Below are 44614 nucleotides of genomic sequence, written 5' to 3'. Positions count from 1 at the left end.
TAAGCTTTATGCCTAAACACAACTTTTGAGATTGATCCACTAAATCAATCAATAAAACTTAAAAGTAATAAAAACGGGAGAACATCACTTACACTGTTCTCCCGTTTTTTTGAAAAAAACACTTTATCACTTGTATTGTATAATTGAAAAAAACATACTTTGTGCTAGCAAAGTACTATCAAAGTAAGTAAGGCCCTAATCTTTTTTTAAAACATACCTAAAACGAAAAAGTTTTAATAGATAATTACTTAACTTTGATGAGACAAAATTCAATAAATTAAACTAACCCCCATAGGACATTTGTCCCTAATGTGATAAAAAAATGTTAAGAATAAATATTAGCTTCTTTTCGTATATCGAAACCCTTGCAAACACAGATGTTTTCTCGGATAAAATTTTATTGCAAAAATATAAACCAAAAGAATATTTATTGCATCAAGGCGATCCTGTAACCAAAGTAATAGTTATTAATGAAGGCATTACAAAATGCTTCATTACTGAGGAGAATGGAAAGGAATATATTCCTGAGTTTTTGAGCACTGGTGAGATTATGGGTGAAATAGAAATAATGGGTAAAAAGAACTGCCTGGCTTCTGTAGAAGCCATAAGTGAAGTGACAGCCTATATTATTCCACTCTCAGTATTTGAACACTTGCTTAAAACTGATATAACCTTCAACAATGCACTATTGGAAGTTGAAGCCCTTAGGGTATACCACACCAGTCAAAAGGCTTCATTTCAACAGCTTTACACGGTCGAACATGCCCTTGAAAAGCTATTGGAATTACAAGAAAAGCAGCAATTAAAGATTTCTAAAGAAGATATGGCCTCTTATTTAGGCATTACAACACGTACGCTAAATAGAGCCCTTAAAAAGATATCTGGCGAGGAGTAAAAGAATTGTAAGAAATAAAAAAGGAGGTCTTAATGACCTCCTTTTTCTTAAAACATATCTAAGTTTTCAATATAATTAAAAACTAGAGTTATAATCGTAATTCGCTAATGCTATAGCCTGTTTATTAGACATAATAGTAACTAATGTATTAGAATACTTAATTTTAAAACTCTCAACTCTAAAATAAAGTTTGTCCTCAAATAACGCTTCTGCAAATTCTTTCAAATCAGCTGGAACATTGTTACTAGTCCATCTTTTATCAGTAATCTTAAGTGCATCATTATCATCTTGAACATTAAAATTCAATCTATAAGACGCACCATTAAATGCAAAAGTAGCATAATTACCAGCACCTTGTTTAAAGTATATTTGTATTTGACTTAAACCTGGTTTAGAGTCTTTTTTAAATTTATCTAAATACTTTCTAAACAGTGGTGAGTTAGTTGAAGCTCCAGCCAGATCTCCTGCATCGAAAAACAACCTAGTATTACTATCTTTTAAAGTAACTTTATACGAATCATTCCAATTTATAGGTGCCTCTGAATACTTTATTGAAGCAGTATTTCCATTAGCAGAATAATTAAAACTTGATGTATTAGGGTCGAAAATAAAATCAGTAGCAATATCTTCACCTACTTTTATTCCCTTAGTTAATTTTACACCATCTGGCGTATAACCAACTCCAAAAGAACTTTGATTATTCAACATTTCTCCCTTATCAATTTTAGCGAAACGAACACTTGGTAAATAATTCAAATCATAGTTTACCACGTTTCCACCTTCATTTACCTCCAAGACACGGAATATCGGTTGAGTATCTAAACTCATATTAAATCCCATATTGTACTGCTCTTCAAAACGATCCCAGTCCTCCTTAGTTGCTTTCACAAAGACTGCTTCAGTACCTTGCTTAGGAGTTTTAAAATACATTTCATTTCCATCCTCACTCTTACCATAGTACCCAAACTGGAACTCACCATTAAATCCTTTTCCATTTTCATAAGCAGAATTAATAGGATCTGAAAGTTCGTGAATCTTAGTACGTGTAGAGAATATTAAACTTGTAGTTCCACGCATTTTAATTTGGTACTCACCTGTTTCTGCAATTAACCCTTCTTCGTTAAAATCAGACACCATTCTAACGTGACGTCCTCCAGCAAAATCTAATAGATAAGTAAAACCTCCATAGCGTTTACCATCAGTTACATAAACAAGTTTCCATCCATGTTCAGCTGTAAGCAAATGATTCTGTAATTCAATCTCTCTTTGTTCAACACGCTCGGTAGATGTCTCGCTAAATACGCGATCCTCTTCTTTTTGACAAGAAGTAAGCGCTGCTAAAACTATAAGAGCTAAACCTGATTTATATATATAATTTTTCATTGTTTACTTATTAAGGTTGATTTTCTTCAAAATTTCCATTAATCACATCATTAGTGTTGCGTTCAGCAGCATCCCTAAGTTCAAAAAAGTCCATTGAAAATTGATCTAAAAAGTACTTTTCAACAATAGCAATTTTTTGCTCTATAATTGCTTTTCCATCAGCAGACTTAACCTTACTTAGGAAACTTTCAAGTTCAGCTTTTGAACTTAAAAGAACAAAAGAAGCTGTTTCTGCAAAATCCTCATCAGAGTTTAATCTAGCATATGGAGTCACAAAACCTAAATTATTACTATCTTCATCATTTTGATTATACCAGTTAGATGTATACCCTCCAAGTTTTTCACCTAATGCTTTCCATGTTACAATATCATAAGGTTTACTTTGATTCAAAATGTGAATATATTCGTGTTGAATGGTATGTACAAACTCACGAACATCTTCTAAATCAGTGTAATCTACAAAATCAACATTGTATAGAGTGATTCGAGCACCACCACCAGCTTCACCTAAAACAATTGTTCCATTGTGATTCAAGTTGTAACTTCCTATTAAATGCAATTGACGTGGCGCGATTAGCTTAACAAAGTCCTCGCCCCCTACTTCTGAATAACTATCAATCCATATTTTCTTAACCACTTGTAAAGCAGGCTTCACACTACTTAACTTAGGCGGAAATAAAGTTTTATCTGGTTTTCCCATACTTTCATTCCACAAATAAGTAGCATCTATATTATATGGCTCTGTATATGATTTAAATATCCATTGATCTAATTCAGTCTTTGGCTGTTCTTCAGTATTGTAAATACTATCACCAATTTTATCATCACTTGAACATGATGTTAAAACAAGGCCTAAAGTGAAAAATAAACCTAAGCCTTTCAAAATATTGTTTGTTTTCATAATCTTAAAATTATCTAGGGTTAGGAGTTATACCTTTATCAATTGCCATAAGTGGAATCTGAAGTTGTTGTAGGTTATCATTCTCTTTAACTTCATACACTTCGCCTGTAGCCATTTGATGTTTAACAACTATATTATAGCGACGAATATCAAACCATCTGTATCCTTCTTGGTAACCTTCTCTTCTTCTAGCATCTAATAGCGCTCTTAACAAAGTTGTTTGTTCTTCAGAAAGTTGTGTTTTTGGATTGATATCACTTGTCTGAATTGGGTAAAGATTTTGCCAATCACTATACTTGATACTTCCCATGAACTCCTGAGCAGGTGCATTAAGATTTGTTCTTGTAAGGGTAAAATACTCTAACATTTTAGAAGCCTCGTCAATTTGGTTATCTAAAATCATTGCTTCAATTCTATCCAAATACATCATATCATTAGAAAACAGAACAAATGATACATAAGTATGACCTGTCATATTTGTAAAATCTATAATTTTAAAATGCTCATAGAACTTATGTACATAGTAACGATCATTTAATGAATATGTATCGTTTGGATAATTCCAATTTCCATTTTTCTCCGCTAATGGATGCGTATTTGGTCCAAACAATGATCTATTGGCAGAAGCAGAAGATAAATTAAATCTATTTGTATGCAAAATTCTTGTCATCCTTGACTTTACAGTACTCACTAATAAATTAGTTGGCACATAAGTCTGCGCATAATCTGTTTCGTTTTGCTCAATACTCTTCTTATTAGCCCCTTGTACATCTCTAAGTTTTCCAATTGGTAAACCTTGCACAGCTTGCGAATACTTAATAGCATTTTTGTAATCACCTTTAAATAGGTAGAAACGAGTTGCGAATGCATTTGCTGCTGCCTCATTAAAGTGGTAACGTTCTACATTGTTATTCTCATAAGTTACTCCCTTAAGTTTAGCAATTCCAGTTAAGATATCATCCTCTATTAAGTCATATACTTCTTCAACAGAATTTCTTTCATATTTAACAAGTAATTCATCTTCTACACTTGTCATATAAGGGATACCCATATCAGAACTTGCTGTTGCAGGATCGTAATGCTTAGCCCAAAGATTCACTAACATAAAGTGTGAATATGCTCTTGCTAACAATGCCTCTCCTCTTAAATTTTCTAAAGAACGTTTACTTGGTTTATTTGCATATTCTTTTTCTAATTTATCAATTGCCTCGAGTGCTGTATTAGCTTGAGCAATTGCTTTATAAGCTTCCATCCAATAACGAATAGGCCAATCTAAATCTTCATCATGAACATCTTGAAATGTAAACATCTTCTCGTCATTCTCTGATGTCAAATTCATTTTTCCTGAATCTCTTACATCATCAGCCATCATCTCATTAAACAACATAAATGTTGCATCTGGATAAGCCGCTACCAGTAACTGCTCAACCTTTCTTGGACTATCTATAACAGTTCTATTATCTGGTGTTTCTGATAAGAAATCACCACAGCTAACAGTTGTTGCTGCTAATAATAAAACACTAACTAATATTTTTATTCTTTTCATAATTGTTCAAAAATTTAGAAACCAACATTTAAAGTCAATGTGTACTGAGCGGTTTGAGGCATAGCTACCCCACCTGTTCTATAGAACTCAGGATCCTCTCCATTAAGCTTTTTATCTGCATAGATAAGCCATGGGTTTGTTGCCATAAAGCGAACTGAAAATCTTGTCATTTTCATAGACTTTTTAAAGTGGTCAGGGAATTCATAACTTAATGAAATATTTTTCAATCTCACAAATCCACCGTCAGCCACACGTTCTGAAGAATAGTTATAAGCATTAAAAGCTCTAATAACCGCAGAATTTCCATATTTAACAGAAATAGTATTATCAGCTATAACTGGTACATTTGTAAAATTCTCATCCCCAGGATTTAACCAACGATCATTCATTGATTTTCCAAAAACATCAATATCTGAATAAGAACTAGCATAAGTAGGGTTTAAACGGATCTTGTTTCCTCCAGAAGCAACAAATAAAAATCCTAAACTCCAGTTCTTGTATTCAAATGTATTAGATAAACTCAAGGTTTTATTAGGATCGATTGAACCTTCATACTTTAAGTACTTCTCTAAATTAACTGAATCTTGGAAATTTGCTCCTCCAACTACATCTGTTACTCCAGGTGCTTGAACAAATGTTGGCATACCATCAGCATTTAATCCTGTAAAATCGTAAGAATACAAAGCATTTGTTGGACGTCCTTCCATAGCTCCATAACCACTAACTAAATCAATAACACGTGGAGTATTTTGCAAACTTGTAACTTCTTGATGGAAAATAGATCCATTAACTGTTGTCGACCAAGAGAAATCTCCAGACTTAATATTAGTTGAAGTAATACCAAACTCAATACCTTTTGTTTTGATATCCGCATTATTACCTAACTTAATATATTGACCACCAACTCCAGATGTTCTAATCTGATCAATTAAATCAAATGAATTTCTTTGATAAGCATCTACTGCTAATTGAAGTCTATTGTTCCAAAGTCCTAAATCAACTCCAACGTTAAATTCGTATTGTTTCTCCCAAGTAAGGTCCGCATTTTTCAAATCTTGAATGTTAATTCCATTCTCCATATTATTCGAACCTGGTCTATGAGTCACATAAGGTCTATAAATTGCCAATGAGTTAGTAGCAGGTCCAGCAGTAGCAGTTAAACCATAAGAAGCTCTTAAAGCTAAATTACTAACTGTTAGACTGTTTTGCATAAAAGCCTCATTTGATATTAACCATTTTCCAGAAGCAGTCCATGTTGGCAACCATCTTGAAGAACCTGTATCACCTTGGCTATTAGATCCATCATAACGACCTGTTAAAGCTAAAGTATATCGGTGATCATATGTATAAGCAGCTCTTGCAAAGAAAGCTAGAGTTCTTTCTCTCTCTTCTTTAAAATAGAAATATTCTCCTCCTTGTTCAAGCAACTTACGCATTGCATCAATCTCAGGATAAGATACATCCCCATTTTCATATTGAACTCCTTGAGCTAAGAAATAATCATTACTTCTATTAACCACACGCATCTCTGTACCTCCAAAAACATCTAACTCATGTTTATCTGCAAATACGTTATCATATGAAAGTGTATTTCTTAATAAGAAAGAAGTCATATCATTTGTATAAGTACGCTTTAGTCCAGAGTTAGTCATAATTGGCATACCTGGTAATTCAGGTCTACTTGGATCTCTATATAAGAAAACGTTTTGATCGCGTTCGATTGTATTCTCATTGGCATTATATGCCGCAATAACGTTAGAGTTTTCTGTTACATTGTGCACGCGTTTTGTAGTTGCATAACGAGCAGAACCATTCACATTGTATTTTAAGTTTGGAAGAATTTTATATTCTGCCTCAGCTTGAAAACGAATATCTTTTACATCAATATCCATTCTATTATTATCAAGCTCATTTAAAATATTAAATGGCGCCCAATTACTTCTATAGTACTCATACTCACCCAACTCATTTTTAGCACGTAAAGCACGAGAAGTATTAAGAGCATAACTAAATGGGTTAATGTCGAAATCACGACTGATTGAACCATTCACAACATCTTTCTCAGAATCATATGTTCCTGGTGCTTTTTGATCACGTACAGAAGCCATTCCAGATAAAGAGATTGTCAGTTTATCATTAACAAAGAATGTATTCTTTAAATTCATTGTTAAACGGTGTACTCTATCAGCAATTGTCCATCCTGGATCAGCAAAATAACCAAGAGAAGCATAATATGCACTGTTTTTTCCTCCTCCATTAAAACTCAAAGAGTGATTCTGCGTAATAGATGGTCTGAATAATTCTTTAAACCAATTTGTATTAGCCTTCTCATAAGTTTGCAAATATCCTGCTCTTATATGATCTTGGTTAGATAAAGCAAATTTACTATTTACTGCATCATACTCATTTAAAGCTCTATACATCATATTATAAACCCCACCATTACGGCCATATAACATTTGAGCATAATCTAAATGTCCTTTTTGCTCAAGTTCGTTATAAACCATCATGTTTTGCTGAGAGTTCATCAAGTCATATTGCGAATACATCGGAATAGGTCTTAATGTGTTCTCCATCGCGTAAGTAATAGACATAGGAGTCTCTTTTCTTCCCGATTTTGTAGTTACAACAATTACTCCATTCATGGCACGTGAACCATAAATAGCAGTAGCAGATGCATCTTTTAAGATATCGATACTAAGTACGTCTTCTGCATTTAATCCAGAAATAGCTGAACTCAATACAGACTCAGAGTTACCTGAAGCTAATTGTTCAAAAGACACATTAATAATATCCTCTTGTACTACCCCATCAATAACCCATAACGGTTTTGTATCACCCATAATAGATGAGTTACCACGAATAGTAATTTTAGGTGCAGCACCAAAAACTCCAGAAGGGTTTTGCACGGTTACCCCTGCCACTTTACCTTCAATCATTCTACTTACGTCTGTAACACCATCGACTTTTAAGTCTTTAGCTTCAATACGGCTAACTGCTCCTGCTTCTTTTCTCTTTGATAAAGTTTGGTAACCAGTATTGATCACTACCTCATCCATTAGCTTAGAATCGTCTAATAAAGAAACGTTAATCACCTGCTGAGCATTTACTTTTTTCTCCAGTGTAGCGAATCCCATGAATTCATAAACTAAAACTGCATTTCCGTCATTTACTTTAAGACTATACTGACCATCTATATCTGTTTGAACAGCAGTATTTGTCCCTTTAATAATAACCGTAGTACCAGGTAAAGGTAAGCCATCACTGGCAGCAATAACTTTACCAGTAACTGTTCTTACTTGCGCTACCATTACACCTCCTGAGAGATAGATTGAGCACACAACAAGAAACCCTCGTAATATTCTCTTCATATTTGTTAATTATTAATTAATAACCGTTAACAAATAAATAACAAAAATTAAATAATTCCTAATACAGTCTAAAAATTAACATAAATAAACTTTAAGCACATAAAAAGACTAATAACTATAAATAATAACACACAATTAGCTATTTAATTAAAAATAAACCAATAATTAAGCCCACAAAAGAAACATAAACATCAATTAAGATTGAGTATATTCTAAAATAAATATTAATTTTTTATTTAACATAATTCCAAACAATAAATATCTTACAAAACAAGTGAAATATAAATGAGAATAATATAAGTAAATTATTCACTAAACGTACAATTATTTAAAATAGACTCAAAATAACCTCTCATTATTACTAATAATACAGTAAACCGACACGATGACTAAAATTAAAATATAGAATAATAATCAATAAATTAACTATTCAAACAATTAGTTTTCTATAATTATAAAATTAAATATTATTTAAGCTCAATAAAAACGCATTCAAATCATCAATTCGCAACCTTAAAACCAGCTTAACATTAACATTAAAATCTCTTTCAATCTTAACATATTCATAACTTAAACTAAGATCACTCAAGTCCGCTATACCTTGAGACTACACTTCACTCCCTAAATTAACATGAGTTTCAATTAAGTTAAGTAGTCTCCTTTCATCAATGAGGTCGTAAATAAGATGGATTGAAAGCTAACTTGGTACACATACTATTCGCTCTAACTTAAGGTTTTTTTTGCATCTTTCTTGCACCTTTCTTCGATAAAACCCCTCTCTGGCCTAGCAAACTCCAAGAAAAGCCCTAACAATCTGCAAGAAAATGCAAGCTAAGCCGCGATTAAAACATTCCCTTGTGCTTTTTAAAAGTAGTTTACTTCACTTTCAACTCTGATAATCTCATCAATAAACAACATTGAGATACTTAATGTTTACTCGACCTACATTTACTTTTGAAATCATTAATCCTATTCACTCACTTTTTCTCAATATAGAACTTACACAATCTTGTAGAGCACAAGATGTTGGCTATCCCCATAATCCCCAAGTCCACCCTCTCTTATTGAATTATTGTCTATAGTTATGATATAAAAACACTCAAGCAACAAACAACTTGCAATCAGACACTTAAAATAAATAAAACCACAATCTGCAAGTTTTAAAAGGCCAAAACCAGACATCAAGCGCAAAAATTATCAATAACTTTTAATAAGAAACTGACTTTACAGAGAATAAATTCTATATTTGCGACTTTATTTTTATTGAATCTAAATTAAGTAACTCGAAAAACTTCATGAATACAAAGAAGAAAAAAAAGGGAAGATCCCTTTTTAAAAATTGGGTATTAAAGGCACATTTATGGTTAGGTCTTTTAAGTGGTATCATTGTTTTTGTAGTATCCATTACAGGTGCTTTCTATGTGTTTAACGAAGATATTACGGCATACATGCGAAAACATGTCATATTTCACAATCAAGAAAATTACCAAGATATAGATCCCATTCCAATATATGAGTTAAAGGATAAAGTCAACAAGCAACTCAAAGAAATGGGAGAAGAAATTTCTTCAGAAGATGTAACGATTCCCATTGACCCAGCACGTTCATATCAATTTGGTCTACTTAAGAGCAATCACGATGGGTGGAACTATTTTAACACTTATCTTATTTATAAAAACGTTTATGTCAATCAATATACAGGAGAGGTCTTAGGTGTTTATGACATTCGAAAGAATCCCTTCTTCTTTGCCATGATTCTACACCGATCACTTTTACTAAGTAATACAATTGGAGGAACTATTGTAGGTGTTTCAACTATAGTTTTTGTAATTATGCTCATCTCGGGAATTATACTTTGGTGGCCAAAGAACAAAAATATGCGCAAACAACGCTTTTGGTTTAGATGGAAGAATATTAAAGGCTGGAGAAGAAAAAACTACGATCTGCACAATATCTTAGGTTTCTACGCTTCATTTTTGGCACTAATTGTCGCCCTAACAGGTATAATGTATTCCTTTAGAATCACAACACTATGGGTATATATGTTACTTAATGGAGGATCGGCCGACTCTCCCGACTTTTCAATCTATAAAACAACAGCTCCGGAAAGTGTAGAAACTCCAACGACAATTGACAAAATTGCCCAAACAGTTAAGCAACACTATCCTTATGCACATTCTTTTGGACTCGATCTTGAAGATCATGACAATGCAGACCACCACCACGACAACCTATTTGTCAGTGTAAAAGAAAAAGAATTTACTTATGCCCAGTCCAGCTTTATGATTTTTGATGAACACTCTGGCGAATTACTGCACAATCACCCTTATAAAGATAAAAGCTTTGCTCAAAAGGCAACTGATGCAACCTACGACTTACACGTAGGAGCATTTTTCGGATTTACAGGAAAAGTACTTGCCTTTATTTGCAGCCTATTTTGCGCATCTCTACCTGTAACAGGTCTTATCATTTGGTGGGGGCGAAGAAATAAAAAAAAAGTAAAAACCTTAAATAATACATAATGAAAAAACTCTACATAAGCTTATTTACACTTGCCGGATACCTTTCTTATGGCCAAACAGAGGCCCAACTCGACAGTATCGCCAATAGCTTTAACATTCACTTGAGTGAAGTTATCATCAACGTGGATAAACCCGTGTTTCAACAAAAAGCTGATAAAATGATATTCAGTGTTGAAAACAGTGTTTTATCAGAAGGGAGTACAGTTTTAGAAGTTCTTGGAAGGGCTCCTGGTATTGTAGTTTCACAAGATGGCGAACTATCTTTAAGAGGAAAAAAAGGGGTTAGTGTCATGTTAAATGGCAAGTTGAGTTCTTTATCGACAAAGGAACTGGCAAACCTGCTGCGCTCAACCAATTCTTCTGTGGTTAAGAATATTGAAATTATAGCAAACCCCTCTGCAAAATACGACGCTTCAGGAAATGCAGGTATTGTAAACATCGTACTGAAAAAGTACAATATAGAAGGCCTAAAAGGAAGTTATTATATCAATGGTGGACGCGGAAGAAAGAACCGCTTAAACACAGGTATGAATCTGAGTTATGCAACTGAAAAAGTGAGTCTATTTGGAGATTACAGCTACACCTTTAGAGGTGAAGAAGAGAGAAAGACCTACTACCAAGACTTTTATAACACATCAGATCCCTTGTTAATTGATCGCTCAACAAAACAACGTTCAATAACCAGTGAACCCCTAACTTCTAATAATTTTAAAGTTGGAGTGGATTATACTGCTTCAAGCAAAACAAGCTTAGGATTTCTATTTGATGCTAAAATTGGCCGTTATGAAGACAAATCAAAAGGAAGTAACCTTGTGTATATGCCCAAAAACACACTATACCAAAGTATAGCTACAGATAACTATAACGACGAACATTGGTATGACTATACATTTAATTTTACGGCAGCACACAAACTCAACGAAAAGGGAGGCAAAGTAGATTTGGATGTAGAATACGAAACTTCAAAGTTCCGTTCAATGCAAACACAATTGCAGGAGAATCTTTATAGTCAAAATGGCGAAATCTTAGACGACAGGAAAGCAAAGATACCTACTCACTTAAAAGTATTTAATGCCAAGCTAGACTTTACCCTACCCTTTAATGACAATAATGCTTTAGAAACAGGATGGAAATCCATTGTCAAATCAAATACTAATCCCTCAATATACGAAACGGGAAAAAATGGACATTGGAATATAGATCCTGAAGCCACAAACGATTACAAATACAAAGAGCAGATACACTCAGTATATGCCAATTATAAACTGGTTATAGACAAATGGCAAATACAAGCAGGTCTTAGAACGGAATATACTCACAGAGATATCCATCAAAGAACCACTAATCAGAGGTATAAAAAAGATTATACTAAGCTATTTCCAAGTGCTTCAATTAAATACGAAACAGAATCTGCTCATGGTTTCTATGCCTCTTATAGCAAGAGAATTAATAGACCAAGTCACTTTGATCTTAATCCATTTCGATTCTATGATGATCCATTTAACTATTGGCAAGGAAATGCTAATCTTAAACCAGAGATCACACACGCCAGTGAAATAGGCTATACATGGAGCAAATACCTAATTGCAACTTTATACTTTAGTCAAACAAGTGATGTGATGACTCAAGTATATAACTACATCGACAACAATACAATCCTTGTAAAAACATTGGAAAACTTAAGCAAATCTTATCATTATGGTATGACATTAACTGCAAGTGTAAATCCTTTTGAGTTTTGGTCGATGAGTAATATGTTCAACTTATTTAACAACAAATACGAAGGAAACTATAATGACAATGATATAAACACCAAGCAAATTGCCTTTACGCTTAATTCTCAAAACAGCTTCAAGATAGCTTCGGGCATCAAAGCAGAGGCTAACGCACAATATTTCTCAAAATCCAATATCGGCCTTTACAAAAGAGATGCTTATTTTGATCTGTCTTTAGGTTTATCAAAAAGTTTACTATCTGATAAAGCGAGCATAAAATTGGCCGTAACAGATGTATTAAAGACAAATAACTTTAGAATTACTGGCGAAAACTTCAATTCTAAAATTCGCCAGAAATACGACTTAGACAGCCGAATCGCTACTTTGTCGTTTAATTACAAGTTCTAATCCCCTTTCATCTTTAGTTAGTGCTCTTGGCAAGCTAATACTGCCTGAAAAAACGCGTTATTCTCTAATAGCGCGTTTTTTATACTTATTACCTTTAAGCTCCCATGTATACAAAGCTCTGTCCTGCTTGTTCAAAAGCAATATACTGATTGATCAACTCTTGAGCCTCTTTCTCTGATAACAACCCTTTTACTTGAGCGATTACTTGACCATTGAGATTTAACACATCAAACAATTCAGCCGTTCTTTGCATAACTGCTCTAATTATCTCTATATGTACTTGTTTCATATATTTACTATGAGTACGCAAAGTATCCTCGAGTTGTTCCTTACTTTTTGCCTCATTGTTTTCTTGGTAATAATCAATATCAACCATATCGTAAATTATACGTTCAAATAAAAAGTCTTGTATATTCTTGGCCAAGAAATCTCCTACCTCCTGGTCGTGATAAAGAAATACAATAGGAACATCACTTCCCTTTTGTGCTCCAAAGTAAAAACAGTACAAATCATGTGCTCGATTCATAGCAAAAGGCACAAACTTTTGACTTAAATCTACCTTCTATAATCCTCTGGATCAGCCAACCAATCCATCTCCTGTACAACATCCTCATTGGTTAATAATTCGAAATCAGTACTGTGATAAAGTAATGGAGGAAAACCTTTGCGCTCTGGCTCCAATAAATAGTAACTCCTGGTCAAAGGAGCTCCCTAATCCAACAACCTATCAGCCTCCATTTGTTTAAATACCTGTGGATAAACACCCCCTATTCTATCTTCTAACTCGCTTAATTTCATCTCAATACTTTTATATTTACACTTTTTATACTTAACTTTATAAGACAAATTTTCAATAAAATGAACGCAACTAACCAAAAGGATAAACATATCGTTAAACAGACTTTTATTTGTTTACTTATACCCTTACTTATTTACTTGAGTATCTATGTGGTGTTTTTTTATGTTGGTTATAATTTATTAATGTTATACCTAAATCCAGAAGTAGGCCTATCATTTATAGTATTGGCTATATGGCCAATTATCACTTTTATAGTCGGTTCTTCTCTATGTTATTTAACGGCTATTAAATATTTGAAAAAATACAACTTAAATAATCCTGCTACAAAAATAGTTGTATTCTACTTCTTAAGCCTTTTGGTTAGTTTTTTACTTTTTTGTATGCTCTTAGATTTCCAATATACAATCAAGCTGTATTTTAGTGCACATATATTTTTCGATACCCTATTTGCTTTACTGGCAATTATGCACTTTAACAAGCTTGCGAAATCTCAAGAGAAAAAGTCAATCTAAAACCATTTTGTTTTTGCCTGTCTAATCACTTTTTATTAATAGTATTCAAACACAATCTTGCTATTATATAAGATATACAAACAAAGACGATTAATATTTGTAAAAGACATTGATTAAATAATTAAATTTAATCACGTTACAACAAAATGAATACCTTTTATGAATACCATCAAATGGCTTCCTAGCCTAACAATTCCCCCCAACTTTATTTGTTGCGATTTCATTTGTGTTACTGCATTTTTTCTTAAAGATTTGGCCCATGGTCAACTATACTTCAATGCAGGGGCTTATTGAAATACTGGGTATAATTATATTTCTTGCTGCAGTGCCAGTTTTAATTATCATCAATATTTATTTGTATTATAAAATAGCAAACTACCTCATGCCTGAGGGCAAATACAATCACAAAATAAAGTTATTTGTCAACATCTTTTTACTTTGTTTAAATATTGTTTTAGGTATAATATTCTTTTATGTCCAGTCCATCTATATTTGGACGTATCCCATCATCTTTATCTTAACCAACATCATCGTATTTTGGTATTTTTACAAGAGAAGGTTCGCATAATCATAAACTAAAAAAGGGATTGACCTGTACTACAACGAGTCAATCCCCTTTTTAGTAATAATACTAAAGTATATATATCTAATACTTACTACTGTTATTTATTGCATTACTTCACTGCATCTCTTGTTTTTAAAATAGAGGAATCATCCATCTCACTCCAATATACAACTGATGCTCATCGTTGTCTTTGGGTTTTTGCTGTACTTTCTTATAATCATAATCAATATAGCTGTAAACAGCAAACAGTCGAAGGTCTTTAAATAACTTTTCTTCAAATGGATAGTACTCTATAGCCCCCATAATTCCCTTTTGGGCGTAGGCAATATTGGCATCTAAATCATCTCGGTAGTTATACATTGCTTTGACAAAAGGAGAAACTTTATTAAACTTATACCTTAGCGTCATCGTGGTTGTATTATCCTTTACATAAGTAGTGTTTTCTTTGTGCTGTATCAAATCAAGTTGAGCGTCCTTTACATTTCTATATCCATACATCCAATCAAGCTCCATCATCCACTTGTCCACACTTACGCGATTACCAAGAGTAACCCAATTATAGTAACGGTTGCTATTATGTTGCATTAAACCATAACCATAACGAGTTTGTAGATGATTGTTAAATAGATTTCCCTCCCATAAGAAAAGCCCTCCATAAGCCTTGTCTTTATACTTTAAATCAACATACTGGGTACCTGCAGAAATACCTTGTAACTTAAAAGACTGTCCACTGGTTTTGTAAGCAATACTCGCACCAGGAGCAAATAGATCCATAGATCCGAGCATATTGGTATACATATACTGGTCAGAACCATTATAGCTAAACTCCATACTTCCCCAAGCTATGAATTGTTTACCGATACTTAAAGTCCAATGCTCATTGGGATTATACTCTAAATAAGCGAACTCCAATGCATTGGAAGCCACTGATTCATTTAGACGATAACGCATCGAGAATGAAAACTTATCTTGATAATTAGCTTTTACATAGACTCGGGACTGTTGCAAACGAAAACGACTATCGGTAGTCTCGCTTCCCTTAACTTTAGTATAGTTTTCATAACGAGAATCTAAAAACGCATTAAAACTGCTGTTCTTCACTTTCTGAGGCTCTTTGTTTGTTCCAAGCTCTGGTAGGACAAGCTCCAGTAGTGTTTGGTGTTCACCAGTATTACTCTGACTTGTTTTCTCAAGATTACCCGGCTGTGACTGCTGAGCAAACAAACTAAGATGACTAACAAGCAGGGCTCCAACCATTAATTTTACTTTCATATTTCTATTTTTTTATGATGCTTTAAACCAATAACTGCAAGATGCAACACATATTTTAACAAAGCATTAATTACCAATAATATCTAAATATTTTAAACTTATAGACTAAATTACAAAAACATAATTACAAAACATTTACGCATTCTATTTAATTTATAAAATAATCACAATTACAACAAATACAACATTAACAAATATTAACTACTTTAAAGACTGTATCGATTCTCAAACAGTAGAACTTCTACTTGCCCAAACTTGAGTAGCTTACCGTATTATTTTTACGAGTTTTAACAACATTTTGACCATTTTGCTCTACTGTTAATGGGAATAAATCGTATATTTGTGACATCTATATGTATAAAACAGACATTTTTAGACCTTGAAAAAGTTATTTTCCATATTATTCCTTTTCCTTTCAGTCTTAGCCAGTGCTAATCCTCTTTTGGATATGAACTGCTTAGATACTGAGATGGTATGTGGTATGGATATGTCTAAGATGCAGGATATGTCTTGCTGTTCGGATATGAATCACAACGCCAATCAATCCTCACCTATGGATATGATGTGTTGCATAGCACCAAGAGTGGTTGTATCAAACACAGACTTACAAACAGAACAAACACAAACTGTTTCTATTGTAAAAGCTAAAAAGGCAAGCATTGTTCGTACTAAATGGTTTAATTCAAATTACTTATCTGACCTTAAATTTGTAGATACAGTTTCTGTTACTACAACTACATTTGACGTAGATGGTCACAAATATCAAGCTTTAGATAGGCTTTCCTATATCTGTATTTATAGAATTTGATTCCTTTTTACTTCTGGTTTGTTTAGCCGGTATTACTTTATGGGCTAAAACAAACACCTTTAAGATTGAACTGTTCAATCTCTTAAATCCAATTTATTTATAAACCATATCGCAGTTTAGTTCACCTTTATTTTTAAAGATAAACTATGTATGTCTTGGTAGGCTATTTCTTTAGCTAAAGCTGGACATAGATTATTTATACTTTAATAATACTAAGTATTCTATCACTGTGGTCTTATAGCTCTATTGATATAGATGCTATAAAGATTGGTTTATTAAAAGAAGGTAATCAATTTTATAAAATCAATTTACTATGCTTAATAAAATCATTAAGTACTTTCTCAACAACCGCATAATAACCATCTTGTTATTGGTTCTTGTGGTTGTATGGGGATTAATCACTGCGCCTTTTAACTGGCACAACAATATACTTCCGAGTGACCCTGTTCCTGTTGATGCAATTCCTGATATTGGTGAGAACCAACAGATTGTAGCAACAGAGTGGATGGGAAGATCACCTAAAGATATACAAGAACAAATCACCTATCCTCTAACTACATCCTTACTTGGGATCCCAGGGGTGAAGACCATTCGCAGTAGCTCCATGTTCGGAATGAGTTTTATCTACATCATCTTCGAAGAAGACGTTGAGTTTTACTGGAGTCGTTCTCGAATACTTGAAAAGCTTAATTCACTTCCAGCAGGAACACTTCCTCAAGATGTAATACCTTCCTTAGGTCCTGATGCTACAGCATTGGGCCAAGTATACTGGTACACCTTAGAAGGGCGTAATCCTCAGACAGGAGAGCCTACAGGTGGTTGGGATCCTGACGAATTGCGCACTATTCAAGACTTTTATGCAAAGTACAGCTTAGCATCTGCCGAGGGAGTTGCTGAAGTAGGATCAATTGGTGGGTATATCAAAGAATATCAAGTAGAAGTCAATCCAGATGCCATGCGTGCTTATAACGTTTCGATAATGGATGTGATGACTGCTATACAAAAGAGCAACCTCGATATAGGGGCAGAAACTATTGAGATCAATAAAGCAGAATACCTTGTTCGAGGATTGGGATATATTAAAAGCGTCAATGACCTTGAAGAAGCAGTAGTAACTGTTCGAAATAGCGTACCTGTAAAGATAAAAGATGTTGCTTTTGTCAACTTAGGTCCTTCTACACGTCGAGGCGGTTTAGATAAAGAAGGTATAGAAGCTGTTGGTGGTGTTGTGGTTGCGAGATACGGCGCTAATCCAATGCATGTAATCAACAATGTAAAGAGTAAAATCGAAGAAATGCAAGCAGGATTGCCTCAGAAGACACTTGCAGATGGTACAATTTCTAAAGTAACAGTAGTTCCTTTTTATGATCGTTCCGGTTTAATACAAGAGACAATTGGCACCCTCGAATCTGCTCTTGCACACGAAATCCTTATCAGTATTATCGTTGTTATCGTGTTGGTTATAAACCTGCGTGCTTCGATTATTATTTCCAGTATCCTTCCAATAGGAGTACTCGCTACCTTTATCATCATGAAATACATGGGCATTGATGCCAATATTGTTGCCTTATCAGGTATTGCCATTGCTATTGGAGTTATGGTTGATGTAGGCGTCGTCTTTGTCGAGAGCATTATTCGGTATATGGAAGAAGAACGAGCTAAAGGAGTGGAGAGTCGCGGGCAGGCTTTTGTCAATCTGATTTCAAAAGCGGTATCAGAAGTATCAGGTGCATTAACTACAGCCATGCTAACTACCATAATCAGCTTCCTTCCAGTTTTTGCCATGGAGGCACAAGAAGGAAAACTGTTTAAACCATTGGCTTATACCAAAACATTTGCACTTACCTCAGCATTCTTATTGGGGATACTGGTATTACCAACAATTGCTTATTACGTGTATTCGGCTAAGTTTGACAGTAAAAAACTGCGCAAGATTGCCAATATAGTACTAATTATAGCAGGGCTTGGTGTCACTATATTCACGGGTAACTTAATCGCTATAGCTATAGTATTAGTGGGTATTAACAATTTATTTACTCCTAAATACAAAACAGAGCAACTTGCCAATTACATCAATATTGCCATTACACTATTAGTAGCTGTGTACTACCTTACAGTAGAATGGTTACCACTTGGTACCCAGCAAAGCACGAGCCTAAACTTTATATTCGTTATTTTGGCCATTGGCGTGATATTAGGTATTCTTTGGTTACTTGTTATTTACTATGAAAATATCCTAAGATGGGCATTAGCTCATCGTTGGAAATTCATGAGTATTCCACTTGTAACTCTACTGTTTGGAACCTTAGCTTGGCTTGGTTTTAATACCACCTTTGGCTTTGTGGCGAGCTCACTTGAAACTCTAGGATGGAAATCTGTGCGTGAGACGGCCTTTTGGCAAAAGTCTTCAGAGGTATTTCCTGGTATTGGTCAAGAATTTATGCCGAGTTTAAACGAAGGATCCTTCCTGCTTATGCCTACTTCAATGCCCCATACTGGTATTGAGCAAAACCTGCAATTCATAGGTACTTTAGATAAGCGCATTACAAATATACCGGAGGTAGAATTGACAGTTGGAAAATGGGGACGAGTAAACTCAGCCCTTGACCCTGCTCCTACACAAATGTTCGAAAATACAATCAACTATAGGTCCGAGTATATCTTAGACGAAAATGGAAAACGCCAACGATTCAAAACAACTAAAAAAGGCGAATTTGAATTAATAGATGGTTCAACTTACCATCCTGATAACGGGTTTAGATTAGTCCCAAAGGATAGTTTAATCATGGATGAGAATGGTAAATTCTTCCGTCAATGGAGACCAGAAATCAAAAAAGCGGATGATATCTGGCAAGAGATTGTCAATGTATCACATATCCCTGGGGTAACCTCAGCTCCAAAATTACAACCTATTGAAGCAAGACTTGTCATGCTATCAACTGGGATGAGAGCGCCTATGGGGCTTAAGGTATCAGGACCGGACTTAGAATCCATCGAATCTGGAGGAAAAGCATTAGAAGCGGCTTTAAAGTCCATTCCTTCGATCATGCCATCTACTGTATTCTATGACAGAGCTGTAGGAGCTCCTTATATAGAAATTCACCTAAATCGCCATAAAATGGCTCGTTATGGTGTTACAGTTGCAGACTTGCAAGAAGTCATTGGTACAGCCATTGGAGGAATGTCACTTACCACAACTGTGGAAGGCAGAGAGAGATTCCCGGTACGCCTGCGCTACCCAAGAGAATTAAGAGATAATCCTGAAGCTTTAGCTAAACTAATTGTCCCTACAGCTACAGGAGTACAAATTCCCTTAAGTGAAGTAGCCGATATTGAATATGCGAAAGGTTCTCAGATGATTCAAAGTGAGAATACTTTTCTACTGGGCTATGTCATCTTTGATAAAATAAGTGGTAAAGCAGAAGTAGATGTAGTACATGAGGCAGATAAGTTATTAAAAGAAAAAATAGCCTCAGGAGAACTTACCTTACCTAAAGGAGTGTCTTATAAATTCGCTGGAAATTACGAGCAACAAGAAAGAGCATCACAACGCCTTTTAATTGTGGTTCCCTTGAGTTTAATTGCTATCCTTTTAATACTGTATTTTCAATTCAAAACCATTACAGCATCACTGATTCACTTCTCTGGAGTATTTGTTGCATTTGCTGGAGGTTTTATTCTACTGTGGCTTTACGGGCAACCTTGGTTTATGAACTTCTCTATCGGAGATATGAATATGAGAGATTTGTTCCAAATGCACAATATAAATCTGAGTATAGCTGTATGGGTAGGTTTTATTGCTCTATTTGGGCTTGCGACAAATGACGGGGTATTAATGGGTACCTATATCCACGATACCTTTGTTGAGAGAGATCCACAGACAAAAGACGAAATCCGTGAGGCAGTTGTCTATGCAGGACTCAAACGTGTAAGACCCGCTGCTATGACTACTGCAACAGCTTTGATTGCCTTACTTCCTGTGATGACATCCACAGGTAAAGGAGCAGAAATCATGGTACCAATGGCTATTCCAACCTTTGGAGGAATGCTTATTCAGTCAATGACCATGTTTGTAGTTCCTGTATTTCAATGTTGGTGGAGAGAATGGGCCATAAGCAAAGACAAACGCAAATAAACAGTGTAATTCTCTGTTTTTGTCATTAATCATTCTGTGAAAACACACGGAAATTACAGATCTAAAAGCAACAAAAGATGAATAAAAGTAACATGTATATATATTTAGCTTCGGCTTTCTTAGCAGTGACCAGTTTCACTGCTAAAGCTGTAGCGCAAGAACAACCCAAGGACTCTTTAGCACACTATATCAATGTAGCTATCCAGAATAATCCTGCGATAAAATCACAGCACTTAGCCTATCAAGCTTTTGAAAAGAAAATTGATCAGGCAGGGGCTTTTCAAGATCCAGAATTATCACTTGGTTTTTATACTAAACCAATGGATATCGTAGGTGGACGACAAGTAGGTGATATCACTCTAATGCAAATGTTGCCTTGGTTTGGAACTCGTAAAAGTGCCAGACAAGAAGCTTCTCATATGGCACAAATGCAGTATCAAGAATACCTTGAAGGTAAAGAAACAACTGTGCTGCAAGTCTACTCTCAATGGTACATCTTACAGAAACTTGAACAACAACTCGAGAATGCAAAACAAAACAAAAGCTTGTTGGAACAGTTAGAGCAACTTTCACTCAAAAGGTTCTCTGCTCCTAGCTCATCAGGCACTAACAGTAGTGCTTCGATGAATACTTCACCCACTACCCCTACCACTTCACAAGGTGCTGCAAGTAGTATGGGAGGCATGAGTATGGGAGGCAATTCAAATACAAACGCAGCTACTGCAAAATCAACAACTACATCCAATAATGCAATGTCTTCGGGTGGTGGAATGAGTAGTATGGGTGGAAGCTCTTCATCGGGAATGTCTGATGTGTTGCGTATTCGATTAGAAGTTATTGAAATCGAAAATACTATTGAGAGTTTACAATCACAAATAAAAGCAGAAAAGGTAAAATTCAACGCTTTATTAAATAGAGAAGCAAACTGTGAAATCGCAGTAGATAAAAACATTGAGAAAGTTGATTTCCTAATAAGTGAAGACGATGTCCTTGACAACATCGCGGATAACAACCCAATGCTTGGTATGATTACAGAGCAAGGTTTGGCCTATAAAGCTAAATCAGAAATGGACAAAAAGATGAGCTATCCCATGATAGGTTTGGGTGTGCAGTATATGATTATTGGCAAGACCAATGACCCTATGCTTGCTATGGGAAGTATGAATGGGAATGACATGATAATGCCCATGGTAACCGTTACTCTACCTATATTTAGAAAAAAGTATAACTCTCAGCAAGAAGAAGGCAAGCTATGGTGGAAATCAAGTGATGAAAACTTACAAAATACACTAAATACACTTAAAGCTGAATACTATAGTTTCAAAAGCCAATTAGAAGACACCCAGCGTACTATCACCCTTTATGGCAAGCAAAGTACACTGGCAGAGACGACTTTTAATCTAATAGTCAAGGAATTTGTTTCCGGGAAAAGCGATTTGACCAATGTCATTCAAGTGCAAAGACAACTTTTAGATTATCAATTGAAAAAAGCAGAAGCTATTGCCAACTACAACACTTTGGTAGCTTCAATCAACAAACTAATGGCTGTAGGTAGTCATTCACAAAATCAATAATTATGGATAAAATAAAAAATATATTCAAAAATAATATCGTAAAATACATCTCTATTTTACTGATTGGATTACTACTTGGATGGTTAGTTTTTGGTGGAGCTGCTACCCATGAGCACAATGCAGAAGAAGCACCAACTACAGAAGCTGCTACTGTATGGACATGTTCTATGCATCCACAAATAAAAATGGACAAACCAGGTAAATGTCCTTTGTGTGCTATGGATTTAATCCCGCTTAAATCATCTGACGCGTCAGATGACACCATTGATGACAGTGCTATACAGATGTCTAAAGAAGCAGTTGCTCTTGCCAATATTCAAACCACCAGAGTGAGCCGAAAAGACCCTGTTAAAGACATACAGCTTTACGGTACGATTCAAGTAGATGAAAGATTACAACAATCTCAAACATCTCATGTTAACGGGCGTATTGAAAAACTAAATGTAAACTTTACTGGTGAGTCTGTAAGACAAGGACAATTGATTGCTACAATCTACTCACCTGAGCTTCTAACAGCTCAACAAGAACTTTTAGAAGCAGTTAAATTAAAAGACTTTCAACCCCTTTTAGTAGATGCAGCTAAAGAGAAACTGCGTTTATGGAAAATGTCTGAAAGCCAAATTAACAATGTGCTCAACACAGGTAAAGTTTCACCATACGTAAACGTATATGCCAATACAAGTGGTATTGTAGTTACCAAAAATGTCAGTGAAGGAGATTATATCTCACAAGGTTCTGTACTATATAGCGTATCAAACCTTTCTAAGATATGGGCGGTATTCGACGCATATGAAAACGACTTGCCTTTCCTGAAAGTGGGAGATAATTTAGAATATACATTGCAAAGCTTGCCAGGAAAAGTCTATTCAGGCAAGATAGCTTTTATCAATCCCATTATTGACGCTACTACGCGCACGGCCAAAATACGCGTAGAGACAAACAATGCAGACAATTTACTCAAACCAGAGATGTACGCTAATGCGCGTATAAAAGCACCGATGAAAGAGTACAAAAATGAAATGGTCATTCCCAAATCTGCTGTATTATGGACAGGAAAGCGCTCAATTATATACGTTAAACAACAAGGAACTTCCACACCAGCATTTTTGATGAGAGAGATTGTATTAGGTCCATCTCTTGGCGATAATTACGTGGTTATGTCTGGTTTGAATGACAAAGAGGAAATCGTTACAAATGGCGTATTTACCATTGATGCTTCTGCTCAATTGGAAGGAAAAAAGAGCATGATGAATAATGAAGAAACAGTACCTCAGACAGGTCATAGCGGACATGCTATGGATTCAGACAACCACAGTGAACATCAAAAAGGAGATCACGCCATGTTTAAAGTAGCTGGTAATTGCGGTTTGTGTAAAGAACGAATCGAAACAGCTGCCAAAACTGTTGCTGGTGTAATATCAGTAGATTGGATTGTCGATACAAAACAACTGCACCTAAATTACGATAAAAGCAAGACAACTAAACAAGCAGTCAGTCAAGCAATTGCAAAAATTGGTCACGATACAGAATTTCACAAAGCAACAGAAAAAGATTATGTAAATTTACATAGCTGCTGCCAATATGAACGATTATAAATTGAGTAAATTAACAAATAGAAGAATAACAATATGAAAAAAGTAATTTTTACGGTTGCTATACTTGCAATCTCATTTGCTTCGTGCAACGACAAGAACAAAAAAGAAGATCATACAGGACATGATCACAAAACAGAGCAAACAACTACTGATGCTAATCACCATCACGTAGCGGACACTACTGAGAGTGAAGGTACTGCTATTAAACAATCTGCAACTCTAAGTCCTATTTTAAATGCTTATTTCGAAATGAAAAAAGCGCTGCAAGAAGATAATTTAGAAAGCGCAACAAAAGCAAGTGAAAAACTTGTAACAGCGATTGAAGTAACACAATCTTTGCTTAAAGAAGACGCTGATAAAGAGTTGTTAGCTAAAATAGAAACTGACGCTAAAGAATTAGTTGCTGGAGATATTAAAGTAAAAAGAGCTCATTTTGAAACTTTGAGTCATAACTTAAAAGCGCTAATTCAATCCGTTGGTTCCGATAGAGTAGTTTACCAACAATATTGCCCAATGTATGAACAAAAAGGCGGTATGTGGTTAAGTGACGAAAAAGATCTTAAAAACCCACTATTTGGAGCTTCTATGCTTAAATGTGGGATGACTCAAGAGACATTTAATCCTGAGGCATAACAATTTTTCATGATGTGATTAAAAAACGGGTGTTGCAACAATTTGCACACCCGCTTTTGTTTATTTTTTAACCATTACAGGTCTAAGTCCCCCAAATATAAACTCTACTTCATCCTCACTGATTCTTTTAAATTCATAGAGAGTTTCAACTCCCATTGCAGAAATACTAAGTTTATAATAATCAGATTTATAAACCTGTTGAACTTCAAAAACGGAATCATCAACCTTTATAGTTTGTTCAATCATTTGTTTATAACACATAGCTCCTCCTATAAAAAAAACACAAAAATCATCAGGCTTAATTCTAAAACCAGAATAGTTATATTCACCATTATTTTTGTGAACCCAATCACCGTGTAACCACTCTGGGGTTTTAATCTGCTTTGATTTAGAAATTCCCTGCTCTGTTCCTTGAGCATTGCCTGACGAATTACTATCGTCAGAAGAACACGATACAACCATGAATAAAACCATAGTCAACATAAATATTCTCTTTATCATAACCATTAAATTTTATAACAGACTTAACAGCAATCCCCTAATTAAAAAAAATATAACTATAAATTACAAGCAAAGAGCGATTAAACACCATAAAACGGCTAAAACAAAAAACATCAACTACTTACTTTAAAACAACACAGATAGAGCAGAAAACTAAAACTCCTAAATTATAAAACTATTCCCCTACTTATAAACTCTTGAATTAAAACACCATTAATTCCCCCTATAATTTATAAGTTAAAAAGTAATACCTTTGAAAAGTACAAACTATTTAACCTATTACAATGTCGTTGAGATTCATCACCATAGTCTTATTATTTACAAGTATTAATACGTTTTCTTTCCAAAACAAAAAACCATGTAACAAGGCCTATCAGCACTTAGACGATGCAATCTTAAGTTTTGAAAAAGCCTACCGAACAGATCATTCAAAAGATTTGAGAAACTTCACCAATAAGGCTAAAAACTCTTTATTAAAAGCAATGAATGCTGCCAAAGAATGTGGATGCACAGATGCATTATCTGCCGCTTTAGATGGGGCAATTGAAACTAAAAAGGTAATGAAAGCAAACAACTTCGAAGATGCTCTTTACTATGTAAGTATGTCGAGAAATTATACCGAGGAGGCATTGGAATATATGAGTGATTGTCTTTTGGAATACGAAGTATTATTTGAAGGCAAAGTTTTAGATAGCCTTCCCCTACCCAAAGAACCGCACTCTATTATCGCTATAGATTCTCTTGGATGGGCAAAATAATTCGATACTATTATTGTGGAGCAATTGACGCAAGAACTTATAGGTATTGTCTGTTTAACCTCACCACTTTATTTAAACCTACTTTATGCTATAAAAGTCAAGACTACCACAATACATGAGTTTAGAACAATAGAATTAGTTGTTGTGTTACCTGATTATTTATATACAGTAAAAGCGATAGTGGACTACCGCTTTTACTATGGTTATTGAATATTATTTAACTCTATCGCTCACAAAGGCAATTACAGACAATAATCTCACTTGCAACACAAGTATTTCTATCTTTATTGATTCATGTCTTTATAAGTTGGACGCTTATCCTCCATATACTCTCCCAAGACATTCAAATACTGAGTCACCTCTTTGAGTTTTTCTAAAGCTTTGTAATACAAATCATAATTGTTGTTTGTCAATACAACATTTACGTGAAACGAATATTGAAATACAGTACCTGATAAAGGTACAGACTGTATTTTAGTTAAATTAAGCTCATGATTGGCCAGAATCTCTAATACTTTACTTAATCTACCTTGTTTGTGATCGGTATAAAAAAACAGAGTCGCTTTGTTGAAATCTTTGACAAGCATAGGTTGGGTACCTACCAAATAAAAACGAGTATAGTTGTCATATACATCGTGAATATCCTGGGCTAATATCTCTAAATCATACATTTGAGCAGCAAGTTTTGAGCCTATAGAAGCTACACCATACATTTGCTTTTCTTGGATATTTCTGGCGCAAGTAGCTGTATCATCCATAGCTAAACGCTGCCATGATTCATGCTTATCTAAAAAGTTTTCACATTGCAAAAGTGCCATTGGATGGGTTCTCACTTCTGTAATATCCTCTAACTTCTGCCCTTTTAAGACCAAAAGGTTGTGCTTTATAGGAAGGGCAATCTCACCTCCTATATAAAGCTTATTCTTAGTCATTAAAGAATAATTAGGCAAGATTGAACCTGCAATAGAATTTTCAATTGCCATCATTCCCAAATCTACCTTTTTATCAACCACCTGTCTTACAAGTGAGTTAAAGGTAGGACTATCGACAATTTCTACTTGTTCTTGTTTAAAAAAACGCGTTACGGCTTCATGGTGAAATGAGCCTTTAATTCCTTGAATAATTACTGATTTCATTATTAGTTTGTTTGGGGTTCGAATAAGACTACCAAAGTTATAAGATTAAATTAATACACAAGGGAGTAATCATAGCTTTTATTTACAGTGTAAACAAGACACGCATATTCGATTGAAAAGTAGAGTGAACAATAAGATTTTCAACTGCCACAAAAATAGCAAACCACTCTTATCTCTTTAATTTTAAGTTCGTAAAATAATAAACCTAATTCACTTGATTTAAAATATTTGAGAACAATTCATTTAAAATTAGGACCATATTTAAAACAGAATAGTCAAAATAACAGTAAATCTTAAAAAAAGCTAGTAAAAAGTAAATGATATGAATAAGTTATACCTTTACGCCTTAAAAACACCCAATATGCATTTTACTGGCAAATTATTCAATTTTCTTTTTTTAGCCCTTATCACAACTCTTGTGATTGGCTGTCAGCAAAATAAATCGACTCATCAATTAGATTTAGATTTTCTCTTTAAAATAAAACTTAGCGATCCTCAACAAGATTCAATTGCTAAGAATGTTGAACATTTAACCCAAAGAGCACTTACTTCTAAAAACACCCTAAAGGATCGAGAGTTAATCGACAGCGTGCTTGATCAATTAAGATGGACAGATGCTAAAGAATTTGTGACTTTAGCCCATATAGCAAAAAAAGATGCCATTAAAAGTAAAGACCAAAATAGACTTGCCTCTATCTACAATGACCTTGCTGTCTACTACCAAGATAAAGGACTTTACGATAGCGTTTATTATTACCACCTTCAATCGGAAAATATTTACAAAAAATTACAAGACAATTACGCAATTGCGGAGAATAATTTCTACCAAGGAATCTTATTCTACGAATTAGGTCTTCAAATAGAATCAGAAGTAAAAATAGCTAAGGCATTAAAATTATTAGAGAAAAAACCAAACAATCCTGTATATATGTTAGCCTTACAAACAATGGCTTATCACTACACGGATCAAAACAACTTAGATAAAGCAGAACAATATTTAGACCGAGCTTTTCAAGTATATCAAAGAATAAAAGATAACCCTAAGTTGATTGCTCAAAACAGAAAATACCTTTTCTTAGGTAATCTCTATGCTAATTATTCAATGATTAGTTATTTCAGAGAAGATTACAATAAAGCTGAAATATTTGCCCAAAAGGGGATTGAAGAAATACAGAAAAACTTCAACCCATTTATCTTCTCTTTTGTCAATATGGATTATCAACTCGCTTTATACAAACAAGGCAATAATCCCAATATTATAGAGGGGTTAATGATTTCCTATAAAATACACGACAAGCTTGATTACGATTTTTACAAAGCAGATCTTAGTATTGCTATAGCCCAGATATACCAGGAAGAAAACCAAAGTGAAAATGCAATAAAATGGGCTAAAAAATCGTATGATATTGCAAAAAAAGCTAATTTAAACCTGCAACAAAAACAAGCTATAGAGTTTCTCTTATTACAAGACTCTTCTAGTAAAAACTATCATTTAATAGAAGAACTAATCCAGTTAAATAAAGTATTGCATCAAAGAGAAAAGCAAACCCAAGAGAAATTTACTAAGATTGAATATGAAACTCTTTATATAGTCAATGAAAACAAATCCCTACGATTTAAGATAACGGTAATTATAACGGTGTCGATAGTAGTTTTTTTAAGTTTAATCTTTCTGTTTTTTTACACCAGAACAAAAGCAAAGAACATTGCTTTGAAAAATCTTGCAATTAAAAAGTCTATTGATGAAAAGATACTGAATTTGTTATTCTTAAATAACAAGCTACAACAAAGTTCAATCAATTCCGAACGCAACAGAATCGCCAATGACCTACACGATGGGGTGATTAATAGTATCTTTACCTTGCGCTTTAACTTGCAACAACTACAAAGCGATAACCAACAATTACAAGATTCCCTTGTGGGTGAATTGCAAAGATTAGAAGCAAAGATTAGAGAGATTTCTCATGAATTGGCCAATAGCAGCGCTTTCAATAAAAATTCATTCGAAGAGCTGATTACTCAGTTAGTCAAACAACAAAAAAATCCATACAACACAAAGTTTACTTTAACCATTGAAAGTGATGTTTGCATGGAATCTTTAAGCGTAGAAGAGAAAATAAACTTGTATTATATCTTAAATGAAATACTCGACAATGTCAATAAACACTCTCAAGCAATTAACTGTTTAGTGAATTTCTATATCATAGATAATCAGCTTATTTTAACAGTAACTGACGATGGAATTGGCATGGATAAAGAGCAATCAAGAGAACAGACTCTAAAGCATATTAAAGATCGCGCAAATATCATTCAGGCCAAACTAAATATCGAATCCAATAACCCTGTAGGGACAAAAATCACTTTGGAAATATAAGTTATACAAGTGCCTTGGAAATTGTATTTTTATATATTTATTGCTTATTATTAAAGCATATAAAGCTGTGAATCTATTTATACGCCCTCTACAAAAAAAAAGGTAAAAAGTCGCTCTTAACTGAATTAAAACTCAATGCCCCTTTTTATTTTATCAAAGAAAAAGTTTTGGATTTAAAAAAGGATTTTAGCCTTTCAGATATTCCTGTAAAGGCTTTTCAACTAGGATATCACTTTTATAAAAAACTATCGCTATCCTTGTACATTACTGGCTAAAAGGGTTTGAATTATATGAAACACAGTACACAAAACAATAACAATAAATCTTAAAACGTTAAATATTATACAGTTACATCAACAATTTGTATATTGACACTCAAACAAAGTAAAATATGAAAAAACTCTTAATCGCAGTATGCTTAATAGCAACTACCTCTTTCACCCTTGCAAACATAACACCTACTATAAACATTGAAATTATGAACAAACAAAAAACAGAAAAAACGATTTACCAGTTTAAGGTCAAAGACATTAATGGCAAAGAGTTTGACTTTGCAACTTTAAAAGGTAAAAAGATATTAATTGTAAACACCGCTTCTGAATGTGGATTGACTCCTCAGTATAAACAATTGCAAAGTTTATATAACGAATTTGGAGGGGAAGACTTTGTAATTGTTGGTTTTCCAGCCAATAACTTTGGTGCTCAAGAGCCAGGTAGCAATCAAGAAATTGCAACCTTCTGTGAGGCTAACTATGGCGTAACTTTCCCTATGATGGAGAAAATATCAGTTAAAGGAGACGATATAGCGCCTATCTATGAGTTCTTAACCCAAAAGAAACGCAATGGAGTAACTGATAGCCAAGTGGAATGGAACTTCCAAAAATACCTTATTGATGAACAAGGTCATTTAGTGAAAGTTATTAACCCGCGTATTTTACCTACAGATCCAGAGATTAAAGACTGGATAAAGAATAAAATTGCAGTAGAATAACCAAAGAATTGACGGGTTTGTTTGTATCTTTGAGCTTTAGTTTTTTATTATGACTTATCCAGAAATAGAATTAGCCCAAAGCATTATACAAATCTGCAAAGCAAATAACATTAAACATATTATAATATCACCAGGATCACGCAATGCCCCTTTAACTATAGGCTTTGCCAGTGATCCTTTTTTTATGTGTTACAGTGTTGCAGATGAGCGTTGTGCTGCCTTCTTTGGAATGGGAATGGCTCAACAAATAAAACAACCAACAGCACTTGTATGCACTTCGGGATCAGCTCTTTTAAATTATTACCCTGCCATAGCAGAGGCATTCTATAGTGAGATTCCCTTAATTGTAATCTCAGCTGATAGACCATCTAGTAAAATAGACATTGGAGATGGACAGACAATTAGACAAAAAGATGTTTATGCCAATCATATTTTGTATAGTGCAAACCTTTTAGAACAAAACAGTCAAGAGAATGACCATTTGATTAATATAGCTATACAAACGGCAATTGTCAAAAAAGGACCAGTACACATTAATGCTCCTTTTGAAGAGCCTTTATACAATACAGTTACTGAGCTTACAGTAAACCCTACTATCTTACCTTTTGAAAGCCTACCTCCTGCTCCTATTGAGTATACAAGCTATAGCGATAAATGGAACAAGGCCAATAAAAAATTAGTACTTGTTGGGGTTAACTATCCAGATGTCCTGTCAAAGGCTACAATAGAGGCTTTAGCTAATGACCCTTCTGTTGTTGTACTTACAGAAACAACTTCAAATATACATCACAAGAATTATATTCAACATATCGATCGTATAATTACTACTTTTTCACAGGAGGATTTTAAAGCCTTTCAACCTGATATTCTAATCACTTTTGGGGGAATGGTCGTGAGCAAGCGTATTAAAGCTTTTCTGCGCAAATATAAGCCTGAGAGCCATTGGCATATCGATCTATTAAGACACTATGATACCTTTGATGCTTTAACAGACAAAATAATCGATACACCAGAGCGATTTTTTCATTCGATTTATCAATTAACCAAGGGTAATGAAAATAGTAATTACTTGTTATGGGCTAAAGACATTGCACACAAAAGATTAGAGGCGCATCAAAAATATATGTCCCAAATTCCTTATAGTGATTTAAAGGTATTTGACTTGCTTATGCAAAGTTTGCCTAAATCAACTCAACTGCAAATTAGCAATAGTTCTGCCATAAGGTATGCACAGTTAGTACCAATTGATCCATCTGTAGAAGTATATTGCAATAGAGGAACAAGTGGAATAGATGGAAGCACATCCACCGCTATTGGCGCTGGAGTTGCATCTGAAAAGCCCAATGTGTTAATCACTGGAGATATTGGTTTTTTATACGATAGCAATGCCCTTTGGAATGCATACATTCCAAAAAACTTTAAAATCGTTTTACTCAACAATCAAGGAGGAGGTATATTTAGAATTCTACCAGGACATAAAGAAACTCCTGTGTTTAATACCTATTTTGAGACCTCACATAATCTAACGGCTGAGCACCTTGCCAAAATGTTTAATTTGGACTACATAGCCGTGAAAAGTGAACAAGAATTACAAAGGGAGCTACCTACGTTCTGGAATTCAAATAATAGACCAGTAATATTAGAAATTAGTACACCTACGCAGGTAAACGACCAGGTACTTAAAGAGTATTTTCGCAATATGTAAAAAAATTCGCTTTTGTATTTGATAGTATTCAAATATTTTAACTATCTTGTACATACAAAAAAATTAAATAAAATTACTATGAGTAAAAGAGCTGAATTAATTGAAAAGTATGCTGCTGATTTAAAAGAAAAATGCGGTGTAACTCCAAAAATGGACTTATTAGAGAAAGTAACTATCGGATGTGGTCCTTCTATTTACAACAAAGACTCTTCTACTGTAGCAGGAACTTCAGAATCTGAATTAGCTACAGTAAAGAACAATTTTTTAATCAAAAAATTAGGATTAAAAGATTCTCCAAAATTGGATGAAGGAATTGCGAAAGTATTGAATCAATATGGTCAATCAAATAAAAACAAATACAGAGCGGTTGTGTACTATTTACTAACTGTACATTTCCAAAAAGAAAGTGTATACGCAAAATAATAATTATTGTATTTTCTATATTTTAATGACAAGGGTTATAGTTTACTATAGCCCTTTTTTGTGCTTTTAAAGCAATCAAAAAAGCCAGCAATCCAAAAGATTACTGGCTAATAAAACACTTAACTTAGAAAGTCTAATTACTTACTTGTTAAAATAACTCAAATCAAAAAAGACACTAAAGTATAAAAGGTCTATTTTTTTGAGTTCTCACTCTCTATCATGGGCAATTGATTGAGAGTGATTTGAATTAAAAAAAAATTGGGCTATGAAAAAAAAATACTTAAAAATGTATTACTAATCTTTATTAATTAAACTACTCTTTTGCCTTTGTAAAAGACATATTCCCTTTTAGGTAATCTAGCTACGGCTTGTGCAGAACAACTTGCATCTACTAAAACAAAGCTGGCCTGATCTGATTTTTTAGGCCATTGCATCTTTCCCTTATCATCCAATGGCAACTGCTGATCTTTAGTAGCAATCTTTAATGCTCTACTTAAGTGAAATTCATCTCTCCATCCATAAAGTTCTGCCGATAATCTAGCTTTTTCAAGCATATCGCAACTACCAAATACAGACCAGTGATCTACAATACTATCTGTACCAGTCATTACTTTAACTTTGTACTTATAAAAAGTAGGTATAGGCATAATTGTCTTTCCAATTGGCACTGTAGATATAACTCCAATACCTAAATCAGCGAACTCCTCGCAAATGGCCTCTAACTCTACTTGTGGTATCTGAGCAAGGGCAAAGCCGTGACTGATATAAGTTCTTGCTTGTAATGCTTTACTCTCACGAACTTTATTAATTAGATATTCTATTGCAGCTATACCTGTTTTTGCAGACTCGTGCAAGTGAATATCTACTCCCTTGTTATAATCTAAGGCTACCGAGAGCATAATATCTAACGACCTTTGCATATTCCCATCTACCGTTGTTGGATCAAGCCCTCCTATATAATCAACCCCTAAACTTGCTGCTTCTCTTAATAACTTCTCACTGTCTGAATAAATAATACCATGTTGTGGAAAAGCAACTATCTCTGATTCTATATTATCTTTTTTATTATCAATAGCAATTTTCAAATTCTCTAAACTTCGTAGTCCACTTGTAGGTTCTACATTGGTTTGACAACGGGCAAAACAACTACCTTTGCTATTTAATAGAGTTATTGCCTTCTCAGCCTTGCTTGTCGAATTTAAAAGCATATCAGGCAATATTTGTCGCTCCAGCTCAATCATATCTTTTACCGAACGTGCATTGATTGGCTCTGCATTCCACCCTTGTCCGTAAAAAGTCTTGTCAATATGAATATGCATATCGCTAAAACTTGGAAGCATTAAAAGACCACCTGCATCAATTTGCTTTACATTTACAACTGATAAATCACCTGTGGTAAGCTCCAAGATAACTCCATCTTTGATATGAAGGTTATAAAGCGCTGTCTTAGTTGCCTTTACTTTGTTATCATCATTATACTCAAATCCTATTTCTAATCGCACGTTTTTAAGAATAAACTCTTCGCTGTTTGCTATAGCTAATAATTCTTCTTGTTGTTCCCTATTTTTACTATATCCTACAGTAGGCATAAAAATACCCGATGTAGCTACAGCAGCCATTCCTAAAAACTCTTTGCGATTAATCATTGTCAATTTCTTATTTCTGTATTACTCTACCTTTAAGGCTTATTACTTCCCTCCTGCGTTTTTTATTAATTCAGCAATTTGCTTTTTACCTAACTCAATAGCGCGGCTTAGGGCAGTGACTCCCTTGTTATCTGGGATATTCACGTCCACCCCAGCTTTAATGAGCTCCTTGGTAATTTGAATCTGGGTTTGCATACTTCCCTTACCTATTAATACCACTTCCATAATAGCAGTCCACCCTAAATTATTCACGTGATCAATCGGAAAGCCTTTGGTATTGGCCAGTAGAATAACCATATCTAAATGACCTTTTTCAGCTGCTGGTATTAAAGCAGTTCCCCCATAGCGATTAAACACTTGAAAGTCAGCTCCATGACTCAACGCCTTTTGCGCAATCTTTAAATTCCCTTCAGCTCCAGCATACAAAAAAGGACTATTGAGCATATCATCTTGGGCATTGACATTTGCACCGGCATCAATTAATAAAGATGCAATATCATTATATGCCTTGTATAGAGCGTACATTAAGGGAGTTTGTCCCTTTTTATTGACAACTTCTAAATTTGCTTTATCCCTAATTAGCCGTTTTACTTGAGCTATATCTTGTTTGTCTATTGCCTGGAAAAATTCCATAGTTTGATTGGCTTGCTCGGTTGATATTGATTTAGAATTATTATCACTCGAACAATTTGCCAACACAGTAGAACTCATCAATACAGCAAACAATAATAAAGACCAATATTTGACAATTCTACTCATAAGCCTTTGTTTTTATAACAATAACATCTCTGACAAAGATACAAGGCTAAGGAAAATACAAATTGTGAATTTACTTTGGTTTATTGTAAATATTATAACTTTTGCGAAACTCACCTGGAGTTAGTTGAGTGTGCTTTCTAAAAAAGTTATTAAAGTAAGGGGTATCGTTAAAAGACAAATTAAAGGCAATTTCCTTAATCGAAGCATTGGTAGTTGTTAAAAGGCGCTTAGCCTCGAGTATTATGCGGTTTTGTATCAGCTCACTTGCTGTTACACCAAGTATTTTTTTACATTTTATATTCAAATAATTAGAGGTGATTTTAAGCTTATCAGCATAAAAAGACACTTGACTCTGGCATGAATAATATTGCTCGAGTAAGGCTTCGAATTCCAATATCTTGTTATCTACCTTACCAAGACTTGTTAATTCAAAAGCCTCTTGATATAATTTATGTATATGCTTTAGTAGGGTGTGAAATTCAAGTAATGCTATCTCACGATCTAATCGATTAGTCAGCTTAAGTTGCTTTTCCAACGCAAGTAACTTAACCTTCAAATCCTTGTACTGCTTTTGGTTTAAGTTTAATACACAAGGCATACCCACATAAAAAAAAGGAAGTGGACTCAAAAGCTGAAAACTGTTGAGCATTATCTTTGAAAACAAAAGTTGGAAGCCTTTGGTTTTCTCACTCATATTCCAATAGTGAACCTGATCTGGTCGAAGAAAGTGGATTTGAAAATCCTCTACCCTATGGGTGTTAAAGTCAATATCGTGAATACCACTACCAGATTCGACAAACAACAATAAATAGAAGTCGTGTTTATGTGGAGCAATTAAATCGTTTCTGCCTCTCTCGGTATGCTTAAACAAGGTAATATCCCAAGTGTCTTCTCCAAGCATCTTAGAGGCTGTGAGTGTCTCAATTTTTTGTTTCATATTACAACGATATATCTATGACATTATACAAAAAAACCCTTAAGAACTAACTTAAGGGTTTTTAATTATTTATTTGTAAATAATATCTTATTTTTTAGCTAAAAGATACTTCTCAGCAAGTTCTCCTTCAATAGCTTTTCCTTCTTGGTCTAATTGAGCAAGAGCACCTTCTCTTACTTGGTACTTAGTCTCTTCCTTATCATCAACTTTTAAAGTGATAACCGATCCGGCAGCATCCCATGCAAAAGTTCCTTTGTCTTCAAATTTACCATCTGCTTTGTCTTGGTAAACTAATACTCTTGTGAAAGTTCCATCCTCATTTAATACAATAGTAGTATCAATTCCAGGACAGTCAGCACATGGTACTACACCTTGGTAAGTTCCACTCCAATCTAATGAATTTTGAGATGTATGTTCATCTACTACTTCTTTTTTAGTTTCAGTACTTTGCTCTACTGCTGGAGTTTCTGTTTCTGTTTTTTTGTCATTCTTACAACTTACAAAACTGATAGCTAATGCTAAAGTAGCCATAGCTACTAAATTTCTTTTTTTCATAATCGTGTTTAATTTTATGGAGTAAATATACTAATTATATAAAACAAGTCACAAAATTTAATTTAGAATATTTTAATACTTTTTAATTTTTACTAATAATACACAAAAAAAGGAAAATAGCTAACTATCTTCCTTTTTCGTTTTATAAATTTGGCAATTTGTAATTATTTCTTGGTTTTTACTTCGTTAGCAAAATACTCTTCTCCATCGGTTTTGTACACTTTAAAACGCACTTCCATATCCTCAGGTATATAAACTACAATAGGTAATCTACCGTTATATCTTACAAGTTCTGATTTACCACTAACAAATATATTCCTTTTAGCAGCATCCGGACATCCCATCATAGTTGAAAATACATCACCTTTAGATTCAAAAGAATAATAAGTATATCCCCATCCCTCTAAATTCTTTTCTTTTAAAGTTCCAACTAATCCAAAATTATTACAACCATCTACTTCCATTACCTTGCCAACGGAAAACTCAATCTTCTTATCATTGTCATTTTTAGAAAAAGGTACCTCTATTAATACCTGTTTATATCCTTTCTCTGGAGATGGAAAAATAGAAGGATCTAACCTGTTAACTGTCTGCGCCATAACTCCTGTGGTTGTTATTGCGAACAACATCAAAATTGATAAAATCTTTTTCATACGTTTAATATTTTATTTATGTATTTATAATACATTATGAAAGTAGACCTTTTTTTACAAGCCTACAAAAATTTAATACTTTTTATGACTTTATAACACATACTTAAAACTGACATTTTTTATCAGTTTCAAAAATATTAGTCAACGAATTAACAATAAAAAACTATTTTAATCTTAATTATGTTAAAGTAATTACTTTTTATATATATTTGTATACAAATCAAACAACGATTTTGGATTTATTATGAAAAACAAACTAAAAATAGCAGGCATTATTATCTTTTGCTTATCCATTATCATGCTTTTATACAATACAGACGAAAAGAGAATTGCTCTTTTTGGTCAAAGTACTATGGTGGAAATTCTGCAGGAATCAAATTATCAAGACAAGCATAATATCCACTTTAAATTTCAAGATAAAATATACATCAAACAACTACCTAAAACAGTTACAAGCGACCTTAAACAAAGTCAAAATGTTAAGGTGTATAAAGACTCTAATAACGATAAATTTATCTTCGAGGCTGAGAACAAAAATTGGGAAACTTTCTCCTCTATTATTACAATGAGTATAGGCTTATTCTTTTGGGTTACTTCAAAGAATAGATATTAAAATGAAAAAGCTCATAATCTCCTATAAATAGGGATTACAAGCTTTTTTTTGTAGTAATCTGCTCACAATAAACAAACCTTTAATACTTAATATAAACCTAGTACGAACTGTTGATTACTACAGTACTTTTACAAAACAAAATCACTTGAACTCTAAAAACCTGTTTTGTAATTTTTAATGGGTGTTTTACTTACACTACAAAGATAGCTTCTCGTTGTTCCATCGCCTTTAAATTTTCTACCCAATGGGATAAAAACACGACTAAAACAACAATTAACCCCGCTAAAACGTGAAAGAATTCAACTAAGACGCGGCTATTGAAAGCCATTTTGAGTAATATTTTTAGCCATAAAAAAAGCAGCAGGAGTAAAATCTACCACCCACTGCCTTTTCAGGATTGAATTAATAATTAACTTAAGATATATTATTCTGTTATTTACTGACCATAAGGATCTAACTTATAAAATCTTGTTGGCTTATACTTATTGGCAATTTGCAAGACCTTCTTAACCTGTCCATTTCTATCTACACTATACACCCCATTGAACTTTAAGGGATCTGAATTAGGTACGCAGACAAATAATTTATCATCTACCACTGTAAATACATTCATTCGCGAAGAAGGGTTTGATAAAGGAATATCCAGTTTTTTGAATTGATCTGGCGATTTGGGATCTACCTCGTAATAACCCATTTGCAAGCTAAACTTGGTTGCACTATCCTCACTTGAATCAAAGCGATAAACTCCTTGAGAGATATGTAAATAAAGCTTGTTGTTATAGGAAAGAATTGACTGTACGATATGCTGCGTTCCAAAATGCTTTTCTATATCCACAATAAATTCTTTGTCAAAGTCTGTTTCTGACTCTTTAATCCTAAAGACTTGAGAAGGAAAATGGGAATAAAACTGATTCCACCCCCAAGAGGCAAAATATAAGTTACCCTGCTGGTCTTTAGTTGTTGACTGATTCTCTGACACAAAGAAGCTAACTGTTTTGGCCTTGTCATAAGCAATAAACTTTTCAAATCGCATTGTAGCTATATCAACCACAGCTAGGTAGAAGCTGTTCTCCTTCTCGCTAATTAAGTTAAAACTTGCCTTTTCTAAGAACACCACACTAATAAAGAGCTTTCCTTGTTTGTGATCCAAAACTAATGAACCTGTGCGAACAAGGTTATTCCCAGATTCATCTACCCATTTAGCCTCTGGTCTAAACTTTTGTATAAATGGCTTTAGATCAATTTTACCTTCAAGTTGCATACTTGTTGGGTTAAATCGCTGAATAGTCTGAGGTGCAATACCTTCATTGTAGAAAAAACCAGTATTTTGATCCACTACACACAACTTACGCGAGGGAAATAAATTGTCTTTGTTAATACTAATCTCTTTGTCTATATACAAGCGGTTACTACTATTTAGTTTGAGTTTATAAAGCCCAGGTGTTGAAGAATATCCTTTTTTATCCTTAGCCATACTAAAGATATAATCCTTGTAAAACACATGGCCAGAAGATGTCGAAGGGTCTGAATTGGTAAATATACTATTGTCCTTAATCAGGTCATAATTTCGTTTATTGTCAATCTCGGATAAAGTGAAAGAAAAGAATCTTGTAATATCAGGAGTTGATGCATCTTCAGTAGCCAAGACATAGTTAAAGCTATCGTAATTCAACTTAGCATCGCTACTTTCTTCCTTGAGGTTATTAATTGTACACGAACTGAATAACCCAACAAAGAGAACCACCATCATATATCGAGTAAAACTCGCATAAAATTCTATTGTCTTTTTCACTACTTCAATTGTTTTTTGACCTTTTACAAATTGTATCATATCGCTTTTATATAAATATTTAAAAACTATAAGTCAATTTCACTCTATAGTTACGACCGGGATTTTGCATTTTAAATTCATTGTAAATCTCATGGTTAAATAAGTTCTTTACCTCTGCCGCTACAGCTACTTGATGTCTACCAATATGCTTTTGATAAACAATACCAAGATTGTTTAAATGTTGCACAGGTATAATTCGACTCGTATTAATCTTAGAATCTCCCCACAAGCCCAAAAGGCCATTAGGTTCAAATTGCTTTTCTATAAAATCCAAATAGTACTGATGTACATAGGAGTAGTTCCAATATAAACTCAAGTCGCTATCAATTAATAAGACGTCTTTAAAATTATACGATACACTAAAGTTTGTATAGTAAAAAGGCATATTAGCTATCCTGGCTTTTTTATAGTGTTGGGTATTTAACAAATTGTCTTTACTTGACTCTAAACGAAAGTCATTCCAAGTTAAATTTGCCGAGAAAGCCAAGTGCTTAATAGGCTTATAGTTTACATCCACCTCTACACCGAATCCCTTTACTTTATCTAAATTTAGAAAGACAGCTTGATATTGATTAATATCTTTTAATCGAATTAAATCTGTAGTCTTTCGATAATAAGTATTCACTTGAGCAGCTAACTTTTTATTTGTGAAAGTATAACCCAAGTTTAGGTTATAACTCTTCTCTGGATTCAAATCATAATTAGAAATAACAAAATTATTATCACCAAAGAATTCTTCCTTATCAGGTAACCTATAAGTATTCTCGTAAGAAAAACGAATGTAATTTTGCTTATCTATTTGATACTTTACAGCTTGGGAGAAACTCATTCCCGTTTTACTCACAGTCTTTTCTTTAACCAACAGCTCATGGGGATTATCACTAGCATTGTATTTAGCCTTTAAGTGTCCATGCAAGAATTTGACTTGTGTATTTAAAAAAACGCGACTCTCAAATAAAGTAAAGTCAATGGCAAAACTGCTCACTAACTTTTGATAGTTTGTACCACTTGAATTAAGCTCATCTAAGGTAGATTTTGTATTATAGTGACTAAAGACTGTATTGTTTTCAATCAACACATAATCACTTAATAAATAACTTAAATTACCTCTTGTGGTAAACTGGCTTTGAGTATTTTTTAAATAACCATCTTTGATGACCAAATTTCCCATCTCAGAGGAAGATACCGTTTGATGTGCATTACCTTTCCAATCGTAATAAACGTTCTTTGTCTTGTCAAATAGCTCATAATCTATCTTACTATAAACTAGAAACTGGCTCCATTGCAAACGATGATTTAAGAATGCCTTTTTATAAGTTAAACTTGGTATAAAGCGCCCTTTTTCTTTCCTATAAGCCTTACCAAAAGCTCTTGCTCTGGAATAAGCATCATTTTGAATATCTTTTGACAACTCATAAGAATGAACACTAAATGAGATTTTATCAGCCCAAGAAAAATCATTTCCTTGAAGGTAAAACTGCATGTTTGCTTGTTCAAAGGAATTGTGAAACAGCTTTGCTTTAATATAGGTTGTATTACCTGTTTTCTCCTCTAGATAAGGCAAGTTATTTACTTTAAAATTATTGTCGGAATAATTGTAAAAACTATTGGTTCCCAAACTCCAATTCGGTGACAATAAAACACTTGCATTAACAGAACCTATATGCGTGTTATAAGATCCTGTCTCATAGGAAACTGTGGCTGCAGTTTCTTTTTTTTCTAAAGTAACAAGATTTATAGCGCTGCCTAAAGCATCAATTCCAATTTTGGAGGGCAGTACTCCTTTATACACTTCTACTCGCTCCAACATATTGGTTGGAACTTTGTTAATACCATAGCTACTCCCGAGGTAATCCATAGGAATGTCATCTACTAAAAAACGAACGGCATTACCTGTAAATCCGCCCACTATTATATTGCTATTTGCCCCAAGCCCTCCTATACTTCTAACCTTCACTCCTGGAGTACTACTGATAAGCTCCTCTATAGAAGCAGATTTAATGGCACTTGTTTGTACCTGAACAATATCAGATTTAATCGCAGCATGCTGCAATCTTTCGCTTTTGCTCTTTGCTTGAATTGTAATATTATCTAATAAACGATCCTTTGGCTTGACCTTTATCGACACATTCTTCCAATCGGCATCTTTACTAAGATGAATCATCCCTTCTTGTAAAGGGTTACTAACCTCTACCAATAATGTATAATTTCCCTTAATTACAACATCAAAAGAAAACCTACCTTGAGCATCTGTCTTTTCTTGTTTATCTGCTTCTAACAGATAAACAGTTGCATTAGCTACCGTTTGATTTAACCCATCTACAACCTGTCCCTGAAGTTGATCAATTACTTGAGAGTAGCCTAAACAAGGAAAAAGGATAAGAAAAAGAGTAAGCTGCCATTTCATAATGCAATATTATTTACATAAATCATTGGTGGATTATCCCAATTAACATCATTTAAGTTTGTCAGTGTCACAGTAGCGGTTTGCTGATCGGCATGAAACACGACCTCTAAGGTAATTACGCTATAAGTATTATAAGAATCCACCTGTGTTATCTTAGCTGTCAAACCAAAGTTAAATGGGGGACTATTTAACGAGATTTGATTGATAGAGAAACCATCATGTCCTTCTTTATTCCAGAGCCAGTATCTTCCATCCTCCGGTCTATTGTTCTTCTTATTGGGAACAACAAAGCTAAACTCATTATTGGCTTTAAAATCATAGCGAACAATACCCTGTTGCATATGATAACTTGTAAACTTATTCTGTTTATCGGCAGGAGAACTATGAAAGTTTACTTTACTTACTCTCCACTGGCCTTGTAGTATATTATTACTAATTACTTCACTTGCACTTGCTTTAAAAAATGGCACTGATACAATCAGCATCAATGCCATTACCCATTGTTTGAATATATTCATATTCTCTTCCCTAACTTATATATTGTTATTTCTTCTCTCCTGCAGCTACTATCTCATTTAAAACTTCATTGATACCGTCAAGCTGATCAGTTGTAGAGATAAATGTATCATACTTAACAAAGGTTCTCTTTAGATTTGTACCCTTGTCGTCTGTGAAAGTAAACTCAAGTTTTGAATCCGAAATCTTCTTTACAAGTACAGTGAATCGCATATCACTTTTTGCAAAGCTATTCTCTGTATGATAAGCTGTTTTAAAGGATTTTTGTTTATCATCCCAAGTCCAAGTATCTTCTTTTGCAGAAATTACTCCCATTGGAAAAGTGTACTTGAATAAACTCTTATCTGCTTGTAAGAACGAGTACACTAAAACAGATTTTGCTCTATCTGATTGAGTAACCTCAATACTTGTGTCGAAAGTTTGTTTGAATACTTCTTGTCCTTTCTCTAATACCCATGTTGAATTTAATAGATCAGACTTTTTAATAACTGGATCGCTAAACAACCCACATGAAAACACATCTCCATTTGGTAGTGTTATTTTTGAAGCGATACTCGGATCTACCTTTGTTTTCTCTAAGACAAAATCAGCTTGAGAACCATTTGCCAGCTCAGCTTTAAAGCTCATGGTATGAGTATCTCCACTTTTCTCCACTTTTAAATCCAATGTCGTTAACCCAAAGTTATAGGGAGGCATTGCGATATTTAATTGCTTAATTTCAAAACTATTCTCGTTTGCTGACCATTCCCAGTATTTTTTAGCAGAAGGGTCAAATGCACTGTTCTCACCTGCTAAAAATACAAATGTCTTATCTTTCTTAAACTCATAACCTGTAAGACCTTCTATCATACAAGCATCACTTGCTGGTATACCTTCTTCGACAAATTTTGTGAAGTGAATAGTTTTAATTTGCCATGTTCCAACAAGGAGATTCTCCTGTTTACCGGGGTCTGGTTTAACTACCTGCTCTGTATCTTTTGAAGAGTTATCGTCACTAGAACAAGCTGTTCCAAAAAAAGATAAAGTAAATAAGCTTAAAATTAAAAGTGTTTTTTTCATTGTGTTTTAAGTATAAATTTTTTGCTAAAATAAGATTAATTTAGATTTAATAAAAACAATATAATTACGATGACACTTTACTTCAGTATGTTTTATTCTATAAAAAAGCTTTAATAACAAGTAATATAGCAGTGAATTTTAGATAAAAAACGACTTATTCTTTTTCTAATGATTATAGTTTAACAATAATTTAAAAATATAATTAGTCCAAATAAATCAAAAATATTCTTAAGTGAGTAAAAAAATAAAGGCTATCTGTAAACAGATAGCCTTTATGAGTTTAAGAGAATTTGGGTTTGTTGTTTGTGCAAAGCACTTTTGTATAGTTTCTAACTACTTGTAAAGTCATTTGTTTACGCTATAGTTAATCTATTGTTTTGTTTTTGTTGCATGTCCTCTTCTACATTAATCATGCCAAAATTATTTTATGCAGTAATTTTATTTAATATTAAGTAAGTTACATTAAATAGCTCCTAAAATATATATACAATAACTTAAATATAAACCTCTCTTTACTTTTTAAAGATATAAAGCGAATTCACTTGATAAAATTCATAACAACAAACTAGTATCATCAGTCAATGTAATACTTCTGCAAAACAGATAATAATTACACTCATACAACTAGAAACATTATATAAGAAAAGCCCTCCCAAATGGGAAGGCTTTTCAAGGCTAAGTGCTGTTAGTTTTGTATCCTACAGCAGGATGGTCGAAAAAAAATTGTTTTGTTGTTTGTGCACAGCACACTTGTTTCTATTATAATTCTATTACAATAAATTCACTTCTTCTATTGAGTTGGTGTTCCTCAATCGAGCACGGTACTCCGTTGCTACATTTATTTATCAACTGACTCTCTCCATATCCTTTGCCAGTTAATCTACTCTTGTCGATTCCTTGCTCGNCAGTTAATCTACTCTTGTCGATTCCTTGCTCGATCATCCACTTCACAGTTGATTTTGCTCGGCGATCCGACAAGCTCATATTGTAGTTATCGTTTCCTCTACTATCTGTATGAGAACGAACATCTACTTTCATATTTGGATACAGTTTCATTACCTCTACCACCTTGATTAGCTCTATAGCTGCATCTGGGCGAATATTTGACTTGTCAAA

Annotated in this window: 35 protein-coding genes; 15 read left to right on the top strand and 20 right to left on the bottom strand. The window is 33.9% G+C overall.

Features of this window, described 5'->3' with window-relative positions:
- The first annotated feature begins 322 nt into the window (after window positions 1–322).
- Entirely contained in the window at window positions 323–895 is a 573-nt protein-coding gene (locus GJV76_RS11015) for a Crp/Fnr family transcriptional regulator (protein ID WP_155092671.1), read from the top strand.
- 75 nt (window positions 896–970) lie between these two features.
- On the opposite strand, the gene GJV76_RS11010 is transcribed toward GJV76_RS11015, so the two are convergent.
- From GJV76_RS11010 to GJV76_RS10995, 4 genes are read right to left on the bottom strand one after another with little or no spacing between them, the layout of a single operon-like run.
- Window positions 971–2278, bottom strand: a complete 1308-nt coding sequence (locus GJV76_RS11010) for a DUF4302 domain-containing protein (protein ID WP_155092670.1) — start codon at window positions 2276–2278, stop codon at window positions 971–973.
- Between the two features lie 10 nt (window positions 2279–2288).
- Entirely contained in the window at window positions 2289–3179 is an 891-nt protein-coding gene (locus GJV76_RS11005; protein ID WP_155092669.1) for a zinc-binding metallopeptidase, read from the bottom strand.
- 10 nt (window positions 3180–3189) lie between these two features.
- Window positions 3190–4725 carry a RagB/SusD family nutrient uptake outer membrane protein gene (locus GJV76_RS11000; protein WP_155092668.1) on the bottom strand — a complete coding sequence of 512 codons (1536 nt, stop codon included), beginning with the start codon at window positions 4723–4725 and terminating at the stop codon, window positions 3190–3192.
- 14 nt (window positions 4726–4739) lie between these two features.
- On the bottom strand, window positions 4740–8096 hold the full coding sequence (locus GJV76_RS10995) for a SusC/RagA family TonB-linked outer membrane protein (RefSeq protein ID WP_155092667.1): 3357 nt from the start codon (window positions 8094–8096) through the stop codon (window positions 4740–4742).
- Window positions 8097–9391: 1295 nt separating this feature from the next.
- Here GJV76_RS10995 and GJV76_RS10990 point away from each other — a divergent pair.
- Together GJV76_RS10990 and GJV76_RS10985 are read left to right on the top strand one after the other, a co-directional pair.
- Window positions 9392–10618 (top strand): PepSY-associated TM helix domain-containing protein, encoded by a 1227-nt coding sequence (locus GJV76_RS10990; protein ID WP_155092666.1) that lies wholly within the window; start codon window positions 9392–9394, stop codon window positions 10616–10618.
- Complete coding sequence (locus GJV76_RS10985; protein WP_155092665.1) at window positions 10618–12741, top strand: outer membrane beta-barrel family protein; 2124 nt, start codon at window positions 10618–10620, stop codon at window positions 12739–12741. The genes GJV76_RS10990 and GJV76_RS10985 overlap by 1 nt, the downstream gene beginning before the upstream one ends.
- A 94-nt stretch (window positions 12742–12835) precedes the next feature.
- Here GJV76_RS10985 and GJV76_RS10980 read toward each other — a convergent pair whose 3' ends face one another.
- Together GJV76_RS10980 and GJV76_RS10975 are read right to left on the bottom strand one after the other, a co-directional pair.
- Window positions 12836–13267: a hypothetical protein gene (locus GJV76_RS10980; RefSeq protein ID WP_155092664.1), complete on the bottom strand. Its 432-nt coding sequence runs from the start codon at window positions 13265–13267 to the stop codon at window positions 12836–12838.
- Between the two features lie 29 nt (window positions 13268–13296).
- Window positions 13297–13443, bottom strand: a complete 147-nt coding sequence (locus GJV76_RS10975) for a hypothetical protein (RefSeq protein ID WP_155092663.1) — start codon at window positions 13441–13443, stop codon at window positions 13297–13299.
- Between the two features lie 156 nt (window positions 13444–13599).
- Here GJV76_RS10975 and GJV76_RS10970 point away from each other — a divergent pair, with 156 nt between their 5' ends.
- A complete protein-coding gene (locus GJV76_RS10970; RefSeq protein ID WP_155092662.1) occupies window positions 13600–14052 on the top strand; it encodes a hypothetical protein in 453 nt (150 codons plus the stop codon).
- Window positions 14053–14749: 697 nt separating this feature from the next.
- On the opposite strand, the gene GJV76_RS10965 is transcribed toward GJV76_RS10970, so the two are convergent.
- Window positions 14750–15889 carry a porin gene (locus tag GJV76_RS10965; protein WP_155092661.1) on the bottom strand — a complete coding sequence of 380 codons (1140 nt, stop codon included), beginning with the start codon at window positions 15887–15889 and terminating at the stop codon, window positions 14750–14752.
- A gap of 379 nt (window positions 15890–16268) precedes the next feature.
- Between GJV76_RS10965 and GJV76_RS10960 the strand changes: the two genes are divergently transcribed.
- The 5 genes from GJV76_RS10960 to GJV76_RS10940 all read left to right on the top strand — a co-directional run bounded on the left by GJV76_RS10960 (window position 16269) and on the right by GJV76_RS10940 (window position 24634).
- A complete protein-coding gene (locus GJV76_RS10960) occupies window positions 16269–16697 on the top strand; it encodes a hypothetical protein (protein WP_230381538.1) in 429 nt (142 codons plus the stop codon).
- 313 nt (window positions 16698–17010) lie between these two features.
- Entirely contained in the window at window positions 17011–20832 is a 3822-nt protein-coding gene (locus tag GJV76_RS10955; protein ID WP_155092660.1) for an efflux RND transporter permease subunit, read from the top strand.
- 77 nt (window positions 20833–20909) lie between these two features.
- A complete protein-coding gene (locus GJV76_RS10950; protein ID WP_155092659.1) occupies window positions 20910–22406 on the top strand; it encodes a TolC family protein in 1497 nt (498 codons plus the stop codon).
- A 2-nt stretch (window positions 22407–22408) separates the two neighbouring features.
- Window positions 22409–24001: an efflux RND transporter periplasmic adaptor subunit gene (locus tag GJV76_RS10945; RefSeq protein ID WP_155092658.1), complete on the top strand. Its 1593-nt coding sequence runs from the start codon at window positions 22409–22411 to the stop codon at window positions 23999–24001.
- A gap of 33 nt (window positions 24002–24034) precedes the next feature.
- The gene (locus GJV76_RS10940) at window positions 24035–24634 is read left to right on the top strand and encodes a DUF3347 domain-containing protein (RefSeq protein WP_155092657.1); all 600 of its coding nucleotides are present in this window, start codon (window positions 24035–24037) and stop codon (window positions 24632–24634) included.
- A gap of 60 nt (window positions 24635–24694) precedes the next feature.
- Here GJV76_RS10940 and GJV76_RS10935 read toward each other — a convergent pair whose 3' ends face one another.
- Window positions 24695–25135 carry a hypothetical protein gene (locus GJV76_RS10935; protein ID WP_155092656.1) on the bottom strand — a complete coding sequence of 147 codons (441 nt, stop codon included), beginning with the start codon at window positions 25133–25135 and terminating at the stop codon, window positions 24695–24697.
- A gap of 284 nt (window positions 25136–25419) precedes the next feature.
- Between GJV76_RS10935 and GJV76_RS10930 the strand changes: the two genes are divergently transcribed.
- Window positions 25420–25893, top strand: a complete 474-nt coding sequence (locus GJV76_RS10930) for a hypothetical protein (RefSeq protein WP_155092655.1) — start codon at window positions 25420–25422, stop codon at window positions 25891–25893.
- A gap of 284 nt (window positions 25894–26177) precedes the next feature.
- Here the strand turns inward: GJV76_RS10930 and GJV76_RS10925 are convergent, their stop codons facing one another.
- Window positions 26178–27029 carry a prephenate dehydratase gene (locus GJV76_RS10925; RefSeq protein ID WP_155092654.1) on the bottom strand — a complete coding sequence of 284 codons (852 nt, stop codon included), beginning with the start codon at window positions 27027–27029 and terminating at the stop codon, window positions 26178–26180.
- Window positions 27030–27351: 322 nt separating this feature from the next.
- On the opposite strand from GJV76_RS10925, the gene GJV76_RS10920 reads away from it, so the two are divergent.
- From GJV76_RS10920 to GJV76_RS10905, 4 genes are all read left to right on the top strand, one after another.
- Window positions 27352–29403 carry a tetratricopeptide repeat-containing sensor histidine kinase gene (locus tag GJV76_RS10920; RefSeq protein ID WP_155092653.1) on the top strand — a complete coding sequence of 684 codons (2052 nt, stop codon included), beginning with the start codon at window positions 27352–27354 and terminating at the stop codon, window positions 29401–29403.
- 391 nt (window positions 29404–29794) lie between these two features.
- Entirely contained in the window at window positions 29795–30394 is a 600-nt protein-coding gene (locus GJV76_RS10915; protein WP_155092652.1) for a glutathione peroxidase, read from the top strand.
- A gap of 49 nt (window positions 30395–30443) precedes the next feature.
- Window positions 30444–32099, top strand: a complete 1656-nt coding sequence (menD, locus tag GJV76_RS10910) for a 2-succinyl-5-enolpyruvyl-6-hydroxy-3-cyclohexene-1-carboxylic-acid synthase (protein WP_155092651.1) — start codon at window positions 30444–30446, stop codon at window positions 32097–32099.
- Window positions 32100–32177: 78 nt separating this feature from the next.
- Window positions 32178–32522, top strand: a complete 345-nt coding sequence (locus GJV76_RS10905) for a DUF2853 family protein (protein ID WP_155092650.1) — start codon at window positions 32178–32180, stop codon at window positions 32520–32522.
- 308 nt (window positions 32523–32830) lie between these two features.
- On the opposite strand, the gene GJV76_RS10900 is transcribed toward GJV76_RS10905, so the two are convergent.
- The 5 genes from GJV76_RS10900 to GJV76_RS10880 all read right to left on the bottom strand — a co-directional run bounded on the left by GJV76_RS10900 (window position 32831) and on the right by GJV76_RS10880 (window position 37072).
- A complete protein-coding gene (locus tag GJV76_RS10900) occupies window positions 32831–34168 on the bottom strand; it encodes an amidohydrolase (RefSeq protein ID WP_155092649.1) in 1338 nt (445 codons plus the stop codon).
- Window positions 34169–34210: 42 nt separating this feature from the next.
- Window positions 34211–34927, bottom strand: a complete 717-nt coding sequence (locus GJV76_RS10895; RefSeq protein WP_230381537.1) for an ankyrin repeat domain-containing protein — start codon at window positions 34925–34927, stop codon at window positions 34211–34213.
- 70 nt (window positions 34928–34997) lie between these two features.
- Window positions 34998–35864 (bottom strand): AraC family transcriptional regulator, encoded by an 867-nt coding sequence (locus GJV76_RS10890; RefSeq protein WP_155092648.1) that lies wholly within the window; start codon window positions 35862–35864, stop codon window positions 34998–35000.
- A gap of 87 nt (window positions 35865–35951) precedes the next feature.
- Window positions 35952–36419: a copper resistance protein NlpE gene (locus tag GJV76_RS10885; protein ID WP_155092647.1), complete on the bottom strand. Its 468-nt coding sequence runs from the start codon at window positions 36417–36419 to the stop codon at window positions 35952–35954.
- A gap of 164 nt (window positions 36420–36583) precedes the next feature.
- Window positions 36584–37072, bottom strand: a complete 489-nt coding sequence (locus tag GJV76_RS10880; protein ID WP_155092646.1) for an ecotin — start codon at window positions 37070–37072, stop codon at window positions 36584–36586.
- Between the two features lie 244 nt (window positions 37073–37316).
- On the opposite strand from GJV76_RS10880, the gene GJV76_RS10875 reads away from it, so the two are divergent.
- The gene (locus GJV76_RS10875; RefSeq protein WP_155092645.1) at window positions 37317–37685 is read left to right on the top strand and encodes a hypothetical protein; all 369 of its coding nucleotides are present in this window, start codon (window positions 37317–37319) and stop codon (window positions 37683–37685) included.
- 190 nt (window positions 37686–37875) lie between these two features.
- Here the strand turns inward: GJV76_RS10875 and GJV76_RS10870 are convergent, their stop codons facing one another.
- The 6 genes from GJV76_RS10870 to GJV76_RS10845 form a co-directional block, all read right to left on the bottom strand.
- Complete coding sequence (locus GJV76_RS10870) at window positions 37876–38013, bottom strand: hypothetical protein (RefSeq protein WP_155092644.1); 138 nt, start codon at window positions 38011–38013, stop codon at window positions 37876–37878.
- Window positions 38014–38121: 108 nt separating this feature from the next.
- The gene (locus tag GJV76_RS10865) at window positions 38122–39516 is read right to left on the bottom strand and encodes a hypothetical protein (RefSeq protein ID WP_155092643.1); all 1395 of its coding nucleotides are present in this window, start codon (window positions 39514–39516) and stop codon (window positions 38122–38124) included.
- A 19-nt stretch (window positions 39517–39535) separates the two neighbouring features.
- Entirely contained in the window at window positions 39536–41923 is a 2388-nt protein-coding gene (locus tag GJV76_RS10860; RefSeq protein WP_155092642.1) for a TonB-dependent receptor, read from the bottom strand.
- On the bottom strand, window positions 41920–42441 hold the full coding sequence (locus tag GJV76_RS10855; protein WP_155092641.1) for a hypothetical protein: 522 nt from the start codon (window positions 42439–42441) through the stop codon (window positions 41920–41922). The genes GJV76_RS10860 and GJV76_RS10855 overlap by 4 nt, the downstream gene beginning before the upstream one ends.
- 25 nt (window positions 42442–42466) lie before the next feature.
- Window positions 42467–43498, bottom strand: coding sequence for a hypothetical protein (locus GJV76_RS10850; protein WP_155092640.1), 1032 nt, complete (start codon window positions 43496–43498; stop codon window positions 42467–42469).
- Window positions 43499–44257: 759 nt separating this feature from the next.
- The coding region (locus tag GJV76_RS10845; RefSeq protein WP_155092639.1) for an OmpA family protein at window positions 44258–44614 on the bottom strand (357 nt) is incomplete at its 5' end.

Source organism: Myroides albus (genome assembly GCF_009711045.1).
GTDB lineage: Bacteria > Bacteroidota > Bacteroidia > Flavobacteriales > Flavobacteriaceae > Flavobacterium > Flavobacterium album_A.
The sequence above is the reverse complement of the archived record's forward strand: the minus strand, read 5'-3'. Positions and strand labels throughout refer to the sequence as shown.

Bases quoted from the DNA above. Each gene is read 5' to 3' on its own strand.
- GJV76_RS10980 (WP_155092664.1), bottom strand. From the start codon at position 13,267: ATGAATCGAGCACATGATTTGTACTGTTTTTACTTTGGAGCACAAAAG.
- GJV76_RS10995 (WP_155092667.1), bottom strand. From the start codon at position 8,096: ATGAAGAGAATATTACGAGGGTTTCTTGTTGTGTGCTCAATCTATCTC.
- GJV76_RS10895 (WP_230381537.1), bottom strand. From the start codon at position 34,927: ATGAGTAGAATTGTCAAATATTGGTCTTTATTATTGTTTGCTGTATTG.
- GJV76_RS10965 (WP_155092661.1), bottom strand. From the start codon at position 15,889: ATGAAAGTAAAATTAATGGTTGGAGCCCTGCTTGTTAGTCATCTTAGT.
- GJV76_RS10865 (WP_155092643.1), bottom strand. From the start codon at position 39,516: ATGATACAATTTGTAAAAGGTCAAAAAACAATTGAAGTAGTGAAAAAG.
- GJV76_RS10925 (WP_155092654.1), bottom strand. From the start codon at position 27,029: ATGAAATCAGTAATTATTCAAGGAATTAAAGGCTCATTTCACCATGAA.
- GJV76_RS10990 (WP_155092666.1), top strand. From the start codon at position 9,392: ATGAATACAAAGAAGAAAAAAAAGGGAAGATCCCTTTTTAAAAATTGG.
- GJV76_RS10875 (WP_155092645.1), top strand. From the start codon at position 37,317: ATGAAAAACAAACTAAAAATAGCAGGCATTATTATCTTTTGCTTATCC.
- GJV76_RS10900 (WP_155092649.1), bottom strand. From the start codon at position 34,168: ATGATTAATCGCAAAGAGTTTTTAGGAATGGCTGCTGTAGCTACATCG.
- GJV76_RS10935 (WP_155092656.1), bottom strand. From the start codon at position 25,135: ATGATAAAGAGAATATTTATGTTGACTATGGTTTTATTCATGGTTGTA.
- GJV76_RS10885 (WP_155092647.1), bottom strand. From the start codon at position 36,419: ATGAAAAAAAGAAATTTAGTAGCTATGGCTACTTTAGCATTAGCTATC.
- GJV76_RS11005 (WP_155092669.1), bottom strand. From the start codon at position 3,179: ATGAAAACAAACAATATTTTGAAAGGCTTAGGTTTATTTTTCACTTTA.
- GJV76_RS10915 (WP_155092652.1), top strand. From the start codon at position 29,795: ATGAAAAAACTCTTAATCGCAGTATGCTTAATAGCAACTACCTCTTTC.
- GJV76_RS10985 (WP_155092665.1), top strand. From the start codon at position 10,618: ATGAAAAAACTCTACATAAGCTTATTTACACTTGCCGGATACCTTTCT.
- GJV76_RS10855 (WP_155092641.1), bottom strand. From the start codon at position 42,441: ATGAATATATTCAAACAATGGGTAATGGCATTGATGCTGATTGTATCA.
- GJV76_RS11015 (WP_155092671.1), top strand. From the start codon at position 323: ATGTTAAGAATAAATATTAGCTTCTTTTCGTATATCGAAACCCTTGCA.
- GJV76_RS10950 (WP_155092659.1), top strand. From the start codon at position 20,910: ATGAATAAAAGTAACATGTATATATATTTAGCTTCGGCTTTCTTAGCA.
- GJV76_RS11010 (WP_155092670.1), bottom strand. From the start codon at position 2,278: ATGAAAAATTATATATATAAATCAGGTTTAGCTCTTATAGTTTTAGCA.
- GJV76_RS10870 (WP_155092644.1), bottom strand. From the start codon at position 38,013: ATGGCTTTCAATAGCCGCGTCTTAGTTGAATTCTTTCACGTTTTAGCG.
- menD (WP_155092651.1), top strand. From the start codon at position 30,444: ATGACTTATCCAGAAATAGAATTAGCCCAAAGCATTATACAAATCTGC.
- GJV76_RS10945 (WP_155092658.1), top strand. From the start codon at position 22,409: ATGGATAAAATAAAAAATATATTCAAAAATAATATCGTAAAATACATC.
- GJV76_RS10890 (WP_155092648.1), bottom strand. From the start codon at position 35,864: ATGAAACAAAAAATTGAGACACTCACAGCCTCTAAGATGCTTGGAGAA.
- GJV76_RS11000 (WP_155092668.1), bottom strand. From the start codon at position 4,725: ATGAAAAGAATAAAAATATTAGTTAGTGTTTTATTATTAGCAGCAACA.
- GJV76_RS10930 (WP_155092655.1), top strand. From the start codon at position 25,420: ATGTCGTTGAGATTCATCACCATAGTCTTATTATTTACAAGTATTAAT.
- GJV76_RS10850 (WP_155092640.1), bottom strand. From the start codon at position 43,498: ATGAAAAAAACACTTTTAATTTTAAGCTTATTTACTTTATCTTTTTTT.
- GJV76_RS10880 (WP_155092646.1), bottom strand. From the start codon at position 37,072: ATGAAAAAGATTTTATCAATTTTGATGTTGTTCGCAATAACAACCACA.
- GJV76_RS10860 (WP_155092642.1), bottom strand. From the start codon at position 41,923: ATGAAATGGCAGCTTACTCTTTTTCTTATCCTTTTTCCTTGTTTAGGC.
- GJV76_RS10905 (WP_155092650.1), top strand. From the start codon at position 32,178: ATGAGTAAAAGAGCTGAATTAATTGAAAAGTATGCTGCTGATTTAAAA.
- GJV76_RS10970 (WP_155092662.1), top strand. From the start codon at position 13,600: ATGAACGCAACTAACCAAAAGGATAAACATATCGTTAAACAGACTTTT.
- GJV76_RS10920 (WP_155092653.1), top strand. From the start codon at position 27,352: ATGAATAAGTTATACCTTTACGCCTTAAAAACACCCAATATGCATTTT.
- GJV76_RS10955 (WP_155092660.1), top strand. From the start codon at position 17,011: ATGCTTAATAAAATCATTAAGTACTTTCTCAACAACCGCATAATAACC.
- GJV76_RS10940 (WP_155092657.1), top strand. From the start codon at position 24,035: ATGAAAAAAGTAATTTTTACGGTTGCTATACTTGCAATCTCATTTGCT.